This window comes from Aliagarivorans marinus DSM 23064, from assembly GCF_000429485.1.
In the GTDB taxonomy this organism is placed as follows: Bacteria; Pseudomonadota; Gammaproteobacteria; order Enterobacterales; family Celerinatantimonadaceae; genus Aliagarivorans; species Aliagarivorans marinus.
In genome coordinates, this window is the sequence record NZ_AUBY01000025.1 from 1 (window position 1) to 57,671 (window position 57,671).

The 57,671-nt window shown below is 49.6% G+C and carries 44 protein-coding genes, 1 rRNA gene and 2 pseudogenes (1 of these 47 running past the window's edge); 27 read left to right on the forward strand and 20 right to left on the reverse strand.

Annotation, left to right across the window (positions count from 1 at the left end; genetic code table 11):
• The first annotated feature begins 145 nt into the window (after positions 1–145).
• From rrf to G461_RS0111550, 4 genes are all read left to right on the forward strand, one after another.
• Positions 146–261 (forward strand): 5S ribosomal RNA (gene rrf, locus G461_RS0111535).
• A 766-nt stretch (positions 262–1,027) separates the two neighbouring features.
• Positions 1,028–1,789, forward strand: coding sequence for a flagellar basal body L-ring protein FlgH (locus G461_RS0111540; RefSeq protein WP_026957829.1), 762 nt, complete (start codon positions 1,028–1,030; stop codon positions 1,787–1,789).
• Positions 1,790–1,809: 20 nt separating this feature from the next.
• Positions 1,810–3,012 (forward strand): flagellar assembly protein T N-terminal domain-containing protein, encoded by a 1,203-nt coding sequence (locus G461_RS24035; RefSeq protein ID WP_245587172.1) that lies wholly within the window; start codon positions 1,810–1,812, stop codon positions 3,010–3,012.
• A 14-nt stretch (positions 3,013–3,026) separates the two neighbouring features.
• A complete protein-coding gene (locus G461_RS0111550; RefSeq protein ID WP_026971945.1) occupies positions 3,027–3,641 on the forward strand; it encodes a hypothetical protein in 615 nt (204 codons plus the stop codon).
• Between the two features lie 47 nt (positions 3,642–3,688).
• Here G461_RS0111550 and uvrA read toward each other — a convergent pair whose 3' ends face one another.
• Complete coding sequence (uvrA, locus tag G461_RS0111555) at positions 3,689–6,517, reverse strand: excinuclease ABC subunit UvrA (RefSeq protein ID WP_026971946.1); 2,829 nt, start codon at positions 6,515–6,517, stop codon at positions 3,689–3,691.
• Positions 6,518–6,677: 160 nt separating this feature from the next.
• Between uvrA and G461_RS0111560 the strand changes: the two genes are divergently transcribed.
• The 3 genes from G461_RS0111560 (at position 6,678) to G461_RS0111570 (ending at position 9,202) form a co-directional block, all read left to right on the forward strand.
• Positions 6,678–8,033 carry an MFS transporter gene (locus tag G461_RS0111560; protein WP_026971947.1) on the forward strand — a complete coding sequence of 452 codons (1,356 nt, stop codon included), beginning with the start codon at positions 6,678–6,680 and terminating at the stop codon, positions 8,031–8,033.
• Positions 8,034–8,145: 112 nt separating this feature from the next.
• Entirely contained in the window at positions 8,146–8,760 is a 615-nt protein-coding gene (locus tag G461_RS0111565; protein ID WP_026971948.1) for a single-stranded DNA-binding protein, read from the forward strand.
• A gap of 130 nt (positions 8,761–8,890) precedes the next feature.
• Positions 8,891–9,202, forward strand: coding sequence for a putative signal transducing protein (locus tag G461_RS0111570; protein WP_026971949.1), 312 nt, complete (start codon positions 8,891–8,893; stop codon positions 9,200–9,202).
• A gap of 22 nt (positions 9,203–9,224) precedes the next feature.
• On the opposite strand, the gene G461_RS25530 is transcribed toward G461_RS0111570, so the two are convergent.
• Together G461_RS25530 and G461_RS0111580 are read right to left on the reverse strand one after the other, a co-directional pair.
• Positions 9,225–9,932: an NAD(P)H-binding protein gene (locus G461_RS25530; protein ID WP_051333524.1), complete on the reverse strand. Its 708-nt coding sequence runs from the start codon at positions 9,930–9,932 to the stop codon at positions 9,225–9,227.
• Between the two features lie 3 nt (positions 9,933–9,935).
• Positions 9,936–10,697, reverse strand: coding sequence for a S1 family peptidase (locus G461_RS0111580; protein ID WP_026971950.1), 762 nt, complete (start codon positions 10,695–10,697; stop codon positions 9,936–9,938).
• Positions 10,698–10,793: 96 nt separating this feature from the next.
• Between G461_RS0111580 and G461_RS0111585 the strand changes: the two genes are divergently transcribed.
• The 3 genes from G461_RS0111585 to G461_RS24045 all read left to right on the forward strand — a co-directional run bounded on the left by G461_RS0111585 (position 10,794) and on the right by G461_RS24045 (position 13,894).
• Entirely contained in the window at positions 10,794–11,648 is an 855-nt protein-coding gene (locus G461_RS0111585; RefSeq protein WP_026957820.1) for a ThiF family adenylyltransferase, read from the forward strand.
• 161 nt (positions 11,649–11,809) lie between these two features.
• The gene (locus G461_RS0111590) at positions 11,810–12,775 is read left to right on the forward strand and encodes a THxN family PEP-CTERM protein (protein ID WP_026971951.1); all 966 of its coding nucleotides are present in this window, start codon (positions 11,810–11,812) and stop codon (positions 12,773–12,775) included.
• Between the two features lie 144 nt (positions 12,776–12,919).
• Positions 12,920–13,894 (forward strand): PEP-CTERM/exosortase system-associated acyltransferase, encoded by a 975-nt coding sequence (locus G461_RS24045; protein ID WP_084429163.1) that lies wholly within the window; start codon positions 12,920–12,922, stop codon positions 13,892–13,894.
• On the opposite strand, the gene prsT is transcribed toward G461_RS24045, so the two are convergent.
• The 3 genes from prsT to G461_RS0111610 all read right to left on the reverse strand — a co-directional run bounded on the left by prsT (position 13,871) and on the right by G461_RS0111610 (position 18,933).
• Positions 13,871–16,621 (reverse strand): XrtA/PEP-CTERM system TPR-repeat protein PrsT, encoded by a 2,751-nt coding sequence (gene prsT, locus G461_RS0111600; RefSeq protein WP_026971952.1) that lies wholly within the window; start codon positions 16,619–16,621, stop codon positions 13,871–13,873. The genes G461_RS24045 and prsT overlap by 24 nt on opposite strands.
• A gap of 138 nt (positions 16,622–16,759) precedes the next feature.
• Positions 16,760–17,758 (reverse strand): polysaccharide deacetylase family protein, encoded by a 999-nt coding sequence (locus tag G461_RS0111605; protein ID WP_051333525.1) that lies wholly within the window; start codon positions 17,756–17,758, stop codon positions 16,760–16,762.
• A gap of 2 nt (positions 17,759–17,760) precedes the next feature.
• On the reverse strand, positions 17,761–18,933 hold the full coding sequence (locus G461_RS0111610) for a carboxylate--amine ligase (protein WP_026971954.1): 1,173 nt from the start codon (positions 18,931–18,933) through the stop codon (positions 17,761–17,763).
• 357 nt (positions 18,934–19,290) lie between these two features.
• Here G461_RS0111610 and G461_RS24050 point away from each other — a divergent pair, with 357 nt between their 5' ends.
• The 4 genes from G461_RS24050 (at position 19,291) to G461_RS26625 (ending at position 22,989) form a co-directional block, all read left to right on the forward strand.
• A complete protein-coding gene (locus tag G461_RS24050) occupies positions 19,291–20,433 on the forward strand; it encodes a glycosyltransferase (protein WP_051333526.1) in 1,143 nt (380 codons plus the stop codon).
• Positions 20,433–20,981, forward strand: a complete 549-nt coding sequence (locus G461_RS0111625; protein ID WP_026971956.1) for an arsenate-mycothiol transferase ArsC — start codon at positions 20,433–20,435, stop codon at positions 20,979–20,981. The genes G461_RS24050 and G461_RS0111625 overlap by 1 nt, the downstream gene beginning before the upstream one ends.
• A gap of 613 nt (positions 20,982–21,594) precedes the next feature.
• Entirely contained in the window at positions 21,595–22,512 is a 918-nt protein-coding gene (locus G461_RS0111630) for an IS5 family transposase (protein WP_026971957.1), read from the forward strand.
• 93 nt (positions 22,513–22,605) lie between these two features.
• On the forward strand, positions 22,606–22,989 hold the full coding sequence (locus G461_RS26625) for an acyltransferase family protein (protein WP_425393823.1): 384 nt from the start codon (positions 22,606–22,608) through the stop codon (positions 22,987–22,989).
• Positions 22,990–24,687: 1,698 nt separating this feature from the next.
• Here G461_RS26625 and G461_RS0111645 read toward each other — a convergent pair.
• The 5 genes and pseudogenes from G461_RS0111645 to G461_RS0111675 form a co-directional block, all read right to left on the reverse strand.
• Complete coding sequence (locus tag G461_RS0111645) at positions 24,688–25,608, reverse strand: glycosyltransferase family 2 protein (RefSeq protein WP_026971959.1); 921 nt, start codon at positions 25,606–25,608, stop codon at positions 24,688–24,690.
• Positions 25,609–25,625: 17 nt separating this feature from the next.
• A pseudogene (locus G461_RS0111650) lies at positions 25,626–26,267 on the reverse strand (heparin lyase I family protein); the annotation flags it as partial.
• 192 nt (positions 26,268–26,459) lie between these two features.
• Positions 26,460–28,406 carry an acyltransferase family protein gene (locus G461_RS0111665; RefSeq protein ID WP_026971961.1) on the reverse strand — a complete coding sequence of 649 codons (1,947 nt, stop codon included), beginning with the start codon at positions 28,404–28,406 and terminating at the stop codon, positions 26,460–26,462.
• On the reverse strand, positions 28,403–29,689 hold the full coding sequence (locus G461_RS0111670) for an O-antigen ligase family protein (RefSeq protein ID WP_026971962.1): 1,287 nt from the start codon (positions 29,687–29,689) through the stop codon (positions 28,403–28,405). The genes G461_RS0111665 and G461_RS0111670 overlap by 4 nt, the downstream gene beginning before the upstream one ends.
• A 636-nt stretch (positions 29,690–30,325) precedes the next feature.
• The gene (locus tag G461_RS0111675; RefSeq protein ID WP_157360294.1) at positions 30,326–30,760 is read right to left on the reverse strand and encodes a glycosyltransferase family protein; all 435 of its coding nucleotides are present in this window, start codon (positions 30,758–30,760) and stop codon (positions 30,326–30,328) included.
• A gap of 299 nt (positions 30,761–31,059) precedes the next feature.
• On the opposite strand from G461_RS0111675, the gene G461_RS26515 reads away from it, so the two are divergent.
• A complete protein-coding gene (locus G461_RS26515; protein ID WP_281172011.1) occupies positions 31,060–31,182 on the forward strand; it encodes a hypothetical protein in 123 nt (40 codons plus the stop codon).
• Between the two features lie 208 nt (positions 31,183–31,390).
• Here the strand turns inward: G461_RS26515 and G461_RS24055 are convergent.
• The 4 genes and pseudogenes from G461_RS24055 to xrt form a co-directional block, all read right to left on the reverse strand.
• Positions 31,391–32,148: pseudogene (locus tag G461_RS24055) on the reverse strand (transposase).
• An 80-nt stretch (positions 32,149–32,228) separates the two neighbouring features.
• Complete coding sequence (tviB, locus tag G461_RS0111695; RefSeq protein ID WP_026971965.1) at positions 32,229–33,497, reverse strand: Vi polysaccharide biosynthesis UDP-N-acetylglucosamine C-6 dehydrogenase TviB; 1,269 nt, start codon at positions 33,495–33,497, stop codon at positions 32,229–32,231.
• A gap of 705 nt (positions 33,498–34,202) precedes the next feature.
• The gene (locus tag G461_RS0111705) at positions 34,203–35,276 is read right to left on the reverse strand and encodes a glycosyltransferase (RefSeq protein ID WP_026971967.1); all 1,074 of its coding nucleotides are present in this window, start codon (positions 35,274–35,276) and stop codon (positions 34,203–34,205) included.
• The gene (xrt, locus tag G461_RS0111710) at positions 35,273–36,763 is read right to left on the reverse strand and encodes an exosortase (protein WP_026971968.1); all 1,491 of its coding nucleotides are present in this window, start codon (positions 36,761–36,763) and stop codon (positions 35,273–35,275) included. The genes G461_RS0111705 and xrt overlap by 4 nt, the downstream gene beginning before the upstream one ends.
• Positions 36,764–36,968: 205 nt before the next feature.
• On the opposite strand from xrt, the gene G461_RS0111715 reads away from it, so the two are divergent.
• The 6 genes from G461_RS0111715 (at position 36,969) to G461_RS0111745 (ending at position 44,603) form a co-directional block, all read left to right on the forward strand.
• Complete coding sequence (locus G461_RS0111715; protein WP_026971969.1) at positions 36,969–38,108, forward strand: glycosyltransferase family 2 protein; 1,140 nt, start codon at positions 36,969–36,971, stop codon at positions 38,106–38,108.
• The gene (locus G461_RS0111720; protein ID WP_026971970.1) at positions 38,087–39,280 is read left to right on the forward strand and encodes a DegT/DnrJ/EryC1/StrS family aminotransferase; all 1,194 of its coding nucleotides are present in this window, start codon (positions 38,087–38,089) and stop codon (positions 39,278–39,280) included. Before G461_RS0111715 ends, G461_RS0111720 begins: the two co-directional genes overlap by 22 nt.
• Before the next feature lie 230 nt (positions 39,281–39,510).
• Positions 39,511–40,695, forward strand: coding sequence for a FemAB family XrtA/PEP-CTERM system-associated protein (locus G461_RS25535; protein WP_084429175.1), 1,185 nt, complete (start codon positions 39,511–39,513; stop codon positions 40,693–40,695).
• 46 nt (positions 40,696–40,741) lie between these two features.
• On the forward strand, positions 40,742–42,040 hold the full coding sequence (locus tag G461_RS25540) for a glycosyltransferase family 4 protein (RefSeq protein WP_051333528.1): 1,299 nt from the start codon (positions 40,742–40,744) through the stop codon (positions 42,038–42,040).
• Positions 42,030–42,641 (forward strand): glycosyltransferase family 2 protein, encoded by a 612-nt coding sequence (locus G461_RS24060; RefSeq protein WP_169727251.1) that lies wholly within the window; start codon positions 42,030–42,032, stop codon positions 42,639–42,641. Before G461_RS25540 ends, G461_RS24060 begins: the two co-directional genes overlap by 11 nt.
• A gap of 519 nt (positions 42,642–43,160) precedes the next feature.
• Positions 43,161–44,603 carry a lipopolysaccharide biosynthesis protein gene (locus G461_RS0111745; protein WP_026971973.1) on the forward strand — a complete coding sequence of 481 codons (1,443 nt, stop codon included), beginning with the start codon at positions 43,161–43,163 and terminating at the stop codon, positions 44,601–44,603.
• 23 nt (positions 44,604–44,626) lie between these two features.
• Here G461_RS0111745 and G461_RS0111750 read toward each other — a convergent pair whose 3' ends face one another.
• On the reverse strand, positions 44,627–45,748 hold the full coding sequence (locus G461_RS0111750; protein WP_026971974.1) for a glycosyltransferase family 4 protein: 1,122 nt from the start codon (positions 45,746–45,748) through the stop codon (positions 44,627–44,629).
• Positions 45,738–46,337 carry a sulfotransferase family protein gene (locus G461_RS24065; protein WP_051333530.1) on the reverse strand — a complete coding sequence of 200 codons (600 nt, stop codon included), beginning with the start codon at positions 46,335–46,337 and terminating at the stop codon, positions 45,738–45,740. Before G461_RS24065 ends, G461_RS0111750 begins: the two co-directional genes overlap by 11 nt.
• Before the next feature lie 316 nt (positions 46,338–46,653).
• On the opposite strand from G461_RS24065, the gene G461_RS0111760 reads away from it, so the two are divergent.
• The 4 genes from G461_RS0111760 to G461_RS0111775 all read left to right on the forward strand — a co-directional run bounded on the left by G461_RS0111760 (position 46,654) and on the right by G461_RS0111775 (position 51,248).
• Positions 46,654–47,433: a hypothetical protein gene (locus G461_RS0111760; protein WP_157360295.1), complete on the forward strand. Its 780-nt coding sequence runs from the start codon at positions 46,654–46,656 to the stop codon at positions 47,431–47,433.
• Positions 47,433–48,269 carry a sulfotransferase family protein gene (locus G461_RS0111765; RefSeq protein WP_026971976.1) on the forward strand — a complete coding sequence of 279 codons (837 nt, stop codon included), beginning with the start codon at positions 47,433–47,435 and terminating at the stop codon, positions 48,267–48,269. The genes G461_RS0111760 and G461_RS0111765 overlap by 1 nt, the downstream gene beginning before the upstream one ends.
• 242 nt (positions 48,270–48,511) lie before the next feature.
• Positions 48,512–50,245 carry an asparagine synthase-related protein gene (locus G461_RS0111770; RefSeq protein WP_169727252.1) on the forward strand — a complete coding sequence of 578 codons (1,734 nt, stop codon included), beginning with the start codon at positions 48,512–48,514 and terminating at the stop codon, positions 50,243–50,245.
• Positions 50,229–51,248, forward strand: coding sequence for a polysaccharide deacetylase family protein (locus G461_RS0111775; protein WP_026971978.1), 1,020 nt, complete (start codon positions 50,229–50,231; stop codon positions 51,246–51,248). Before G461_RS0111770 ends, G461_RS0111775 begins: the two co-directional genes overlap by 17 nt.
• On the opposite strand, the gene G461_RS0111780 is transcribed toward G461_RS0111775, so the two are convergent.
• Genes G461_RS0111780 through G461_RS0111790 form a run of 3 tightly spaced genes read right to left on the reverse strand, consistent with a single transcriptional unit; the run spans position 51,234 to position 55,814 of the window.
• Positions 51,234–53,498, reverse strand: coding sequence for a GNAT family N-acetyltransferase (locus tag G461_RS0111780; RefSeq protein WP_026971979.1), 2,265 nt, complete (start codon positions 53,496–53,498; stop codon positions 51,234–51,236). The genes G461_RS0111775 and G461_RS0111780 overlap by 15 nt on opposite strands.
• Positions 53,479–54,369: an XrtA system polysaccharide deacetylase gene (locus G461_RS0111785; protein WP_026971980.1), complete on the reverse strand. Its 891-nt coding sequence runs from the start codon at positions 54,367–54,369 to the stop codon at positions 53,479–53,481. The genes G461_RS0111780 and G461_RS0111785 overlap by 20 nt, the downstream gene beginning before the upstream one ends.
• A 44-nt stretch (positions 54,370–54,413) precedes the next feature.
• Complete coding sequence (locus tag G461_RS0111790; RefSeq protein ID WP_084429173.1) at positions 54,414–55,814, reverse strand: TIGR03013 family XrtA/PEP-CTERM system glycosyltransferase; 1,401 nt, start codon at positions 55,812–55,814, stop codon at positions 54,414–54,416.
• A 251-nt stretch (positions 55,815–56,065) separates the two neighbouring features.
• Here G461_RS0111790 and G461_RS0111795 point away from each other — a divergent pair, with 251 nt between their 5' ends.
• Both G461_RS0111795 and G461_RS24070 read left to right on the forward strand, forming a co-directional pair.
• Complete coding sequence (locus tag G461_RS0111795; protein ID WP_425393822.1) at positions 56,066–56,713, forward strand: XrtA/PEP-CTERM system exopolysaccharide export protein; 648 nt, start codon at positions 56,066–56,068, stop codon at positions 56,711–56,713.
• Between the two features lie 14 nt (positions 56,714–56,727).
• Positions 56,728–57,671 carry the 5' portion of an XrtA system polysaccharide chain length determinant gene (locus G461_RS24070; RefSeq protein ID WP_035480129.1) on the forward strand. 619 nt of this gene lie beyond the right edge of the window, so 944 of the gene's 1,563 nt are visible here — the first part of the coding sequence; its start codon is at positions 56,728–56,730; its stop codon lies beyond the right edge, outside the window.

The following is a 57,671-nucleotide window of genomic DNA, read 5'->3' on the forward strand; positions in this document are numbered from 1 at the left end:
GTTGAGCTAACCTGTACTAATTACCCGTGAGGCTTAACCATACAACACCTAAGGGGTGTTGTTGTTCACCTAGACAAGAAATGCTTGTTTGAACTCTGATTTAAATCTTTATCCTTATCCGAATTGCTAAAGACACCGTTTTTTGCCTGGTGGCAATAGCGTTGTGGAACCACCTGACTCCATGCCGAACTCAGAAGTGAAACGCAACTGCGCCGATGATAGTGTGGGGCTTCCCCATGTGAAAGTAGGTCACTGCCAGGCACCCAATAAGAAGGCCCTGCTCATTGAGCGGGGCCTTTTTGCATTCAGCGCACACTAAAATGACTAGCTTTGGCATGGGGAGCAGGTAGAAAGCGCGCCCGTGGCGCAACAAACCCCATGTGTAAGTAGGTGAGGCGCAGCGCGCCGAACGCCAGGCGGAGACAATACCTCTGGTATTGGCTCCTACTCACCAAGTGCAGCAGACCTACTGCATACACAACACATCAGCCCACAGGGTGGGCCGTCCAGCGCGCAGGCTCGAAGCGCTGCTTCTCGAAACCCCTGCTCCTCCCCCATGTGAAAGGCTTCGCTGTATCTCAATAGAATTAGGTCTCCAACCGATTCTCCTTACAGCGAGTAGCCACTAAATGAACAAGATCGTTAGGCTTTGACTACTTCGATTTTCATGCTGCTTCGTCAAAAACCATCAACTAAACACTTCAAAACAGTAGCTCTTTTTGACGGGGCAAAAATTGCCGCTAGCGGCAGCTTATTTCCGCTTTTAAAGATTATTAATTCGATTGGTTAGTAAAACATCATATTTCTCCAGTCATGATCAACAGAAAGTCATTTCAACTGAAAAAAAGCTAGTGAATAATATTTAATCATGCCAAAGCGGGGTTGTGGCATCTATATTGCTTTCCGAATGGGCAAGTTATGCATCGAGCCAAAGTGACGGATATTTGTCCTTACCCCTCAACACTGGGCTATCGAATGCGAATAAAAAAGCCAGAAATATAACGTTCATTCTCAGAGGAAACGCGCAATGAAGCACATGTTGATGTTGGCACTTAGCAGCGTCTTGCTGATAAGTGGCTGTAGTACCATTGCCGATGGTGCCAGCCAAGTTAGTGAAGGGGCGCAAAAACGCGAAGATAACCGGGAACGGCAGGTGACCGTCTCTACCGATCAGCGCTCGCCGATCCCCGATGATCCATTCTATGCACCGGTCGAGCCGCGTCCGACACCCGCCGATATCATCGTCACTGGCTCAGTGTTCAACACCGGCTCATCGCGCAGTTTATATAGCTATACCCCTCCATTCTCCTTGGGCGATACCATCACGGTATTACTGCAGGAAGAGGCGTCAGCGACCAAGTCCGCGACCACTCAGATGGGGCGCAACAGCTCTTATACCTTGGACCCTATCGGTGTGCCGGGTGGTAACCTGTCGATTAATGGCAAGGTTATTGAGCTGGATATGAATCAGGAGCAGGACTTCGATGGCAGCGCAGGTTCTGATCAAAGCCACCGCTTGAATGCGCGGGTGACCGTGTCGGTGGTGGATATTCTGAGTAACGGCAATTTAGTCGTACGTGGCGAAAAATGGCTGGTTATTAACAACGGTAAAGAGTACCTGCGTTTTACCGGTATCGTTAGGCCGCGTGATGTGAGCGAACAGAACACGGTGAACTCCTATCAAGTTGCCGACGCGCGCATTGAGTTTAGTGGCACCGGAGACCAAGCGGATACCCAAACCCAAGGTTGGATGTCGTCGTTCCTCAACGGAAGTATGTGGCCATTCTAAGGCTCAACTAGTAGTAGCTTATGTTGAAAAAAATCTTAGTTGCCTGCTGTCTGTTGTTATCTCTGCCACTCCACGCGGTTTGGTATGAAGGAGAGGGGCAGGCCATGATCATGAATGGCGAGGTTGAAGTGGCCCGCCGCAAGGCCATTCAAGAAGCCTTACTGAATGTGATGTACCGCGGTGGCGCCAGCGTGCGCTCGCTGCAAGAAGTGCGCTCAGGGATATTGGAAACCGACTCGTTAACGGTGCGGACTAATGGTGAGATCCACGACTTCCGGCTGCTGCATGAGAAGATCGAAGACAACATCATTACCGTGACCATTAGTGCCGATATCTTCCCGGTCAACATGTGTTCCATCGATGACTACAAGAAAACCTTGTTTGTTGGCCCCTTCGATATCAAGAAGCTGGAGCATGCCCAGCTAGGCGGTATTTACCGATTGGGTGAGGAGATTGCGCACCGACTGCACCGACAACTGTCCTCCCACAGTCAGCGATTTGATACGCGCCATCTGATGACTCGCGCAATTGCGTTGGGAGGTCGCCATACCCGGGATCTAGAGAGTCAGGTGTTGGAGATCGCCCGCACCATCTCTCAGGATTACGATGTGCAGTTTGTTACCGTTGGTCGGATTTTGGACTTGTCTCACCACAACGAAGTAAGTACCAACTTTCTTGGGCTTTCTTCTAGCGAGAGGTTACGTAACTTTCATATTCGTCTAATGGTGGTCGATGGGATCCGCGGTGAGATTGTGCTGCGTCGCGACTATAGCTTCCAACAAGAGTGGCCCTACGACGTTACCCTCAAGCTAGATGTGAGCGGCGAAACCTTCTGGCGGACCCACTATGGTCAGGGCATCGAGATGGTCATTGGCAATATGGTGCGCGATCTGGAAAGCGAGCTGCACTGTAAACAGAGCCTGGCCACTGTGGTCAGCGTGTTTGATAACCAAGCGGTAATCAATCTGGGGTACTCCAACGGGGTGCGCAAGGGCGATAAGTTCCGCTTAGTGCGTCGGCAGCACCTGATGTATCAAACCGGCCAAGTTGGCGGTCCGGTGTTTAACGACGATGAGATAGTTCTCGAAGTAGTCGCCGTACAGGCAGATCGAGCGGTTCTGACCACCCATGATTTTGCCGATATGGCCAACTTGCAGATTCGAGACGTTTTGGTTGCTGTGAACGATATCTACCCCCACAGCGGCATGTATGTAGAGCAATAATCGAGGAGAAGACAGTGAGTGATACGACTTCAATCGGTGCAGCCCAGGGGACACAGAACCAGGCATATGCACCGGCTGCAAACTCGGCTAGCGAGGCTCAGAAGAGCGAAGATGGCAAGTTTGTTAGCATGGTAAAAGGGCTATTCAAAGGCAAGGAAGAAGCCGAGCCTGCCGCTGAAGAGTTGCAAGCGGCACAGGCTGCGGATAGTAACAGCAGCAGCGATACCGATATCGACCCAGCCTTGTTACAGGCGGCGATTGCCGGCGCCACTGGCGCTCAGGTACTTAGTGAGAACGCACTGAAATCCCAGATGCAGGCACAGTTTGAAGAGCTGGGCGAAGGCATTGGTCAAGCCATGATGGATGGCTTGGCGGGTAAAGACAGCGCCACTGCCACTGGAATCGGAGTTGTGCCCAAAGATAGTACCACTGAGGCAGCGACTACCGCGGTAGTACAGCCTACGCAAAAGCAGGTGGAAGTGGCGAATGCCGTGACCGATAACGTGGCCACCGTGACAGAAGGTAAGGCGGAGCAACCGAGCCAAGCCTCTACCCTGGCCGATGCGCCTAAGCTGGCGACCAATAGCGAACTGCAACTAGAAGACGATCTGTTAGAAGAGCTCTCCTAGTTGCAGCAGCCAAATAAACCCTATGTATTAAGCCCTACTTGCTAATCCTAAGGCTTAATCATAGGGGCCAAGAAACGAGCCGTGTGAGAGCGCGGCTCGTTGACAATTTCTTCCGGCGTACCCGCCACCAAGATTTCACCGCCTCCCTTACCACCTTCCGGCCCAAGGTCGACAATCCAGTCTGCGGTCTTAATCACATCCAAGTTGTGCTCGATAACCACAATGGTGTTGCCGTGATCGCGTAGGCGATGGATCACATTAAGTAGCAGCTGAATATCGTGGAAGTGCAAACCGGTGGTAGGTTCATCGAGAATATACAGCGTTTTACCGGTATCACGTTTACTTAGCTCACGGGCCAGTTTAACCCGCTGGGCTTCACCGCCGGACAGGGTGGTGGCTGACTGTCCCAGCTTGATGTAGGTTAGGCCCACGTCGATCAGGGTTTGTAGCTTGCGGGCGATAGCCGGCACCGCATCGAAGAAGGGGCGAGCCTCTTCCACGGTCATCTCCAACACCTGATGGATGTTCTTACCCTTGTACTTAATCTCCAAGGTTTCCCGGTTATAGCGCTTGCCCTTACAGGAATCACAGGGCACGTAGATATCCGGCAGGAAGTGCATCTCCACCTTGATAACCCCATCACCTTGGCAGGCCTCACAGCGACCACCTTTCACGTTGAAGCTAAAGCGGCCGGGTTTGTAACCGCGCGCTCGGCTCTCTTGTGTGCCAGCAAATAGCTCGCGGATCGGGGTAAAGATGCCGGTATAGGTGGCTGGGTTCGAGCGTGGCGTACGGCCAATTGGGCTTTGGTCGATGTCGACCACTTTGTCCAGCTGATCGAGCCCTTCGATACTCTTGTAAGGCGCAATGTCTTCGCCTGCCGCACCGTTAAGTTCCTTGTGGGCGATGCGATAGAAGGTATCGTTAATAAGCGTCGATTTGCCGCTTCCTGATACGCCAGTCACGCAGGTGAGCAGGCCCAAAGGTACCGATAGGTCGACACCTTTCAGGTTGTTGCCGGTAGCCCCCTTGAGCTCAACCCAACCTTTGTCTGCTGGATTACGAACCTTAGGCACCTCGATAGCACGCTCGCCAGATAGGTACTTGGCGGTAAGTGAGTCTTCACTGTTAATGATTTCAGGCAGGCTGCCTTGGGCGATCACCTGACCGCCATGCACGCCAGCACCCGGGCCGATGTCCACAATATAGTCGGCGGCGCGGATAGCGTCCTCGTCGTGTTCGACCACAATCACGGTATTGCCCAAGTCGCGCAGGTGGTTAAGGGTGCCCAGCAAGCGCTCGTTGTCGCGCTGATGCAAACCAATCGACGGCTCATCCAGCACATACATTACGCCCACCAGGCCGGCGCCAATCTGACTGGCCAAGCGAATACGCTGCGCTTCACCGCCCGATAGGGTATCGGCGCTGCGCTCCAACGAAAGGTAATCCAGGCCAACGTTGACCAGGAACATCAGTCGGTCGTTAATCTCTTTTAAGATCTTGTCGGCAATCTTGGCGCGCTGGCCGGTCAAGGTCAGCTTCGCGAAGAACTCCAATGCTTCACCAATCGACATATGAGTGACCGTTGGCAGGTTGGTCTTGCCGATAAATACATGGCGGGCCTCTTCGCGCAGGCGGCTACCGCCACAGCTAGGACATTCCTGATTACTGATGTACTTAGACAGCTCTTCGCGTACCGCATTCGATTCGGTCTCTTTATAGCGGCGACGCATATTAGGAATCACGCCTTCGAAGGGATGCTTGCGCACGGTCACATCGCCGCGATCATTCATATAGGTGAATTCGATGTTAGTGCGGCCCGAGCCCTGCAGCACCACCTTACGGTGTTTGTCGCTGAGTTCCTGGAAGGGCGTTTCAGGTGCAAAGCCATAATGCGCTCCCAGCGACTTGAGCATCTGGAAGTAATAGAAGTTACGCTTATCCCAGCCACGGATAGCGCCGCCCGCCAGGCTAAGTTCTGGGTTGAGAATCACCTTGGATTCATCAAAGAACTGATCAACCCCCAGACCATCACACGCGCTACAAGCACCAGCGGGGTTGTTAAAGGAGAAGATCCGCGGCTCCAGCTCGCTCATGCTGTAGCCACAAATCGGACAGGCGAAGTTGGCCGAGAAGAGCTCGACGGTCTCGCCGCTGTCCATATCGGCAATCATGGCGATCCCTTCGGCCAGCTCCAGTGCCGTTTCGAACGATTCGGCTAAGCGTTGGCGCAGGTCATCGCTGGGGCGAACCTTAAAGCGATCGACCACTACTTCGATGTTGTGCTTTTTGTGCAGCTCCAAGGTTGGCGGATCGCTCAGGTCACACACCTCGCCATCGATGCGGGCGCGAATAAAGCCTTGTGCCGATAAGGTTTCCAGAGTCTTAACATGCTCACCCTTACGATCGCGCACCACTGGTGCTAGCAGCATCAGCTTGCTGCCTTCTGGCTGCTCCAGCACCTTGTCGACCATCTGCGACACGGTTTGCGCGGCGAGCGGCTCATCATGGGTGGGACAGCGCGGCTCACCGACCCGGGCGAACAACAGTCGCAGGTAGTCGTAGATCTCGGTAATGGTGCCCACGGTTGAGCGAGGGTTGTGTGAGGTCGATTTCTGCTCAATCGAGATCGCCGGCGACAAGCCTTCGATATGATCCACATCGGGCTTTTCCATCAGCGATAAGAACTGGCGGGCATAGGCTGAGAGCGACTCAACATAGCGGCGTTGACCTTCGGCGTAGAGGGTATCGAAGGCCAATGATGACTTTCCTGAACCAGACAAGCCGGTGATCACGATAAGCTTATCGCGCGGCAGAGAAAGCGAGATGTTTTTCAGGTTGTGGGTGCGGGCACCGCGAATATCAATGCTGTCCATGGGGTCCTGCGTGTGACTATTTGAGAGCGAAGCAAACCATCAGTATCGCATAACTTATCGGACAAAGGCTAAGTGTGAGTGTGATATAGCAGATGTGTTAAAAATGCTAACTAAAGTGTGCTAGCATCGTTGCCAGTTTACGGAAAGACAATCGCAGTTAATGACTTCCTCTTCTTCATTCAATGCTGCTGAGCGACGCGGCTCAGTATCTCTCGCCTTGCTGTTTGCCCTGCGCATGGCAGGCCTGTTTATGTTGATGCCGGTCTTGGCGACCTACGGCGATCATCTGGCGGGCTATTCACCCCTGTGGATCGGTATTGCCATCGGCTCTTACGGCTTTACTCAGGCGATGATGCAGGTGCCGATGGGCATGTTGTCTGACCGGATCGGGCGCAAGCCAGTGATCATTGCCGGCTTGGCCTTGTTTGCCTTGGGATCGGTGATTGCCGCCATGTCTAACTCTTTGTACGGGGTTGCATTGGGCCGGGCATTGCAGGGGCTGGGCGCTATCGCCAGTGCGGTAATGGCCTTGGCGGCGGACCTTAGCCGTGAAGAGCAGCGCGCCAAGGTGATGGCGGTGATTGGCGTCAGCATTGGCTTGTCGTTTGCGGTGTCCTTGGTGCTGGGGCCAGTGCTATCGGCCTATGTGGGGCTGTCTGGGATCTTTTGGCTAACTGCGCTGCTCGCGATACTGGGAATGGGCGTGGTGAAGTGGGGTGTGCCCGATGTCACCACCCATGCACCGAAAAGCGAGGTCACCGCTTCGCGCGGCAAGATGCGTGAGCTACTTAAAGAGCCACAACTGTTACGCCTTGATTGGGGGGTATTCTGCCTCCATCTGGCGGTGTCTGCGCTGTTTATTAGCTTCCCGCTACGTCTGTTAGAGGCCGATGTGGCTGCCGCTAGCCACTGGAAGGTCTACCTGCCCACGGTGCTCATCTCCTTTGTGTTGATGATCCCGCTGTTGATCATGGCGGCCAAGCGGCGTCAGCAACGTGGCTTCTTTTTGTTCTCCATCGGTTTGATGCTGCTCTCACAGCTTGGCTTGTTGTTCTCGCCATCGCTGTGGGGGCTGGCCTTGGTGTTGGTGCTGTTCTTTGTTGGCTTTAACTATATGGAAGCCAGTATGCCCGCCTTGCTATCGATGCTCTCTCCACCGGGCTACAAGGGCTCGGCCTTGGGGATCTATTCTACCACTCAGTTCGCCGGTGCCTTCGTCGGTGGCGGTTTGGGTGGCTGGGTAAGCCAATACTGGGGCGCTGACAGCGTGCCGCTGCTGTGTATCGGCCTGTTTGTTATTTGGGGACTCGTGGCCTGGGGGATGAAGTCGCCATCGGGGGTGAAGTCCTACACGCTCAGTCTCGACAACGCTCAACCCGAGGCGGAAGTGTTGGCCAATCTGCGTAAACTGCCCGGTGTGTTGGAGGCGATTATTATCTCCCAAGAGCGCACCGCCTACCTAAAAGTAAACAGCCAAGTCTTTGATCTTCAGCAGGCTCAGGCACTTGTAAAATAAGCACAGTGAACGGGCGCAATTTATTCAGTTTCAGACGTGGATCTGAGGGATTCAGACGCGTATGATAGCGGGTCAATTTGCACGAAATTAAGAATCGAGAGGAGTAGCCGAGATGGCCAGTCGTGGCATAAACAAGGTAATTTTGGTAGGCAATTTGGGGCAAGACCCCGAGGTGCGTTTTATGCCCAATGGTGGCGCTGTAGCCAACATCACGATTGCTACTTCTGAAAGCTGGCGTGACAAGCAAAGCGGCGAGCAGAAAGAACGCACTGAGTGGCACCGCGTAGTGCTGTTCGGCAAGCTGGCCGAGGTCGCTGGCGAATACCTGAAAAAGGGCTCACAGGTTTACATCGAAGGCCAACTGCAAACCCGTAAGTGGCAAGACCAAAGCGGTCAAGATCGCTACACCACCGAAGTAGTGGTTCAAGGCTACAACGGCACCATGCAGATGCTGGGCGGCCGTCAAGGCGGTGGTCAGTTCCAAAACCAGGGGGGCCAGGGCCAATACCAAGGCGGTAACCAAGGTCAGCAACAAGGCGGCTGGAACCAGCAAGCGGCACCTGCAGCGGCTGCGGCAGCAGCTCCGGCGGCTGGCGGTTTCAACCAACAGCCTCAGCAGCAAGGCGGCTTCAACCAACAGCCAGCTCCTGCGCAGCAGCAGCCACAATCAGCGCCTCAACAGTTTAATGAGCCGCCAATGGATTTCGACGACGATATTCCGTTCTAAGCGATCTGATGCGCTAAACCGGTATTTTTTGAAGAGCCTCGCACCGCGGGGCTTTTTTATATCTGAAAGAGGCGGTTACATCGCACCGAGCAGCTATGCTCAAGAGACTATCGCTTGTTGGAACCACTGAATGAACTACCGCTCGATTTACAACGCCGCCAATATGCTAGAAGCCAATCTACTCAAAGGCCTACTGGAAACCCACGGGATTGCTGTGCTGCTGAAAGGCGATGGGCTGGTGGCTGCCGTAGGTGAGCTGCCCACATCCGCATTGGAGGTGTCGCTTTGGGTGAAGGCCTTCCAGCAGGATTATGCCAAGGAGCTATTGAACGACTACGAGCAGTCGAGCGAACGCGAGTGGCGCTGCCCTTCCTGCGACGAGATCAACACCGACGCCTTTGAGCATTGCTGGCAGTGTCAGCATCCCCGCAGCTCTTGTTAACACATCAGTTCTTCTTAACATATCAAAACGCTAGTTGATTGATTTGATAGGGTGCGTAGTGGCGAGTGCCTGGGCTGGGAGCCAACGTTTCGTTAATCATCACTTGTGCAACCTGTCGCGCCGGGTTGGCCATCAGTGGCGAGCGCTGCCCGCCGCTGAGCTTGGCCAGCAGCCGGGTGAATGGCCGGCTGAGCTGCTCATCCCAGCGGGTAGCACAGTATTGCTCTCGTCCCAGTAGTGGGCCGGGGCGCAGTATCACCAAGGAGGGAAATTGCAGCTGCTGTAGCTCGCCTTCCATCTGCGCCTTAACCCTCAAGTAGCGGCTGGGAGATCGCAGGCTGGCCATGGTGGATGACACCACTATGCACTGCTTAACCCCAGCCGCGCGGGCACATATAGCGATCTCGACGGTAAGCGCCAGGTCGACCTGCTGATAGCTGCCCTTTGCGTGTTTGGAGGTACCCAAACATAGCCACAGGCAGTCACCTATGATCTGCGCTTGCCAGCGCTGCGGTGTTTGCCAGTCGACGACATTAATCTGTAGGTTTGAGGTCTCTTGGCTTGAGGTATGCCGGTCAGCGCTCAACGACGCGGGTGGGTGGCGGTAGAGTGCGTTGACTGTCAGGCTATCGGAGTACTGCGCTGCCAAGGCCAGCAGATTCTGGCCGATCAGCCCCGAGGCCCCCGCTAGCACCACCTGTTTTGGCGCGGCAGAGTTGGCTTCAAGCACCGTCTAGTTGGCCTGTTTCATCAGCTTGATCAGGTGCTCCACCGGAATGGCGTAAGTGATCGCGCTGGGATCTTTTAGCACTGCTTCGCGGGTGGTTTTAACCAGCACCTTGTTGATCACCGCCACCACCTCACCGGTGTCCGGGTGGTAGAGCGGACTACCGCTATTGCCAGGGTAGGCGGTCGCATCCAGTTGATAGATTTGGTAGGGGTTACGCATCTGGGCAAGTTGCGCAGCATTAAGGTCTTTGGCGGTTCTGGCGGGGATCACGATCGGCGAGATCGCAGAGATGATCCCGCGGTGAGTCACCGGGTGCAGGCCCAGCACAGCGCCAATCGGGAAGCCGGTAAAGGCATACAGCTCGCCTTCGCGCACCTTACGGGTAGAGAGCTGCATGATGTTATCGAAGCGGATGTCGTTGACCCGGAGGATCGCCAAGTCATGACGCACATCGTTAGCTACTAACTCGGCGGGGATCGCCTTGGCTTGGCGGGCATGTCCCACCAACACCACCAACTGGTGTTCTTTTAGGGGATCGTTGAGCGGATCATCACGATCAACCACGTGGGCGTTGGTGGCAACCAAGTTTGGCGCTATCACAAAACCGGTGCCGGCGATCTGAGCGCGGGGGGATGCGAGGCGATCGTAAGTGCCTATGCCAACTACCGCGTCTCTGATATTGTCAATGGTGTCAGGGAGTGACGCAAAGCCCGGATTAGGGAGCAACATCAATACTAATAATAGGCCAATAAACCATCTGGACATGGTGCCTTCCTGTTGGCAGTTTCATTAGTCTTGGTTTTTACTATACACGAAGTTAACCATTGGTCACGGTCAGCCGTGGATGAGAAGGGATGCTCTATGTTCAATTACGAAGATGCTTTTTCGCGCAATATCGGATGGGTCACTGAGGCCGAACAGCAGGTACTGCGTGGCAAACGGGTAGCGATGGCGGGCGCCGGAGGCGTGGGGAGTGAACACATCGTTACGCTGGCTCGCTTGGGTGTGGGTGCATTCAATATCTCAGACTTTGACGAATACGAGGTGCACAACTTCAACCGCCAGGCCGGTGCGTTTATGTCGACGGTGAACCAGCCGAAGGTCGAGGTGATGGAGCGGGTATGCCGCGATATCAACCCCGAGGCCGATATCAAGGTATTCGGCGAAGGGATCTTCGAGCACAATGTCGATGCCTTTCTCGAGGGGGTTGATGTCTACGTTGATAGCCTCGACTTCTTCGCCCTCGACGCACGCAAGCTGGTGTTCCGCAAATGCAAAGAAAAACGTATCCCAGTGGTAACGGCCGCCCCGCTCGGTATGGGCTGTGCGTTCCTGTGCTTTATGCCCGACGGCATGGACTACGAGGAGTACTTCTGCTTTGAAGGCTGCAAAGACGAGAACGAGCAGTACCTGAAGTTCCTGATCGGCCTCTCTCCTGCCATGCTACAACGCCCTTATTTAGTCGACCCTAGCCGTGCCGACTTCCATGCCAAGAAAGGCCCCTCGACGCCGATGGCGGTGAAGATGTGTGCCGGGATCGCCGGTACCTACGTGTTAAAGATCCTGCTGGGGCGCGGCGACTTGGTATGCGCACCTTACGGCCTGCACTTTGATGCCTACCGCAACCGTTTTAAGAAGACTTGGCGACCAATGGGCAATCGCAATCCACTGCAGAAAATCGTTTTTCAGATCGCCAAGAAAGTGGTGCTCAAGTAATCGCTCAAATCCGTGCTTCGAAGTTGTCAGCAAATTTTACATAGTGCCTAGATGTGAGAATCTAAAAACCTGTAACTCACTGATAAATAAAATATAAAAAAATTGGCACTGCGCTTGCTTTGTATACAGCGCTTGGCTTTGACAACTCTTGGGATGGAACAATGAATAGATTTAGATTGATTAGCTTTGGTGTCGCCGCTTCGCTAGCTGCGTCACAAAGCCATGCGGTATTGATAACCGAGTGGGATTATCGTAACGATGCCGGATTTTTGTCGTTCGAGAATACGAACGAAAACCCTGCCGGAATTACTCCATCTGGCTTAACTGCTCTTGGCGTCGATTACTCCGGTCCACTTGCTTTTGGACCTACATTAGATGGTCTTCCAACAGGCTTGAGTTGGGGGAATGGAGGCGACCAAAGTTCATTAACATTGGGGTCTTCTACAGGAGTATTTGGTGATGAAGGCCGCTTGGACTCTGTTACACCTGGAGGTATCTCGGGGACTGTGTTCACTGGGGGGCCTGCTGTCGATGGCGTTGGAGTCGTACACAGTAACTTTGCTATTCCACAGGGGTCTGAGACTCTTGGTAAAGCAGTTGTGCTAGATGGTTTAGAACTGAGCGTTGCCGAACCGGCTGCATATGGGCCGCTTGATTTTGCTGCGCCGACTTTAGCATTTGGTATCTATTTTGAGGAGACTTTCAACGGCATAAGTAGTAATTGCCCTTATGGCGATGGGAATCCTGCGTGTGAGGACTTATTTGTTATTACTATTCCTACTGAGGCAGAAGTAAGCGTAGATGTTGACGCTGACACTTTCGAATTTAGTGTGGATTTTCGCTTGGATAACGATCCCACTACTGAGCTAGGCCAGTATGAGTACACCATTACTACTTTACTTCAAGGAGTAGATGTAATCGGATTTGACGCAAACTCCGAACAGTGTACCAACGCAGGTATAGCTGTAGATACTGAGTGTTGGGGATTCTTGACCGAAGAAGGTCAGGACAACTATTTGGCAGCGTCTTACCGCATTACTGCCACCGACGTTACAGAGCCTGCCACACTTGCTGTCTTTGGCTTGAGTTTGCTGGGTTTGGCGGGCGTTCGTCGCCGTCAAGCTTAATACGCTAACCGCCTGAAGTCGTAGTTGGTTGGACGTAAATTAAAGCGCAGCAAGTCTGCGCTTTGTTTTTTCTACTAACTTTAAAACAAACCTGCTGTTCCAAGGAGTTGGAATAATCATTGAGATGGATTCTAAGGGGCCTGCATGATCAAGAATAAATACATTAAAACGTTGGCCGCCACCCCGGTGATTGGTGCGGCAGTTAGAGGCGGCATTTCGCTCATCGTTAAGCGTGAAGCGAAGTTGATTGCCAAACACTTCTCCGAGTATCTTCAACCGGTCGTTGCGTTTAAACCTGAGATGCGCAGCGAAGCATTCCGGATCCGCCATGACGTCTATTGCGAGGAGCTCAAGTTTGAGCCTGAGCGCGAAGACAAAATGGAGCAGGATGAATTTGATGAATATTCGCGTTTTTGCCTGATCCAGCATCTGCCATCGAACAACTACGCAGGCTGTGTGCGCATCGTTTCGCCACATGCCAGTGCCAATGAAGAACCACTACCGATTGAGAAGTTCTGCTCCAATGCCATCGAAGGTGCTCGTCACCATCCTTCTCAGTTCGACCGCAGCGAGATCTGCGAGATTTCGCGCCTGGCTGTCAGACCACAGTTCCGCCGTCGTAAAGCGGATAAGTTTGATGGTGCCGCCCACGGTGCGATTAACGAGCAAACCTACTCTGAAGAAGAGCTGCGCTGTTTCCCATTCTTAGCGATTGGTCTGTACCTGTCTTGTGCGGCTCTGGCCGTTAGAAACGGTATCAACCACGCTTTTGTGATGATGGAGCCCCGCTTAGCGCGCAGCATGAGCTTTTTGGGTATCAAGTTTGAACAGCTTGGCCCAGCCATTGATTACCACGGGATCCGCGCGCCCTATTACATTAGCGCCAAGATGCTAACCCGCAGCTTGCCGGTGGGCTTTCAGGCCTTGATGAAGAACATCGATGATGAAGTGGGTAAAGGCTGTATGGCTGCTCGTGAAAGCCTGCCACAAGATGACTACATGCGCCGCATGTACGTGCCTAAGCAGAAGAAGATCTGGCTTCCCCATGACCAGCGGCTACAACTGCCGGAACATGGCCATGGGAAATCACCAATTTTACTGACTGAGTCGTTCAAGTAGTTCTTGCTTGAGCTGTTTGTGAGCCTCTTGCTGAGGCTCTAGCCCCGCCAACTGCTGCGAAGCCTGCTCGGTTTGCTCGGTCGCGATCAACGCTTCCGCCAGATGTAGATGAATCTCCACATCCTCTGACTGTGCAGCCGCTTGCGTCAGTAGCTCTACCGCACGAGTCGCGTCACCGTTTTTCAGCAGCATGTAGCCGTAGGTATCGATAATCGCAGGATGCTCACTCTGTTGCTGATAGGCGCTCTCGGCATAGCTGAGAGCTTGCGCTACATCGCCAGCCTGCTGGTAAGCCCAAGCCAGATTATTAAGGGCGACAACATCATCCGGACGCTGCTCTAGCAGCTTCTTGTAGTTGGCAATGGCGCTATCTGGGTTTTCTTTGATTTCCAGCTCGGCCAGCTGATAGCGCAGGGCGCCAGCTTCATCGCCAAACTGATCAAGGGAGCTTTGCAAGAAGGTGATAGCGTCTTGCTGGCGCTGCTGATTGAGCAAGGATGCCACGTAGTAGCGCGCCGATTGCAGGTTGGGGCGCTGGTTAAAGGTATCGATAAACGCCTGCTCTGCGTTCGCCCAATCCCGTTGCTCGAAGTAGATTAAGCCCTTGCGTTGCAATACGGTGGGGTGAGCTTGTTGTTGCTCGCTAAGCGCACCCAGCGCCTCAATTGCACCGTCAAAGTCGCCCTTGCCTTGCAGCAGTTGGGCCTTAATCAGCGGGATCCGCGGATTGTTGGCAAACTGACGCTCGGTCTCGGTGATAAGCGTTAACCCCTCGTCGAAGCGCTGCTCCATATTCATCAGCAGCAGGTTGCGCAGGTGGGCTTGCAGCGACAGTGGCGTGGTCTTCAGCCATTGTGCATACACCTCGCGGGCCTGCTCCAGTTGTTGGTTACGCAGGTGCAGATCGCCCAAGCGCAGCCAGTGGTTGTTGGTACGCAGGTTGGCGGGGATCGACTCGAACAGGGCAATCGCCTTGTCGTCGTCGCGGTTTTGGATATAGCCCAGCGCCGCCTGCTCTTGCAGAGAGGCGCTATCGGGTTGCTCGGCCATTTGCTGTTCAACCAGCGCAATATAGTCAGGCAGTTTTTCGGCTTTTACCGCAAGGCCCAGCAGGGTGCGAGCTACCACCAAGTTATCAGGGTTTTGCTGCTTTAGTGCGTACACATCGGCAAAGGCCTGATCGGTGTCGCCTTGTTCTGATTGCAGGGCGTACAGCCCCAGTTTGGCCGCTAGGTCCTCTGGGTTGGCATCGAGCAGCTGTTGATAGCTCTGCTGCGCCTTATCCAACTGCCCGAGCTTTTGATAGGCGTTGGCTTGCAGCAGCACCAAGGGCTGGTAGTTGGGATTGCTGTCTAAAGTTTGCTCGCTAACTTCTAGTGCTTTCTTGAAGTCCCCTCGTTGAGTAAGGGCATATGCGTAAGCGAACTGCAATGATAGCCTGTTGGGCTGCTCTTGGGCTTGGTCTCTTAACTCTACAAAAGCATCGGTGTCGCCATTTTGGATTTTCAACAGCTTAAGTCGCAACTCAGAACGAGCATCACCCAGTTCTGCGCTTTTTTCTAGCAATACTGTACCAGCTTCGCTGTGGCCGAGCTTGTTTAGCTCGTTGCCCATAAGAGCTATAAACTGGGAGTCCTTATTGTCTGAAATGCTGAAATCCTCTAGAGAGGCTACAGCCTTATCAAGCTGGCCAAGGCGGAGCTGAGTTGCGACTAGCAAGCGTCGTACTGTTTGGCTTTCCGGCTTTACCGAGATTAATTTTTTCAGCTCAGGTAGCGCTCTCTCATACTGCCCTAAACGGAATGCTGAAGCCCCTGCAATTAAACGAGTTGGCCAGTGATTCATACCAGTGTCAAGTGCAGTGCGAGCATGGCTGTAAGCACTTTGATAATCATTACTGTGGTAACTAACTTGTGCTTTTAGGATATTGGTACCAAGGTGTTTGGGTGCTCCCTGCAAAAGACGGTTAATAGTTGGTTCAGCTTCGGAGAACTTTTCCTCTCGCACTAGCGACTGAGCAACATAAAGAAGCCTTTGAGCATCTAGAGGGCGAAGTTGAGAAGCTTTTTTATAAGCTATTGTCGCTTCTGGAAGCTGGCCTTTTGCAGACAAATAGTGTGCTCGTATAAGCCAAAGCTCTGGGTCTTCCGGTTTGTTGGCGGTTAGGTCTTGAAAGGTTCTCTCTGCCCGTTCATGTTTTTTCTCGATAACGTCGAGGCTAGCACTAGCTAAGCGCACATAATGGTCTTCAGGTGCGAATTGCATAGCATGCTGTAAAATAAACTTTGCTTCATCTAGTTGGTTGTTTTGTAAGAATGCCAAGCTTTGTAGCCCAAGTAATGTGCCATGATGGTCACTGCTTTTTGCGGGATATTGCTGAAGTAAAACTTCGACTTCATTGTACTGTCTGCTAGCTAAGAAGTTTATTGCTAGCGCTAGTAAATAGGAGTCATTATCTGGGGCTAACGTTAGGGCTCGGCCCAGCTCTTTTTCGGCATTGGCGTAGTCACCTTGGCCAAGGTAGACCTGTCCAAGCTGGTAGCGAACCGCGGGGTTCTCAGGCTCTTTCTTGGCGGCGTTCTTGAGTTCAATGATGGCGGCAGCAGGGTTGTTCTCTGCCAGGTAGCTGACCGCTTTTTGCTGGTGGCTTTCCACGCTGTCACTGCAGCCGGTGATGAATGCGCCAACGATCAGGCCTAAAGCTAAGGTGCGCGTAATCCGTTTCATGCGTGCTCTTCCTAAGCGAATGTTATAAAAACATTAAAAATATAACCCCTTCGTCGGGGAAAGTCGCGTGCTGTCGGGTGCTAATTCGCCCTCAAGCGCGCTGCTTGTAAGGTTTTGTCAATGTTCCCGTGCCTGCTGTTACAGCCGAGTACTAAGTTTGGCATGGAACAGGGCGGCACTTTTGCTCATATCATCGTGCAAGGCGATGCGCTTGAGATGATGCAGCGGCAGTGGTTCGCTGCTGCAGTTGCTGCCATTCTCGGTGGATACCGCCGCCAGATAGTGCTCCGAGGCCAGCGCTTTGGCTGCGGGCGTGATATCGCCATTGGGGTAGCAGAACAGCTCAATGGGAATAGCGAATTGCTGCTCCAAACTGCGCTTACTCTCTATCAACTCTTTGTGCAGTTGCTGTTCGCTGAGATCAGAGTGCATCCGGCAGTGGCTGGCGGTATGGCAGCCGAGCTCCATTAAGCCGGAGTCCAGCATCTCTTGCATCTGCTGCTGATTGATGATGTCCGGCTCGGCCGAATCGAGTTGCTCCTGAAAAGGCGCTAGGGTTTGATGGATATGCTCATCGGGAAATAGCTTGAGCTTGCTGATTAGCTCAGCCAGCAGCTCGTTATCAATGGGCGAGGCGTTGCCCTCGCTGAGATTGAGCTGGGTAAACAGCGGCTGAGAGAGCAGGGCTTGGGCGTTGCTCGAGCGCAGTAGTTTAAGGATTTGATTGGGCCAGAACGGCGCGGCCTTGCCCAAGATATCGCTGACCGCAAACAGGGTAAATGGTGCCTGCTTGGAGCGTAGGATTGGGAAGGCGTATTGATAGTTATCCAGCCAGCCGTCGTCAAAGGTGAGCGCCACACAGGTGCCCTTGGGCGGGTTGCCGCTTTGGTAGGCCTTTAGCCAGTCGCCCAGTTTGACGATGGTATAGCCGGAGCGGCGCAGCTGGTCGATATGCATCGCCAAGGTGCGTGGGGTGACCATCATGCCCGGCTCTTCGAGGCGGGCGCGTGGGTCATCTTTCGGCAGTACCCGGTGATACATCAAAATCAGCAGCTGGGATTCGGCGCGGGAGAGTTGCCAGCGTGAATACAGCGCCAGACCATGCACGTAGAAGTACTTCAATATCGTCTTAATCATTATCAGTGCTTCCCAATCAGCTGGAGAAGATACTGCCAGAGCTCAAACTTGGCAGGACCGAGATCATCAAGGCGGTTCACCTCGTGTTTACGTTGCGAGAACTTAGGCAACAAGAACGCTGCGATACGACGCAGCTTGGCCATCGCGCTGTAATTGGAGGACTTTAAGCAGATGTATAGGCTGTCCAGATCGCCAAGCAGCCAGCGCAACTGCTGGCCCTGGCGATAGGCCGGCTGCGGCGGTAAAGCAGCAGCACTCTCGCCCGCCAGCAACAACTTAGGAAAGTCCACACCAGCATCGATGGCCAGCTGCAAGGAGCCCCAAAAACGGGTGTTCACTTCCATCAAATAGGCGGTGCCATCGTCGCCGATGCGAAACTCCACCATGGCCACGCCATGCCAGTTGGCATCATCCAATAGTTGTTGCGCCGCGGCCAATAGCTGCGGGTCGGCCGCGCGGCTTTCGCTAAGCACACTCACTCCGCCACCGGGCGGTTTCTCACGTAGTCGACAATGGGCGAAGTGGGCCGCCATCCGCCCGCGTTGGTAGTAACAGAAGATCCCGCCGCCATGGCCGGGAACAAAGGCCTGCAGCATAAACGGGTGGCCCTGAAAGTAGGGCAGTTGCAGCGCCTGCTCCAGCTGTTGTGGATTGTGAATGATATGTACCTCGGTGCTCAGCCAGTGATCGCCTTGGTAGATACGCGACAGGTAGGGCTTTAGCACACAAGGAAACTCGCAGCTGCTGCTATCGAGCTCGCTGGCATCGTTGAGGTAGCGGGTTTCGGGCACGGCCAGCCCAAGCTGTTGGGCGCGCTGGGTGAGCTGCACCTTGTCGCTTAGCTGGGTGACCACCTCAAGCGGTGCGAAGGGCATGGCTAAGTCGGGGAGTTGGGCTTGATGGGCCAGCAGCAGGCGGCTGCTGATCTCTGTCATCGGAAGCACCCAGCGGTATTGTCGCTGGGAGAGTTGTTGGGCCAGCCAGCCAATAAACGCCAAGGGCTGCTCGGCCGGTGAGGGCGATTGCAGATAGTCGCGACAGTGGCGCGAACACCCGGCGAGCGCTTGCGCGGTGTCGTCGGCGCAGTCGATCTGATAATCGCCTGTGGCGCCCAAACTGCGGGTGACGGCCAACGCGCTGCGCTGGTTGGCGTCTAATACGAGGATTGCTTCCATGCTACCTTCTTTTATACCAATCTACATAAGTAACTGTTCATTCTTGCTGGTTAAAATCATTGATGACAGCGTCAACGCTTTTGTAATTAGTCCACTAGTTACGGCAAGCGCCTCCTTGTCCTCAATGATTTTCCCTGCGCAATATCTGAACATTAACTTATCCAGATTGGTATTAGATTCTCGTCCTAGCTTAAATACCTTATTTATCAGGTACAAGCAGTATTCGCTGGGAGGCTAGCAGATCCTTGTGACAGTATGAATAGGCAGCGCGGCGCGCCACAGTAGATGTGGTTTCTCAATTTTGCTTAGGCTAAGCTAGGGCTACTTAGCAAGTTAAGGATGACCGCTTAAGTAACCATGACCACCATCATGCACCTGATAGACACCACCGGACCGGGCGGTGCCGAAGATGTCTTTATTACACTGGCAGACCAGCTCCGCCATCACCAACTCGACTCCTTGGTGGTGATCCGGGGCGAAGGCTACGTGGCCGATACCCTGCGTGCGCGCGGCCTGGAGCCGGTGATCATTCCCGCCAAGGGCAGCTTCAATGTGAAGCTGGTATGGCGGCTGGCACGGTTGGTGCTCAAGCATCGGGTCTCGCTGATCCAATCTCACCTACTCGGCTCCAATGTTTATGCGGCCATTACTGGCTTAGCAACCGGCACACCTGTGGTGGCCACCTACCATGGCATGGTCGACGTCGCGCCCGACGAGCGTTTCCGCTGGCTTAAGCGCACCATGATGAAGTGGGGAATCAAGCGCTATGTGGCGGTCAGCGACAGCCTGAGCCAGCGCATCCAACAGCTTGGCTTGCTCGATGCCATACGCACTCGGGTGATCTACAACGGCATTGATGTTGCGGCCTATGCCATCGAACCATCGAATGCCCTACGTGAACAACTACAGATCCCTGCCGATAGCCTGCTGATCGGCGCACTGGGCAATATTCGCCAGCCCAAGCGCTACGATGTGTTGCTCGACGCCCTTGCCAAATGCCACGGCGAGCGCCCGGTAGTGCTGGCAATTGCCGGCGATCCCAAGGCCAAGCTTATCGACGCGCTGAAACAGCAAGCCAAGGAGTTGGGGCTTGAGCAGGTGCACTTTCTCGGCTTTGTTTCTGATACTCCAGCCTATCTGGCCGGGCTGGACCTGTTTGTGTTGTGCTCCGACTCCGAGGGCTTTTCCATCTCAACCATCGAAGCGCTGGCCTGTGGCTTGCCGATGGTGCTGACCCGCTGCGGCGGCCCCGAGGAGATCATCGGCGACAGCCGCGAGCTGGCGCACTTTGCCAGTCCGGCGGACAGCGATGATTTGGCGGCCAAGCTGACACAGGCCATGCAAGCTATCGCTAAGGGTGACACGCGCAGCGCTGCGGCTCGGGCCTGGGTTACCCAGCGCTTTTCCATGGAGGCCATGCTGGCGGGGTATTTGTCGGTGTATCGTGAATTAGGTGTGGATTGTCAGGTACCACAGCTTACCGCCGAGGAGGGGCGTTAATGATTACAGCCCATATTCAGGACCATTACGGGTCCAAATCGGGACTACTCAACTTTAGTATTCACCAATTGCAGCTGTGGCTGGGGCGCTATCGCCCGGCCCAAGACCTTACCCAGATCAAGCGCTTGGTGTTTATCTGCAGTGGCAATATCTGCCGCAGCCCCTTTGCTGAGAAGGTGGCGCGGGCCAAGGGCTTCGATGCTATCTCCTTTGGTTTGGACTGTCGTGGCGGCGATGCTGCCAACGAGCGCGCCACCGCACTCGCCGGGGCGCATCAGGGATTGATGGAGCAGCACTGCTCGCAGAATCTACGCGACTATAGCGCCCAAGCGGGCGACCTGCTGTTGGTGATGGAACCGGAGCAGCTCACCCGCACCAAGGCACAGTTACCCAACAGTGAAGTGGCGCTGTTAGGCTTGTGGTGTAAGCCTTCTATAGCCTATCTGCATGATCCTTACACTGCTTCGGAGGCGTATTTTGAACGTTGTTTTAGTTGCGTTGAAATCGCCGTCACCAATTTAATAGCGAGAATTTATGCAGCTAATTAATGAGAGAGTTGAGGTTGGGGAGCTGACTATGTTGTATTTCTTGAGGCTGTGCCAAGTATATAGCACAGGAGATGTTAACCTACAGCGTCTTAGTATTGCTCTCAAGAACCTTTAATGAAGGCACTTAAGTGGCTGTTCATAACACTATATAGTAGCAATATTGTTTTAAAGGCTATCCAGAATCGATAGACGTTGATTCGGCAGAATTAGAGATTGTACAGAAAATTTTCGTTACATCTGAAAGACTGATGGTTGAATGCTATCACGCGATGCAAATTGTGTTAGGTTACTACTACTTTAATTAGCTAGGCTCCAGAAATGGAATGCCTATGATTTTCTTTATGTGTTAATTCTATCGCTACTTCTCCATTGCTTTGTGGAGGTTTGTCATGTGCTGAATTAGACGTTGGTTATAAGGTTAGATTAATTGGCGATTGAGGATAAGCAAGGTAGTGAGGAGTGTATGAAAACAGGGTGTTTAGATAGCCTAACTTGGCTTAGAGGTATAGCCGCATTTTTCGTTGTTGTGTCACATGGCGTTGTTGCCTAAATCGAGTTGAACCATTTTGCTCATCTGCGATCTGATCGTTAAACCCTACTATCAGGTCGCATCATGGGTACAGCCAAGGGCAAAATCACCAACTGGACGCAATACAACCAAGCCTTAAACCAAAGAGGTTCGTTAACCTTTTGGATGGACGATGCTGCTATCAAGCATTGGTACAACCAACACCCTTCTGGTCGCCGAGGCCGTAGCAATACGTACAGTGACTCAGCCATCAGCACCGCGCTCATGATTAAGGGCGTGTTTAAGCTACCTCTGCGAGCGCTGGAAGGATTTATCAACTCGATATTTCGTCTGATGGATGTTGACCTCAAGTCGCCTGATTATAGCTGTATCAGCAAGCGAGCTAAGACGGTTGAAGTTAACTATCGCCTACGTTGTAAGGGGCCTGCCAGGCATATCGTGATTGATGCAACGGGGTTGAAGGTCTTTGGTGAAGGTGAATGGAAGATCCGTAAGCACGGCAAGGAGAAGCGGCGCATATGGCGCAAGATGCACTTGGCCGTTGATGTCGACACTCATGAAATAGTGAGCGCAGTAGCTTCACTCGATAGCGTGCATGACAGTGAAGTACTCCCCATACTCATTAACCCACTTCGTCGCAAGATAGCGCAAGTCTCCGCCGACGGTGCCTACGACACAAAGCATTGCTACGCCTTGCTTCAGCGGAAAGGAATTACAGCCACCATTCCACCCAGGAAGAATGCCGGGTATTGGCGTGGTGAACACCCACGAAACGCGGCCGTAGATGCGCTTAAGGCCGGGCAGTTAGCATCGTGGAAGCATGATAGTGGCTATCACGAACGGTCTCTATCAGAGACGGCTATGTATCGTTATAAGCAACTCATTAGCGGCAAACTGAGCCTGCGCGATTACAATGCGCAAGTTGGAGAAATCATGGCTAGCGTAGCGGCGTTGAACAAAGTGAGCAGGCTAGGTATGCCTGTTCGTCAGGTAGCTGGATAAATCGTAGAACAGCACAGGGTTACTGCGCTCCCTGTACTGAATTGATCAACAAGGCCGTGTCACATTCATTTAGAGCAACCGAACAAATTTTTTATAAGGGGGCGCGAATTCACTGCGCCACTATTAAAATATTTCGACGCGGGTAGTTTTGGGGTTTGCCTGTTCTTTGCACTAAGTGGTTGTACTTTGTATATAAGTAATGGTGAAAATCTTGATGGTTGTGCTGGGTTTGTCGATTTCTTCATTAAGCGGTTGTTTCGGATTTGTCCTTTGTTTGCAATGTCGATTTTAACTTATATGGTCTTTAGCTATTTATTATCTTTAGTTTGTGTCGGTGGGGATGAACTTTGGATCGCCGGAATGCTCAATCCCTATGAGATAAAAGACGTAATTTCCTATCTTTCATTGACTCACAATATAACCGGACCAAATGGGCTATTTCAAGGTCCTTATTGGTCATTGCCCATCGAGTTTTAATATTATTTGCTATTAGCGTTGTGTGTATACTTTATGCGTTTCAGGTATGTGGGCGTGCTTTTCCCTCTGTTTTTTTGTTGTTTCTCTATGGTATATACTTTCTTGATCTGATTTCTTTTGACCGCAATGATTTTTTCGCCTTGGTTGCTCATTATTTGGTGAAGTACTCTTGGCAAGAGTAATGGATAAACGCTGGCAGTTACTATCACCTGTATCAGGTGTTATAGGGGTTGTATTGGTTATTGATTTGGTTAATCAGCTGTCTAGCGGTTTCTTAGAGATTCCCGACGATATCCCCTTCCTTTCAACTAGCTGGAATATCTACTGCTTAGGCTCGTTGGGATGTATATTTTTTGCTTAAGTATTCCAAATACTAAAGAGGGACAGTGCGCTTACGGTTGCTATCAATATATGGGAGAATCTCTTACAGTATCTACGTGTTTCATATGTTGTTCGTAGCGATAGGCACCTATATCGTTATGTCGTTAGGTTTAGTTGGGCTTACGAAGTTGTGGGTGGTATTCCCGATTACCTTAGTTGGTAGTTTTATGCTTTCCATCGTGACTTACCAGTACATTGAGAAATGCTCAATTTTGTGGGGGCGTAAGGTGTCAAATTGGCTGGTCGACAAAGGATAGCTCTCCAATGTTAGCTAAGAAATCGTTAACATGTTCTACTGTGCTAGTGGTTACCTTCTTGCTTGGAGTTTTGATCAGCCTTGCAGCTCAACGCTTGGGTATTGAGCCGTTTAGACAGCAACCTAACTATAGCGAGATTAGGGCTCGAGTTGTGAGTAACCGATTATCCCATATCAACATGCAGCAAGAGCATTGCTATGATGCAGTCTTTTTAGGAGATAGCCTCACTGGACAAGCAAATTAGTCTGACTATCTCCCTGAGATTTCTATTGCTAATCAGGGTATTTCAGGTGATGTAACTGGAGACATTTTGAAGCGCTTGGAGTTATCTGAATCAGTATGTGCAGATAGGGTATTTCTTATGATTGGGATCAACGATCTGCTTCGTAACTATGAGAATGAAACTATATTAGAAAATGCAATTTACATTTTCCGGTGATTGTCAAATGAAAAGAGAGTTATAGTTCAGTCTATACTTTATGCCGCAGAGTATGAGAGTGAACTTAATCAAACAATTGCTAGGTTGAACGAGCAGCTTAAGGATGCTACATCAGAAAACGACCGGGTTAGCTTTCTAGATGTGAACGCAATTATTAGCCCTAGTTATACTTATACAAGAGATGAGCACCTGAGCGACAATATTCACCTGAGTAGCGAGGGATACCGAGGGTGGTCCACCGCCATTCGAGCAGCGTTGTTGCCTAAATCGAATTGAAGCATCTTGCTCACCTATGATCTGATCGTTAAGCCTTATAACTACGATTGCATCATTGGCATATACTAGGGATGGTCACTTCCCTATTAAAGTGACAGTTCCCGCCAAGGAAGAATGCCGGACTTTGGCGTGGTTATCATTCATGAAATGATGTAGTACTTTTACATCTAGCTTAATTGTGTATTACGGGCTGTCTCCTACTATTTGACGCTAGTTTGAACACTGGTGATACTGATACAGATTTAGGATTGTAATATTTAAAGAGACTCCATGACAAGGTCTCAGTTATGAGTCCGTTACAGAGTTTACCATTAAAAATTGTGGCTAGGTATTACATATGTCCAATTATTTTCTCCTTACAAATCCTTTCTTAACGAATAAAGAAAAAAACCTAGCAGAGTAGTAAATAAAAAACAGTAATAACTTACCAACATAGTCCACAAAACCCATCACTTGATACTTAGAAACAACACTGATGCTAAGAAACAAAAAATAAGCGGAAAACGTAATGAAAAAACCTGACGTTTTGTCTGTGGCAAATAGACAAATCAAAAAAACCAAAAAAAGTGCATTAAGTGTAGAGGCTAGAAAAACCTTGGATGCTAACATAGTATTTAGAGTATAAGTATCGCCGATACCATGCCAAACCTCTCGCCGCCAAAAACCAAGTAAATCATGAGGGTTTCCTTCATGATGAACAAAAAAATTTGGATTATCTATAATCTTCCCACCTAGCTTCTCCATTCGATAGCAAAGATCGACATCCTCACCTGTGACCTTATTCCTATCGAAACCATTTAGCCTAAGGAATGCCTTGCGACTAATAATGAGGTTCCCACCGTTTATATAGCTTTTTTTGGTTTTATTGCCAGTAAGCCAGTAACGTTCTACCCAACTAGGGGTCGTGGACAAATCATACTCTGTTCCTGAAATGCAATTTGAAGAGAGTAGCTCTTCGAAGTTTGAACTCAAAGCAGTGGACCACTTAGGGGTGACTATTACATCTGCATCAACAAAGACTAAAATTTTTCCTTTAGACCTTTCCTTACCCACATTTCGAGCTTCGGATACCGTCACCCGCTCTTCCAATCTAAAGAGAGAAACAGGGAATTTATGTACGATTAGAGAAGTATTATCTTCAGAAGCATTGTCAATGACTATAATCTCCGAACTTAAACCTGAAGGAGAAAACTCAAGCAAAGCCGTCAGACAACTAGCTATATGCCTAGACTCGTTATATGCTGGAACAATAATGCTAACATCCATATTAATAATTCCTAAAATTAGTCACCTATTCTAGCATAGCCGCCATCACCTAATGTATTGGGTGGAGATGAACCTGTTGCTATAACCAAGTTGTCAATGAATGCACTATTACTAGGTGGGGATTCATTGTTCCAATAAGTGAAAATATATATTCCATCCAATTTTCCACCTTGAGGAATTGTAGGAATGTCGGTGCGGTCAAAAATGAGTTTTCCATCCATCCATACTCTAAATACTCCATCCCCATAAAGGCTGTGTGGGACATCATCTACATAAATATATACTTCAAAGTTAATCCACTTATCTCGAGGGATGCTATCTACTGGATATATTTCCCAGCGGTTATGCCCTTCTTTAATGGTTCTGTATGTGTAACTATAATCACCAATACGTTGAATATAAACATCATTGTAACCTCCATTCTTACCATCCTGTTTGCTAGTGTGGAATCTAATGAACTTCATCCAAGGGGTTGCAGAGAACTCAAATTCTGCAGGCCATAATATAGAAAAGCGTAGCCATATTTGATCTCCTTTCCTAAGTTCTGGGTTAATTGGAATGATTCCTCCCCATCGACCAAACCCTCCTCCGTCTCCTTCATTTATTTTCATTTCAACAGAAAAGAGCCCGCTTTTTGATACTTTATCGCTAACCCTAGTCCGTCCAGCAGATTTGAAAACATTAGGCCTGTCCCCTGGTTCATAATCTTCAAAGCTAGAGCAATAATATGGTTAAAAAGAAAACTGATCGCAATAAAAGCGGTCATTCGATTGGGGACTGCACGAAATAAAAAGACAGCTACACAAACCCAGGTAGTGTAGTTTATGTTGAATAGACATATAGAGATCCTTCTACTTTTTCGAGAAAATGTTTCCTTTTACATTTAAATATTTGTCCCCCAAAGTTTTCGAACCAATATAATTTAAATGGAACTTGTCTCTATATAGAGGAACTTCTTCTATAGTTTGCTGACACTTAAACCGTTCGCAGTGTAAGAAAGACGTGTCAATTACGATGGCACCATATTCTTCCGCAATAGACCTAAGAGAGCGATTAAAGGATAGACTCCTTTTGTCAGTAAATGAGCACGTATCGGGTCTACCAAACTTCGCCCTTCGTAATGGGCATTTTGCATTAGTACTGTTAAGATAGGGCACCGCGAGGAACAATATAGGCTGGGCGCCGTGGTCGACGATGTACTCAAGTGTAGCCTCAAACTTACTCTTGAAGAATGCTAAAGGCTCCACCTCGTCACTACCTCTAACTTGAGAAGAAGGAATTACCCAGTTTGACGCGAGCACAACAAAATCAATATTGCTAGAAGCTATAGCGGCCTTCGATTCGGCATTATGCTCTTCACACACGTTTCCTTTGTAATGACTAGCTCCGAAGTTTAGATCAAAAACTGGAGGGCAACTGTCCAGCGTGTGGTCTATTCCCCGGCGCCCACTATCAATAGCATGTTGCTCAACAAACCCGAAAAAATGATTAGCATGGGAGTCTCCAATCAACAACACAGAGTTTATGTCGGTTGATTTACTACCGAAAGAGCATTCTTCTTCATTCAACGGTTCAACCATTTGACTCAGGCTTGAGTGGCATCCTCGTCTTAGAACATCAGGGAAACTATTAACAGCGTTGCTCATCTCAATAACTTCTTCGCTATTGCTAGATTTCATGAGGATACTACTAACACTGAAAGAAAACACTACAATAATAACACTTGGGGTTAAAAGGTATTTGGCAAATACGACTTTGTAATCAGGATTGCTAACTTGTCTAAAAGGAGTCTCAATAAACCTCCACGACAAATAGCTAAGCAACAATATGAAAACTAGCATTCCTCCAATAACTATGGGTGTAAACTCAATTGATTGATACCTGACAAATACAATTATCGGCCAATGCCATAGGTAGAGTGAGTAAGATATCTTTCCAAGATAAACTATAGGAGTGAGCTCTAGTAGAGTCTTCACGATGTTAGGGGATTTACAGAAGAATATAATTATGGCTGCCCCTAGTGTAGGATAAAGGGCATTCAAGCCGGGGAAGTTCGTCGAACCAGAAGATGATGAATGAACAATGAGCCCCAGCCCTACAATCGACAGAAACTGAGTTGCAATGCGGTTTTTCAAAGGTGATGTACGCTTCTCTAACGTTACAACAACAGCTCCAATGACAAACTCGAATGCTCGAGAGGGAAGTAAGTAATAACTTGCTCCTATAGTATATCTAACAGCGAGTTCGGATACTAAAACCAATATAAAAAATATAAATGCTAATAGGTAAAGTCGCTTGGTATCACTTAAAGTGGCTCGGCAAAAAAACAACAGCGCCAAAGGCCAAAATAGATAGAACTGTTCTTCTACTGCCAACGACCATGTATGAAGTAAAGGGGCGTCATTGGCATTTTGCCCAAAATAACCACCGTAGTTAATCCAAATGAAAAAGTTGGAAGCGTAAAGCACAACTGATATAACGTTGTTGGAAAATAATTCAAGATCTCTTGGGAAAAGAATAAAGCTAAAAGAAAGCAGGCTAGCTAGAAGCACAGCATATAAAGCAGGCATCAATCTTAATACTCTAGCGCTATAAAACTCGGACAGATTGAAGTTGTTTTCATCAGCTTTACTAAAAACTATTTTGCTTATTAAATAGCCAGATATTACGAAAAATATATCTACACCAACAAAGCCTCCAGGCAGCCAATCATGGTTGAGATGGTTTACAATAACAAGAACAACTGCAATTGCCCTTAAACCATCTACATCCCTCCTATACTCAATACTATGACTCATATGCGTTTCTCTTTAGTCGCTCTGACTTTTCCATTTATGCGAATTAGAACATATTGAAAGGACAGGTTGATCCAAAAATACGGATAGTAAGCGACTGTTACAAACTGACCTGCTATAAGAAAACCCAAAACCCCGAATTGAAGTCCTGAGTAAATGCTTTTTTCATAAAGATGAGTCGACGCAAAACATAATGGACGTTTGAGTAAAGAGTATAACAAGAGAGCTAAATATATAGACAGTCCTATGAACCCAGCGTCAGTTCCCACTTGAATTATAATGTTGTGAGATTGTTCGGCACTGCCTGCGAAATTTATTACGTCATCATAATGGTAAGCATTGTAATACGGTATGAAGTTGTTGTAACCAATGCCTAGTAACGGGTTTTGTTTTATGATCTCCCAGCCATTTTCAATGTAAAGAATTCTTTGCATTGATGTTCTGTCCATACCTATACTAGTGAATCTATCCTTTTGTTGCTCTGGTAAAAAGGTGAAAGCAAAAACTATTAACATCGTAGAGGTGGCAAGAACTCGAATTGTTAAGATTTTCTTTCTGAATATGAGAAGCATTTGAATACATAAGGCAATTTGAGCACCTCGGCTACTACTACCTAAAATAGTCATTACAGGGCTCACCATAGCTATAACCAATAAATAGCGCCCCCACCTTGATATATCTTTAGAATGATTTATGTAAAGAAAATAAGACAGCGGGAATAGCACGAGCATAAGGATTGCCAGCTCTCCAGAGTTCATAAAATAACCTGGAGGTCCGACCAAACCCCAACGAGTAAAGCTGAATCCTCTTTTTGCCCAAATCATTGCCGTCCCGACAGCAATTTTTAGGCAGCAGGCAAAAAAGACTAGAAAACAAATGTAGAAGCGTTTGTGATTGGTCAGGACAACATTCAACAGCCAAAAAATCAAAACCCAATGAAGAAAAATAAAGTGCGACTTATACGACCAAGAAACGTCAAAGGCAACAAAAAATGATGAGTATAGAGTGACTATCCACAATATGAGTACTAGGTGCAGTCCTCCAATCTTAAAGTTGGCTTTCTTATCGAAAAATGAAAAGAACAGAGATAGAATGAAAAAAATCTTCGCCCAAGGAATGATGTCAATAACAGGGTATATTTGCTGTGGTCGAAAGAACTCAATGAATATATAAAGACACACGCATTTAAAAGCCATGCTTTCAGATGACCATGTATCTATAATCTCACGGAGCTTGAAAAAGAAAAGTTTATCTGGCTTTGAGTTTTCTTTACCAAGGGGAATCAAAATTTAACCTCTCCAGCTAGTCATAATAACACCTTGTCAGTTATACGAAAATCCATCCAATGAAGAATAATCGAACCAAATGCCAACCTAAATCATATATTATTTTGTGTAGGTGGAAATGTTGTAAGCTTCACTATCTTTAAACTCGTTTTCTATTACGCTCAACTAATATGGGAAATTATTAAGTGGGTCTGGCTTGGTCAATGCGGTCCCGCTAACCCCACTTGCAACACCTAGTCAATATACCAACAACGTTCCTCGTGAACTAAGATATATACTGCGGATTCATATAGATTCCAAACCCAACGCCCAACAAAACTCTCGGAACAACTAAACTCAATAAATTACAATTACTTAACGTCATGGATTCTGGCGTCAATGTGATATGGCTCTCTTAAAGCTAAGCGGTTAGTAATCAACTCGTCCCGCCCTCCATGTTCTTCGTATATTGAATATACGTGCAACTTTAATATCTTAGCTGCCAAGTGCTTCTATATGTCTCATTATCGTTGATTTTCCTGTTGAAAAGTTGTTGCTTCATACTTCAAAATTGGCTTCCCAAGAACTCTTCTGTAGTAGTTATTGACTTCATGTTGACTGATGCAAGTAAGAGTTCCTATGCTTCTTTAGTCATATTCATTTGAAGCCCTCAACAACGATTCGTCGGTAGGTAAGTGTCTCATCGATTGCAATCGATAAACCTCTAGATTTCGTGGGATGAATAATAAAATTACGTTGATTAAAGAAATTGGTTGTCGCTTCAATAAACCTGTAGGGCTGCATGTGTTTGATGATGTGTAGAGCTATTTTTCTTCCCAATCTCCCCATAAAGGCGGTTTGATAATTGCCAGCAATAGGTACAAATATCGACAAGCCTAACTGCTTTAACCTTGCGGTTACGGCTATAAACAGAGGACAGCGCTTTGGACTGGATATATTACCTACGGTGCCGATAACTTTAGTTTGATATGCAATGCCTAGTTGCATGCGTAACTGAAAGGGGAGAGGTAAAGAATATCTTTTGGGTTCGACACCGTTGTATATTGCACAAATTAGCGTTGGGTCGAGCAAGTTACTCCTTTGCATACTGGTCCGTCGCGTTTTGCTAACTACAACTAAGAGCATAATACCCTTACGCCCCTCCATTTTAGTGACTCGATATGCTCATTGGCGGGTATTGCTACGACACTGTTGTAAGCTGAAACAGCATGGAAGTTACTAAGCAAACTCCAAAGAGCCGCAAACAGATTGGAACCCGATAAGCGGGACGGAAAAAGGGGAGCTTTTTGACGCCACATAAAGCTAAATAAGCACGAAACTAGCAAAGTATTGAAGCTGCTATTAGCAGGAATTACCAGAGGAACCCGGCAGTGTTGGTAGCCACCTGGCTTGCCTTGTTCCACTATAAACGACTGATAGCCATGCACTCCCAGCGCTTTGACCAAGGTAACAAACAAGCCTTCCGCACCACCGGGATTGATGGTGTCAATTGAGTCCAGAATCCGTGACATAAAAAATTAGCTGTTATCCCTAACGACTTGACCCTCATCATAACCCAGCAATGTTGCTTTTGCAGCTTCTACATTTGTAACTCCAGCTTAAGTTTGCACTGCCTCGAGTCTCGTAGTGTATTCTGTTCATAATGGGCGTTGTTGATCAATTCAGTGCAGGGAACACAGTATCCCTGCGCTGTTCAGCAGTTCATCCAGCTACCTGACGAACAGGCATACCTAGCCTGCTCATTTTGTTCAGCGCCGCCACGCCAGCCATAACTTCACCTACTTGAGCGTTGTAATCGCGCAGGCTCAATTTGCCGCTTATGAGTTGCTTGTAGCGATACATTGCCGTCTCTGATAGCGACCGCTCATGGTAGCCACAATTCTGCTTCCACGATGCTAACTGCCCGTTCTTAAACTCATCTACGGCTTCGTTCCGCGGATGCTCACCACGCCAATATCCCGCATTCTTCCTTGGTGGAATGGTGGCTCTTATGCCTTTTCCGCTGAAGCAATGCTTGGTATCATATGCGCCACTTCTCATTGCCGTGCTTACGGACTTTCCACTCCCCTTCGCCGAAGACCTTCAATCCTGTTGCATCGATCACGATATGCCTGGCAGGTCCCGTACACCTTTGGCGGTAGTTGACCTCAACTGTCTTAGCTCGCTTGCTGATAAAACTATAGTTGGGGGACTTGAGGTTTACATCCATCAGCTGAAATACCGAGTTAATACACCCTTCGAGCGCACACAGAGGTAACTTAAACACGCCCTTAATCATGAGCGTGGTGCTGATTACTAAGTCACTGTAAGTAATGCTACAACCCCCCACGACCAAAAGGGTGTTGGTTGTACCAATGCTTGATAGCCGCATCGTCCATCCAAAAGGTTAACGAGCCTCTTTGAGTTAAGGCGTGGTTATATTGCTTCCAATTGCTGATTTTGCCCTCGGCTATGCCCATGAAAAGACCTGATTGTAAGGTTTAGCGTTCAGATCGCAGATGAACAAGATGGTTCAACTCGATTTAGGCAACAACACTGCCTAAAGCCGAAGATCGCTTTGTCCTGGCTCTAAGAGATACTTTAAGTCATAAACTATATGTTCGCTCTTGCCCAACGCATGGATCTTCTCTGCGCCAAGCTGTTTAAACTGCTCATGGGCAACGGCCAATATGATCAAGTCATAACTAGCCTGCTTGGGCTGCTTAATTAGCTCAATGCCATACTCATCAATACACTCTTTAGAATCAGCCCATGGGTCATACACATCAACTGCCACATTGTACTCGGCAAAGCCCTCCACAATGTCTATTACCCGAGTGTTTCGAACATCTGGGCAATTTTCCTTAAATGTAAAACCTAGTACTAACACTCGGCAATTATCACCAATTAAGTTACGCTGCACCATCACTTTGATACTACGTCCTACTACATATGATCCCATACCGCTATTCACTCGCCTACCGGCAGATATAATTTCAGGACGATAACCCATGGATTTAGCTTTATAAGTTAGGTAGTAAGGGTCTACTCCAATGCAATGCCCACCAACCAAACCAGGCCGAAAAGGTAAAAAGTTCCACTTAGTCCCAGCAGCTTTTAGCACAGCTTCAGTATCAATATCTAATCGGTTAAAGATGATAGCTAACTCATTCATTAGGGCAATGTTCACATCTCGCTGAGTGTTCTCAATCACCTTTGCCGCTTCTGCCACCTTTATGCTACTCGCTTTGTGAGTACCGGTGGTGACGACTTGCTTATACAGCCTATCGACAATATCAGCAATTTCAGCTGTAGAACCAGACGTGATCTTTGTTATATTAGATACGCGACGCTCCTTGTCACCCGGATTAATGCGTTCGGGGCTATATCCAACGAAGAAATCCTTGTTAAAGTTCAGGCCAGATATTTTTTCCAACACCGGAACGCACTGCTCCTCTGTTGTACCGGGGTATACCGTTGATTCGTAAATAACGATGTCCCCACTACTAAGTACCTGAGCGACGCTCTCGCTCGCTGTTAGCAAGGGGCTCAAATCTGGCTGCTTACTCTGGGTGATAGGCGTAGGCACGGTGATAATGTAGACATCCGCATCAACAATTTCCTCTAGACGAGTAGCAAAGCGAATGTTTCTGCTGACTAACGCAAGTTCATCGGAGGACACCTCCTGAGTAGAGTCTATGCCATCTTTTAATTCTTGAACCCTAGATGGCACAATATCGAAGCCAATCACCTTTTGGTGCTTTGCGAACTCAACCGCTAGGGGTAAGCCAACGTAACCCAACCCAATCACTGCTATTTTCCTACTCATTTTCGGACACCTTCCTTGGTAATAAACCCATCATAGTAGAAAGTGCCAACTAAACCTAGAGTTGAAAAACTACTTAGTAAAGTATGTCTAGTACGCTGCATCATATAGGGCAAAAACTCTAACTGGAATCAGTATGACCATGACTTAACTCAAACAGGCTTATTGAGGTTTTGGATAAACGATGCTGCTATCAAGCCTTGTTACGACCGATACCCTTTAGGTCGTCGGGCCGTAGCAATAGCGTCCGCAAAGGGAGGAGTAACTCAGAATTTTGGATTATAGATATTGACCTTGAGTCTCCCTGCTATAGCCTTATCAGTAAGTTAGCTAAGTACGGTTGAGTTCAACTCCCGCCCATGCTGTAAGGAGCCTACCAAGCATATCGTGATTGATGCAACAGGGCTTGAGGTCTTTGGCGAAGGTAAACAGAAAGTCCATAAACGCGACAATAAGAAGCGGTGCCTACGAGACGATCGCAGCCAGCACTCTAGTATTGGTTCGGGCACCTTGGTTAATCAAGAGCTATTCGACTTTGCTGCAGTGTTTTGTGAGAGTAACTCTGCAATCTTGGTTGAGGCTTTGTTTTCAGCGAGGGACAGGCTCTTCCATCTGCCAACGAGTTTCGTGGCCATCATCAGCATACTACCTTCGCGCGCTTTGCTTAACTTAGCTGCATAGTCCCGAAAAGTTCAGGCTTGGCCAACTTCAATCGAGCTTCGCCTGATATAGCGTCATCACCTGTTCTGCATTACGACTGGCCCGATATTGTGCCGGTAGAGGCGGGCAGGTTAGCTCCATTACATCGTTTAAGGTCCTGGCATAGGCTTTGGCTTGATGCTGCTCGACCAAGTACTCCGGCCTTGACGACAATAGGTCCCGGAGCCCTCCAACACCATGACAAATAATTGGTGTACCCAGAGCCAGACTTTCCAGAGCTGTCATGGGTAAGCCTTCATGGTCTGAAGGCATAAGTAGGGCGTCTAGCTGGCGGATGGCGGCACGCACTGCAGATTGGTGCCCGTAAAAACTAAAGTTCTCTGTTAGTCCTGCTGTCGCTACCTGCTGCTGCATTTGCATTGCTAATGAGCCGTCTCCAAAAACATGAAAGTGCCAATGCTGAGCATTGCTTCCACTGACAAGTAGTTTAGCGGTGGCAACAAATAGGTCGGGACGTTTTACCGGTTCTATTCGCCCGACAAATCCAACTTGATAGCGAGCTGGATTAGAACGAACTGGCGTTGCTGCAGTTAGCTCAGCTTCATCAATACTAATACCGTTTTCAATAACTTTAATTTTCTCTGCAGGAAACTGTTCACTCAACTTTGCCTTAAGCTCGTTAGAAACTGCGATTATGTTATCTTGGAGGTAGCGCCCACAGAATTTATCCGCTGCTAGCTGGAGGCGCTGCTTAAAGCTTGGGGAGAACTCAGAGTCGCCATGTACTGTTCGGTAGCAGGAGGCTCGGACACTGAGTAAATTGGCCAGGCTGCCGAGAACGTGTTCTTTTTGTCGGTGAGTGTGCACAACCTGCGCCTGAAACAAGCGCAATTGTCGATGTATCTCCCGTAGTAGAGTTTTGAATGAAAGTTTAGACTCATCCAATACGCAGGTATCGAACCCTCTCTTTTCAAGACGCTGACTCAGGACTCCGTGATTCAGCACTATAACTTTGAGTCGGCACTGACTTCGAAGCTCTTGAAGCAAAGTGAAGGCTTGTACTTCTGCACCAGCCCATAGATCCCCTGAAATGATATGAACGACTCGCAGTTGTTGACTCACTGCGCTTGGCCTGTTGTTAACTCAGGAATGGTTGGTAGCGCGACTAGCAGCTCCTCAATATCGCTTGCCTCAACAAGCTCGAGTTCGCGAGAGCAACTAGCACTGCCACAACTGGTAGACAGGGTGACAAGTTTCGCGACTGGAGCTTGAAACATTTGTTTTATCTGAGCGAACTTTGTATCAAAGTCACTTAAGGTGAGCTCTTGACCAACTTGATAAAACCACCAAACCAGGCGATAGCCTTGCTCGGTTTGAATGATGCTTTGGTTGAGCTTTAGCTGAGGGCTGAGAACCAACTGCTGCTGACTAAGTTGCTCTCTTGTTTTGGTGATTTTATTACTAAAATAAATTAGTTCTTTGCCTTGGTGTTGTACTAAGTAGTAGTAACTGGAGAGTTCTAGTCTTAAGCTATTGCTATAGCCTTCCCAGACAAAGGCGAGGTCATAACCTTTGAAACTGGGTTGCCAGACCGAGCTAGGGGAGGGCTTGAATCGTTGCAAAAGTGGTTCGGGTAAGCGTTGTTCCAACTTGCTGATGTCCTTGTTCTGCTGTCGATTTTGAAGGGTCACAAGCGCGGGAAGCAGAGAGATAGCCATTCCGGCAATTACAATCGTGCCTAGCTTCGGTAAGCTTGCAGAAACAGTTGAAGGATTTTTGATTTCATCCCGGCTTCGCGGAACCTCGAGGCGACTCATGGTGAAGATATAGACCAACAGGAACACCGCAAACACGAACCACCCTAGCATTCCGTGTTCATATACCAAGGGGCTCTGCATCTCACTGTAGTAGCCAATCAGCACTAACAAGAAAACCCGTACCCAGTTGCCCAGCAAGGCAACTCCGATTGACAGTATAATTGCTAAGGCTTTGTTACGTAGCTTATAGAGGTGTAGGTGGCTGTAAAAAATGCCGAAACACAGACCTGCCAGCAGATAGTTTACACCTGCACAACCTCCCACAATACGCAGTGAGCCTGAGGGAAAATGGATGTTGAAACCATCTACTAGCGCGGTGATCCCGGCCCAGTGGATCCACTGCGCGACAACTGTGGTGGTAAGTACCTGTAACGGCAGGGTGAGAAAGTCAGCAACCGGAGTCCCCAAGTACAAAGAAAGCAGAGGTAACAGCAGCGGCCCGCAGTTGCGCAGCCCTGTTAGGCTACAACCAAAGCAAAGCAGTAGGGCGGGAAGGGCAACCTGCTGGAGTAGTTGCAGCTGGGCTGAATTGGCAACTACCCAACAAAGGCTAATTAGCACGCCAAGAACCAGAGGCCAATAGCAACTCTGAAAGTGCATTTGGTGGGCTTGCACGTAGAGAAGGTAAACTACTCCGGCCAAGAGCAGATAGCCATGGGAATAGGTCTCGTTATTGGCCGACCAAATTTTATGCAAGCTAAGCAGGGTGTCTTGATAAGCAAAGACGAACAGTAAGCCCACCAGCGATAGAGCAACGCCTACCCGGATTACACCAGCTGCTGGCATTTTCATCAATTTCTCAGTCCTTTGAGTCAGCAAATCTATCCACCTTGGCTCAAATAAGCAACCATCGGCCAGATAAGGGTAAGAAACATCGGTTAAAAAAGATAACTAAATCGATCTCTCGCTAGGTCAATTTTAGAGATTAGGTTATCTTAGTCTACATTGTTCTCTGCCACAGAGACAGAGCAAAAGTAATTGTCACGGAGGATAAGTTTTGCTCGAAGCATTGTTTTGGCTGCTGGTCGTAGCAGCTCTATACAGCTATTTTATCTACCCTATGATCCTTTGGGTTCTAGCCAGGTTGTCACCTGCAAGCAAGCCTTCAACTCAGTTTGATTCGCCGTTGAAGGTGAGCGTGATTGTGACCGCTTACAACGAACAGCAACGAATTGAAGAGAAGCTACAGAATTGCCTGGAACTAGACTACGACTCGGAACTGTTCGAAGTCATTATAGCTTCCGATTGCTCGGATGATGATACCGACCAAATTGTTCAATGTTACGCAGAGCAAGGGGTCAGGCTGGTTCGCGCGGAACAACGCTTAGGTAAGGAAAACGCCCAGTGGGCCGCCATCCAGCAAGCTAGTGGCGACATTTTAGTCTTTTCCGATGTTGCCACCAAAATCCCTAGTGACGCTATAGGCAAGCTGATTGCTTATTTCGCTGACCCAAAAATTGGCGCCATTTCTAGCGAAGATCGCTTCGTCAGCAAAGGTGGCGAGGTTGCCGGAGAGGGAGCCTATGTTAACTATGAGATGTGGTTGCGCCGTCAAGAGTCACGTCTTGCTGGCTTAGTCGGCTTAAGCGGCTCATTCTTCGCCGCTCGGCAACAGGTGTGCCAGGAATGGGATATTCATTCTCCCAGTGACTTTAACACGGCGCTCAATTGTGCCAAGCAAGGCTACAAAGCGGTGACTGCTAGTGACGTTTTGGGATATTACACCGATCTTAAAGACTCGCAGAAAGAGTATGCTCGCAAGGTGCGCACGGTTATCCGTGGCATGACCGCGTTGGAACGCCATCCAGAAGTACTTAACCCTTTTAGTTTTGGATTGTTCAGTTTTCAGATTTTCAGTCATAAACTAATGCGCTGGCTGGTGCCGTGGGTACTAGCTGCTTTATTTGTGGTCAGTGCCATGCTCAGCCTACATGGTGAAACATTCGCCCTAGCTTTTGCCCTGCAATTGCTGGCTTATGTGATGGTGATTGCGGCGCATTACCACAACAGCTTATTGGATAGCTCCTTGGTTAAACTGGCCTATTTTTTCTTCTTGGTTAATCTGGCGCTGTTTGATGCTAGCTGTAAGTTTCTGACTGGAGTAAGGATGACCGTGTGGCAGCCTTCAGCGCGTTAAGAACCTTACCACCGGTAGGTACTCGTATTCGACCACTTGCGCCGGCCAGTATTGCTCCAGAGTTTGCGGGCTTTGATAGTTGTTGGCTGAGCTCCGGTACTGCGGCCTTGGCCGTGAGTTTGAAAGCAGCGCAGCAAGTTGCTCAAGCTAGGGGTGAGAATCGGCGTACCGAGGTACTGTTGCCAGCTTACGGTTGTCCCGATCTGGTTGCCGCGGTGGTGCATTGCAACCTACAACCTGTGCTGGTGGATTTGCCGGAGCGAGCTTATGGCTTGGATCTGGAACAATTACAGAAAGCTTTGGGGAAAAACAGCTTAGCGGTAATCGCTCCTTACCTTTGTGGCATGTCCTTGCCGCTGGCGGAATATCGAGAGCTATGTGGGAAGCAGATTGCATTAATTGCTGATGCAGCACAGTGGTTTCCAGAGTCAGACCTCACTCTAGTCCAGCTTCACCAGGGCCAAGTACCACTGAGTTTGAGTCAAGATTTAGATTGTGTAGACTTCTGCGTGTTGTCTTTTGGTCGTGGCAAGCCAGTCAACATGCTTGGTGGCGGTGCGCTGCTAATACGGGCTGGGCAGGAGCTAGAACTGCTTTCAATGCGAGCAAGTTATCCTCAGTCGCATCAGAGCAAGCTCAGTTTTGTTGGCAAGGCCTGGCTGTTGAATAGCCTGCTACAGGCTCATAGCTATGGCTTGGTTGGCCGCTTCCCAGGCTTGAGGCTGGGGGAGACGCACTACCATGCTTTAACTCAGATAGAAGCGCTGGATGAGCTGCGGATTGAACTACTGTCCGAGCAACTAAAGAGCTACCTGGCAAGACCGCTCACCGCGCAGATTTTTCTACAGCGGCAATTACCGCAGCAGCTCAGCCTAGCCTGCGATGAGCAGAGATTGCTGCGTTTCCCCCTGTTGGCGAAGTCTGCGACACAAGCCTCACAGTTATTGCGAGCTTTAACTGAACAGGGACTGGGGGCATCCCCCATGTACGCGAAGACCTTGCCACAAATTGCTGGTGTAGCTGGTAAGATAGCTCATTTGCAACAGCATTACCCACGTGCCGAGAGCTTTGCAAAGCGGTTTTTAACCTTGCCCCTCCACAGCGGCGTGACCCAGTACGATCTAACTAAGATGATAGAAGTTTGCAAAGTACAGTTGCAGGAGCAATGCTAGCCATGGCCCGGTCAGCGATTAAACAACTAATTAAGTCTCCGCTTGCCTATTTGTGTTCCCAAGGTATTAAGCCAACTAAGTTTCAGCAAACTGAACTGGGCGAGTTGATAGAGCAAAACGAAGCTATCACCCGGCAATTGATAGAGTTCAAACACCAGCGAGGTAGGTTATCGGGACAGTTCAAGCTAGTTGAAAAAGGCTCCTGTGAACATCAGAAGCTGCTTAGCAAGATGCGTGAGCTAGGCCAACAAAGTGCTCCTCTAGAGCTACAGAGAAAAACAATAGAAAAGTGCCTAGAAAGCTGGCTGGAGCAATTTCAAACCCCATCAGAACCATCATCTCCTACTTGGTTTGACGCTCCGCAACAGCACTATCAAATCCATCAATTTGATGTTGAGTTACTAGAGCACGAGCAAGTCGAGCGCAGTGGCTGGTTTGACTTTGCTGCTAAGCAGGGCTGTGCCTACCACCAGTTAGCTGTGGATAGCGCTATTGTGCAAAGCTTCGGTTTACAGCGGCTGGTTCTGCTAGCGCGTGATGAGCAGCAACAGATCATTGGAGGCTTACCCTTATACCTGCTCAGCTCCAAACTGTTTGGGCGGTTCGCTGTCTCCATACCTTACTTCAACTACGGCGGTCCAGTAAGTCGCTGTATAACGGTGCAAAGGGCACTGTTGCAGCAAGCTGCTCGCCTATTGCAAACTCACCGGCTGGATTTCATTGAAGTGCGCACCATCGCGCCTGGATTAAACGCTGTTGTTTCAGAGAAGAAAGTGTCGATGGTGTTGGAGTTACCTAACTCATTTGAGCAACTAACGGTACAGCTAGGGGCTAAATTGAGGGCACAGGTTAACAAAGCGTTAGTGCATAGGCCTCAGCTGGAAATCGGTGGCATAGAATTGCTTGATGACTTCTACCGAGTGTTTGCCGAAAACATGCGTGATTTAGGCACCCCCGTCTACGCTAAGAGCTGGTTTGCTAACTTGCTAAGAGTCTTGCAGCAGCGGGCTAGGTTAGTGGTGGTTTATCATCAGCAGAAGCCCGTGGCAGTAGCCTTCTTGCTTCATCACAACGAAGTGATGGAGGTTCCTTGGGCTTCGACTTTGCGTCGAGCTAACCCAATGAACATGAATATGTGGATGTATCAGCAGTTGTTGCAATACAGTCTGCAACAGGGCTGCCGTTTTTTTGATTTTGGTCGTTCTACCAAGGACGCTCCAACCTACAGATTTAAGAAGCAGTGGGGGGCTCGTGCTTATCAGCACTATTGGTATACCCTCTTACCAGAAGGGGCCGCAGCGGCAGAGCTCAACCCCGATAACACCAAGTTCAAACTGGTGATCAGAATCTGGCAGATGTTACCTGTGTGGCTTACTAAGTTAGTTGGCCCACTCATAATTAAGAACCTGCCTTAGTAATGGAAGCTTGGGCAGTCAAACATGCGTTGAATGGAACCAATAAATGAAGTGTGGGAGTAAGTTTTTCTCGTCGCGAAGCAGCTCTGGAGTAGCAGTACTATCGATTACCAATGTCTTCCCGAGCCTGATTCAACCCTGGTTTGTCAATCAACTTATCCAGGTTGTCGAGTTCGGTGGTGAGAACCGTATCCTAGCGATGGATGGGTCTCACCAGCAATACTCTGACGATATCGATAAGTTTGCACTGCTACCTTGCAGTGCCTGTATTCCTTGGTTGAGTATGCGTGAGCTTTGGCAAATATTGTTGTTTTTGCTGAATCCTGCTCATTGGCCACGGATGCTGAGAGGCTGGCGTCGCCAAGCCCAATACCTCGGCGAATACCCAAGTCAGTTAGGGCATCCGCTCAACCGACTGCTACTCAGTGCATTTTGCGCCATGGACAACTTTGACCTTATACATAGTCACAGCGAAATAGCCGCCTGGCGTTTCTTGCCGATCATAGCCTGTAGCGGCAAACCATTGGTGATTACTTTCCACGGCTTACCCCCCAAGGGGGTGCAGCCATTATCTATGGAGCAGCGGGAGATTCTTGCTCGGCACGCCTCGACAATCTTGGTTAATACTGAATTTGCCAAGCGTCACTATGTCGCTATTGGCGGCGATCCAGACAAGGTAAAGATTATCCCCCAGGGCTTGAAGCTGTCAGATTTCCCTTACCAACCGCTGCCTGTTCCAAAGCCCGGTGAGACCATCCACTTGCTCACTGTGGGCCGGTTTCATCCAGACAAAGGCCAACACTATGCCCTGGAGGCAGTAAAGCAATTGGTTGAGCAGGGGCATAATATTCACTACACCCTAGTCGGTAATGGTCCAGAGAAAACTAAACTGACTGCTCAAGCAGAAGAATTAGGCTTGGCTGAGCGGGTCACCCTATTGTCGGGTTTAAGTGATGAGGATTTGCGCGGTCAATACCGCAGGGCCCATGTCTTTATATTGCCTAGTCTGCGCGATCGCGAAGGCTTTCATGAAGAAACTCAAGGGGTGGTGATGCAAGAGGCGCAGGCCTCTGGTGTGCTGGTTGTCGCGACCAAAACCGGAGGAATACCGGAGTGCTTCGACGATGGCGAGTCGGGCTTTCTGGTTGAAGATCGCAGTAGCCAGCAGCTGGCGAGCAAGCTTCACTATCTGATCACCAATAGCGAGTCTTGGCCAAGCTGGCGAGAAGCGGGGCTTGCCAATGTGCAGCAGTATTTCGATATGCAGGTCATCGGTGGACGTTTGCAGCAGGTTTACCGAGAAGTGCTCGCTTCATCCAAGGAGGAAGGACACCATGCTAGTTAGCGTGATCATCCCTAGCTACAATCGTAAAGCGCTGTTATTGGAGGCTATCGATTCAGTCTTTCAGCAAAGTTACCATGAGTTTGAGTTGATTGTGGTGGATGATGGCTCCTCGGATGGTACTCAGCAGGCCCTCGCCGGGATGGATTTGCGCTACATCTACCAAGAGAATGCTGGCGTTTCGCAGGCGCGTAATACTGGCGCCGCGGCTGCGAAAGGAGAGTATCTATGCTTTCTCGATTCAGATGATCGCTATGCGCCGGATTGTCTAGCTCGCAAAGTCGCCCATGCTAGCTTGTCTCAGGCGCAATTGATTGGAGCTGGGTGTAGTTACTTTGGTGATGGTAGTGGTGAAGCAGCAGCTCGCCCCTCCATTACCTTTGAAGACCTTTGTGTATTCACTGCTTTTCCGGGGGGCACTAATAACATTTTCGTAGAGCGGAGCTTGTTTGAGCAAGTGGGGGGCTTTGATATTCGCCTAAGAAACTCCGAAGACCGTGATCTGCTTAGACGGTTGGCTGAACGTGGCAGAATAAGCAGTGTAAACGCCCCCCTCGTACAAGTACGTTTTCATCGAGGAGAGAGAGGCAGGTCGGAGCCTTGAAGTTGTCGCACTCGATCGTGCGCGAGTTGCTAGTAAAATCTCCCAGCCTAATTTACGCCGAAAGGCACGGGCTTGGGATCACTATATGGTGGGTAACTTGTATTGGGCGAAAGGGGATAGAGTTCAAGCTTTGCGTGAGTGGGCTTCCTCCTTTATGGCCTGCTGGAGGCAGGTGCACCCAGAAAAGCGCCGAGTAGTAACGATAGTCCGGAGGCTATTGGGTCGATGATACATGTTGATATTATCTGCAACAAAGCGGTGGCTAGGATAGGACATAAGGGTTAACTTGAGGGGCTTTTTCGTGCAGTGTCTGCACGGGTGTCTAGTTTAACACTAGTCATCAGTAAGGGGACTCAACATGAGCAGCGAAATCCTCACTTCTGTATGGCTTACATGTCCCCGAACAAATCCCCATCGCACTGACAATTCATATTTTTTATTGATGTGTAGTCTTTGATTTTAAACGTTATGATTTCTGGCTAAACAACTAGCCACTGGCTCAGATTGATAGGAAGCATTATGCTGACAAAGTTGTTTAAATCTGATATTTCAATCTACTTTATAGGCTCGCTGCTGGGAAAGCTGGTGGGCTTTGTTATGTTGCCTATCTATACCTCACTGCTCACTCCTGAGGACTATGGGGTTATCGGACTAATGGTGATCAGCTTGGGGGTTTTTGAGGCTGCTTTGGGAGCAAGGGTTGCACACGCTGTTCCTAAGTTTGTTTTCAATACTGATGAGCAAAACGAGAAGCTAGCAATAGTCTCAAGTGCTCTATCGTCCACCTTGGTCGTCGGTGCTTTAGTCTGCACTTTGTTTTACGCTTCGAGCCAGCAGGTATCCGCATGGGTACTGGGTGATATCAAATACACTCATTTATTACAATGGTATAGCCTTAACCTATTGTTCTCAGGTCTTGAAGGCTTCGGCATGATGTATCTGCGCTTGCACAATCGCGCGAGACTATTTGTCGCGGTAGCTCTGATTAAGCTATTGATGCAACTTGGCTTTAACATCCTTCTTGTGGTTTATTTACGCATGGGTGTGCTAGGGGTGGTCTATTCAGGGCTGGTTGCGAACGGACTGCTGGCTCTTGCATTCACGGCTTGGATATTACGTGATGTAGGTATGCATTTTCGTTCTGATATACTTCGCCAGCTGTTCGTTTTCTGTTGGCCTTTGTGGCTGTCTGGGTTGGCCATGCTCTATATGACTAGCACAAATCAACTGTTTATTCGCTATTTCTCCAGTCTGACCGATGTCGGTCTATTTGCTCTAGCTATGCGATTTATTAGCTTGATTGCCTTGTTTACTTGGACGCCTTTCTCTAACTGGTGGCAAACCGAGCGTTTCAAAATCTACAAGCAAGATCCAGACTATCAAAATACCTATAGACTAATTTTTCATAGAGTAACCATGGCTCTGTTTTTTATGGGGTTGGGGACTGCTCTATTCAGCGGCTTGGTGATAGAGGTTATGGCCGATGAAGCCTTTCATGATGCCCGCTATGCAGTGGCCATTCTGGCTGTAGGAGCCTCTGTACAATGGTTGACCACCTACTGTTTCACCGCCTTCTTTATCACTGGTACCACTAGTATGCTGGCAAAACTGCGTTATGTTCATGCTGCCGTTGTCACTGCTCTATTGGTGATATTCGTTCCCCTTGGTGGCTTTCTTGGCGGTGCATTGGCGGTGACTTTGTCAGAGTTGATTATGTTTTCATTGACCTTGCCCATCACTCGGAAGCTTGTACAGATGGGAGTATCGGCGCACTATGTTTTGACTGCTACCGCTACCTTGGTCGGATGCATCCTGATTAATGAGTTTGTGTTGGATGATTACTCCTGGTTGTTACGTTGTGTGTTTGCCCTAGTGATGTTAGTTGTCGGTAGCCTGAGTTTATACCTGCTTGGTTGTCGCTCCTTAGGGCAGCCGCTATTCAAGTTTAGTCGGGCGCGTTAACGCCCAGCTACTGACAACGCTGCTTAAAGGTGCTGGCGTAGGGCTTGAAGCAAGCTGTTGTGTGTTTGCTCGAGACTGAACTGTTGCGTGATTTGTTGACGAGCCTGCAGGCCGTGTTCTCTAGCCAAGTCTGGAGTATCCAAGTAGCGAAGCAGTTTGGAGCGGGCATCTCTGAGGTCCCCTTGTTGATAACGCAGACCATCTACCCCATCGCGAGTGGCTCCGCAAACTGCTGGGTTGTTTGGCACCATTACTGGTAATCCTGCTTGCATGTATTCTAAGATCGCCAAGCAATAGCCAACTTCTCCTTTAGAGGGATGAACTGCTATTTGGCAGTGCTGTAAGTAGTTGGCTACACCTTCAACGCGCCCCTTAAAGATGACTCGCTCTGCCAAGCTTAGCTCTTTAGCTTGATCCTTAAAGTCATCTAGATGGGGTCCGTCGCCTAACACTAGGTAGTAGCAATCGGGGTGCAGTTCGGCAACTTGCGCAAACAGCTCAATGGCAAAGTCGATGCCCTTGTAGTAATTGGCTCTGGCTGCGGTGACTATCAGTCTGCCTTCGAGTGGTAAGCCTAGCTCTTCGCGGCTGAGTTGGCGGTTCACTTGTACGGGGGCAATGCCATTGGCGGCGACCTTGCATTTGTGCTCGGGAATGCAAGCGGTGGCCATGGCGCGTTGACGCAGGTAGTCGGTGGTTACCATGGCAAGATCGACGGAGGCTGGGCTGCGAGCTAACAGGATTTTGACCAGTTTCTTCCATCCCCTGCTCGGAGAGCGTTCGCCCGGGGTATGGTCATGGCTAATGATGTGCTTTACTCCTGCCATACGAAACAGCGGGTAGTAGGGAGAAATAAATGGGCGGTCAGTAAAGTATATGACTTCAATCCGATGCTTACGCAGCCAGCTAAGATGGCTGCTGATATTTCTGGGGCTAAAGTCCTTGCAGTTGTATTCAACAAGCTCGATAGGTGCAGCTTGAATGACGCTGGGGACTTTGGAGATACTTGGGTAGGCTAGGTAGATCTGATATCGCTGCCCAAGATGCTCAGCAATCTTTGCCCAGAAGCCTTCAATTAACCACCAGGCATAGCCAACATCAGAGTCCCAATTGGCAACGAGTAATAAGCCAGGTTTATTGTTCATTGCGCAGTGTTCCATTGATGACTTGCTGACGACGATGGCTAGCAAACTCATAGCCAAAGCGTTGGATATCTTGCTGATACAGTTTGGCTACTTTGGCAATTGCCTCGGGCGTGTAGACGTCTTGATAGCCCTGTCGCTGAGATTTATTGGTATGAGAGAGGTCGGTGTGTATGCCGAGCTGCTTAGCTATTTGTTTAAAGTCAGTGTTTATGTCTTCAAAATAGCCTACGTAATCAATCAACAACTTACCTTTCTCATCGTAGATAAAGTCAGACTGGGGCCAGAAATGGATATGGGCATACAGCCGCTCTGGGGTCAGCCATTCCAGCACAAATTGTTCAAAATCGTCGATGTCGGTAAGATGTTGCTGCGACCAGGCGCGATCATCGTCGTTCCAGCCACCTCCCTTGAGATAGCTATAGGCCGAGTAGAGGCGATCCCAAGGGTTGCGCACAAAGGCAAATTTGAAGTACTGATTAAAGCGCCGCCGACCAAAGATCACCCGGTATTCCCAGGCGCGATAGTGGTAGGGCAGTTTGCCAAACAGCGACAGCGCTACCGATGTGCCCGCCGATTTGGTGATATGCACGAAGATACTCTGCTTCTCACCGAACGGTGCCAGAGAAAAGTCCCCTTTATCAGAGGGGTAGACTACCTGTCTTAGTTTTTTGAAATGTTCCGGGTTGCGCAGTTTAAATAACCAAAAGCGCGTTTCCTTGGAACAGCAACGATGATATAAATCCCTTATCAACATCTGCATCAGCCTGAAGTCCCTTAGGGGCTAAGTTACACCATCAGCCGGATGCTATCTACTCTCATTGTGGGACTTAAAAGGAATGTTTGTCTCGGATGCTTTGGTTTATGCAGAGATGCATAAGACCGCGTGCAGTCATATAGGGAAGTTGTTGCGCCACTGTTTGCAGGGAGAGCAAATCGGTAAGCACAATCGTATTCCCGCTGATCTTCAAAGCCGCTTTGTGTTGGGCTCGATTCGTAACCCTTGGGACTGGTATGTCTCGTTGTGGGGCTATGGCTGCGATGCCAAGGGCAGCGTGTATGCCCAAACCGGCCGTAAGCTGCATTGGCCCTACTATCGCCATCAACTGCCCAACGAAATGGGCCTGCCAGCCTTTAGCTGGGGCTACACCGCGCGGCAGGCGTGGCATGATTTGTCGATCCCGGTGGAGCGCTGGCGCGAGGTCTACAGCGACTCGCGTGATGTGGAGGCCTTTCGCCGCTGGCTGAAGTTAATGTTCGACCCTGAGCGGGCCTTGGATGTGGGCGAGGGCTACGGTTTTAGCGCTCTGTCATCTGAGGCGGGCTTGATGTCCTACCGCTTCTTCAAGCTCTTTAGCAGCATCGACCAAAAGATGTATCAGTCGGGCGTTGATGCCAGTTTGCCGGGGCTCCAACAGCTTTGGGAGCAGCATGGCTTTGTGGATTTCTTTATTCGCCAAGAGCAGCTTAGCGACGACTTCTACCAAGCCTTGGACAAGGCTGAGGTGGAGCTGGATCAGCAGAAACAGCAACAGCTGGCTGAGATGGTCAACACCAAAACCAATATCTCTTCGCGCAGCTCCGCCAGCGATTACTACGACGATGAGTCGGTAGCGCTGGTGGCCAAACGCGAGGCCTTTATTATCGACAAGTTTAACTATCAACCACCGGAGGGTTGTGCGCTGTGATGAAGGGAACCCGCCTGCGCAAAGTCTCGCGAGAAGCGCTCGGCAATATTCTGCGAGAAGTGAAGATTGGCTTAAAGCCGACCCCCAAGCCGGATAAGTGGCTGTTCCTGGTGGGCTGCTACAACTCAGGCACTACCTTGCTATCGGATCTCATGGGGCGCCACCCGCAGATGTCGGCGCTGCCCACCGAAGGGCACTTTATCACCGATCAGTTCCCCAAAGATTATGAGATGGGCGTGCCCCGCATGTGGGTCGATCGGGAAGATGTGTTTTGTTTGGATGAAAACGACGAGGGCCCGGATGTACTACGCATCAAGAAAGAGTGGGGCATGCGACTCGACCTTAGCAAGCCGGTGCTGGTAGAGAAATCGCCGCCGAACACCGCCCGAATGCTGTGGCTGGCCAAGCACTTTGAGAACCCACATTTTGTCGGCATTGTGCGCGATGGCTACGCGGTGGCCGAGGGGATCTCACGCAAGGGCGACCCGCAATCCATCGCCGAAGGCTGGCCCATCGAGAAGTCCGCCTGGCAGTGGGCGCGCAGCAACCAGCTGATGCTGGAGTACGCCGAGAAGCTGGATAAGTTCCTATTGGTCAAATATGAAGATCTGATGGAGAACCCGCAATACCATCTTGATCAGATCGCCGCGTTTGTTGGTCTTGATCCCTTCCCCACCCTTAGCGAAGGGGCTGAGTTTGCCATCCACGAGCGCAAGGAAGGCCTAAAGAACATGAATCAGCAAAGCGTCGATAAACTCTCTTCAGAGCAAATCGCTGTGGTTAATCAGGTCGCAGGGAGTATGTTAAAGCGCTTAGGGTATCCAATATTGGGCTAGATGCCTTACTGTGTTTAGTGAGAAGAGCTTGTCGGGAGTTGGGTTTTCTCGTCGCTATGGTAAAGCCGGCTGCAGTACAGCAAAACGACGCGTGTAACGTGGTTAACCAACTAGTGTAGCCAGACTGGCTTGGAGAGTACTTCAGATGTGCTGTCGAAGCGATGGTAATTGGCAGTTTTGTTCACTGAGTTAGGAGAATTATCATGGCAGAAGGTGCGTGAGTGGTGATGCGGATCTGTATAGTGAAAAGTGGCCCCCGGCCTGATGGTGAGGACTGGAAGCCATATGGAAAGCTTGTATCCAGCGCTCAAGTTTACGTCGCAGCAAAATACTTCGCTGAGCTTGCTGATGGTCGTTGGATAGCGTTGAGTCAGTTACCTATTGATTGTGACTGTGAAGATCTGCTGAAGCAGTTTGCTGCCAAAGGGATTCAGTGTATTGAGGATCAGCTAGGTAATTATTGTGGTGTTTACAGTGAGCCTGATCGGGGGCTGACAGTATTTCGCGATGTTTGCAGTAGTTCAAAACTCTATTATCAAGACTGTGGACGATATTCGCTGATCTCGAGCAACTGGCGAGATCCTCTTTTTACCTATGGGGGGCAAGTAAGTAAGCCGGGATTGGATGCCTGCTTATTGTATCGAGTACAGCCTTGTGAGCACACCCTACTCACCAATCTGTCCGGGCTTGCTGTTGATTCATGTCTATGTATTTGTCCCGAAGGAAAGTTCCAACAGCGCAGTCTAAATCGATATCAACCTCTGAGACGTCCCCACGCTTCCAGCTATAGTGACCAGCAGTTAAAAGACGAAATCAAACAGAATATTTTGCTCCAATATCAGCGGGCTTACACCCAACATAAAGAAGTCGCAGTGTTACTAAGTGGCGGGGTCGACTCATTTTTGCTTTGTGCTTTGGCTCAACAAGTGTTTGATAGAGTTTTAGCGTATACACCTTATTGGAAAGAGGGAAGTAATCCTGAGTTAGAGCGTGCTAAGCAGTTGGCTGCAGCCATTGGGGTTGAGCAGCGTTTAGTTGAATTTGATCCTGTATCTGTACCTGAAGTCTTGTCGCGCTTAGTCAATACAACAGGTGGAGCAGTGCGAAACTTTAGCTCGATAGTGCTAGATACCTGTATTCAGCGGTTAGCTTCGGAGCATGGTTTGGTTGTCTACGGTGAGTATGCAGATACCCTGTTCGGTAGTAATACGATTCGGCGTTGTTTGATTGATAGTCGCTATACACGGATTTTGAACTGGCTAATACCCAATGCTGTTACTCCGCTAATTCGTCGGATAGGAGGGAAGTTTCGAGTGGCTATGGATCTGCGAGAATCCTCGCCTTTGCAAAAAGGCCTTAATTTGTTCGCTTGCTCTGACTATCAGGGGTTTTCTGAGTTGCTCCAGCGCTTGGGGCTTGGCCACGGCGAGCCTACGAATGTTTTTGCCTGGTCTGAGCCTATGGATGAGCAAATGCAGTTCTATCGCTGCCAAGAGATGGCTTTGTCTCTTGATGTTTATCAACACATGGTTGAGATAGAGTCATCAGCCAGTCACTGGGGAGTAAAGGTACTAACTCCTTTCTCGAACCAAGAGATGCTGCAGCTTTCATCCAAGCTTAGTTATGTCCAGTACTTTGGGCGCTCAGAGCTATCTGTTTTCAAAAACTTTCGTCGTGATACCAGTTTGGAAGTAAAGCCATTACTGCGTGAGTTGGCCTGTGAGTTTTGTTCACCAAGCTTAATCTACGCCAGAAAGTACGGATTTAATGTTCCCTTCTCAAGGTGGCTGGCGGAGCCACTAGCCGAGTCAGTCGCTAAGCTTGTTGAACAAGGATGGCTCAGCGAGCGGGTATCATCCCCCTACTCAGAACACGATTGTGAACGGCTGTGGACCTTGTTATGTTTAAACATACAATTTCAGGCCATGGGATGGCTCGGCGTCAATATAGAGAGTAATCGTGATACTAAAGGGTAAAACTCTTTGGTTACATTGGGCGCAGAAGCTACCGATACATGGTTGGTTGGGGGACTTCTGTCCGATTTTTGTGCTGCATAGAGTCGCCGGAGATAATGCGCCAGGCCAAGAGCATTTGCATCAACCGGAGTACTTAGAGTGGTGTCTCTCTTATTTGCAGTCAGAGGGGTATCAAGCGATCTCGCTAGATGAGTTACTCCATTGCCGCCGTAGTCAGCAAAAACTTCCAAAAAAGCCGGTGGTATTTACTGTCGATGATGGGTTTGTTGACAATATAGTCGATTCGGGGGGGCTGTTCGCTAAGTACCAAGTGCCCCTTACCTGCTTTGTTATCTCTGGGTTTGTTGCAGAGGAGCTTTGGCCCTGGGATGATCAGTTGAAATACTTGTTTCAGCGGGCTGAATGCTTACCATCAGCGTTTAAGCTACCAGGAGGGGGGGTATTTGAAGTACTACCAACATTGGATCACAAGGACCAGTTGCGAGCCCTACGTAATCGCTTGAAGCGAGTGGATCAGAGGGCCATTTACCCATGGCTGGAGCATCAATATATGTTGCTTGGAATACCCTACCCGAAACAGCCTCCAGCTGGTTATCGCCCTGCTAAACTGAGCCAGCTTGAGTTGTTTATCCAACAAGGACACACGGTGTGTGCTCATACCCATTCGCATAGGATTTTAAGTCAACTCGAGGCCGTTGAGGCTAAGTGGGAAGTTCAGCACTCTTATACATGGTTAACAGCACACCTTAGCAAGATAGGACGTACTTTTGCTTACCCGACAGGGCGGGGCGGGGATTTCAATTTTGAGCATCAACAACTGATCGAGTCTTTAGGTTTTACTGGTGCTGTCTCAACTGAGGCGCGAACTCATTGCTTGGGTGATTCTCTTTATGCACTCCCTCGCTTACCTCTTCCTGAGGAGCCTTATCAATTTATCCAATACCTGAGTTATATCGAAGTATTCAAACAGCGGATCCGCAGCGGTTTTCTATCCTTTGGCTAGAGTGAAGCGCTGATTGAGTTTTCTAGCTAAACCCACAAAAATTCGCCGAGTTAACGTTATTAGAGCTCGAAATAATTCTCTAGTGGCTGGCCATGGATCATCGTGAGAATAGATAGCCCAAACAACAGGGCCAGACAATATCTGCCGATAAACACTTAACACTGAGCTAATGGCTTCCCGATCTTCGATACGCGCAGTGAAATCGCTCATGGTATGCAGAAAATAGTATCCCAACCTCTGTTTCGGTAGCTTTGCGTAGCAGTGCCCTGTGAGGACTTGGTATCCGCTAAATAGATTGTTCACCCCGCACGCTGAATCAAACCAGTTACACATCCCAAGCCGAGGGTTCGTTTCGATGTAGCAGTAGCGATCCCGCTCGGCATCATACTTAAACTCCCACATGCCCGGTCCCACATAGCCCAGTGCCTTGCCAAGTTCTGCCACCTGGCGTTTCACTTCGGCATTGTCGTTGCTGTAGGCGGAGGAGGTGACGCCAAAATGGGAGGGGGAGGTGCCAAGGCGCTGGAAGGTGAAGGCCGAGATCATCTCATGCTGCTCATCGAAGGTAGCATTACAAACCCACAGGGCATCATCACCACCGGGGATCACCTCTTGCGCGATAAAGTGATCGAACTGGCCGCTAAAGCGTTGATAGAACTGTTCCAACTCGGCCTTATTGGTTGCGATATAATTTTTGGCACCGAGCAAGGCGTAGTCGGGATAGTTGCGTGGCTTAATGATGATCGGCAGCGGTAGCGCATCAAACGGACGCTCACCGAGCGGCTCTGCCACCGACTCGGGCAGGGTGACCGAGGTGGGGGCGAGCAGCTGAAGCTCTTGGCTCTTGTCGTTGAGCTGTTCGATAAGCTCGGAGCCGGGCACCAGGCAAAGCACATTGCTGGGCAGTTGCTCGCGGTAATTCTGCAAGAAATTCGCGGCCCGATCGGAGCAGGCAAAGATTGGCAGCGGGGTGCGATAGTCGGTGGCGAGCTTACGCAATAGCTCCAGTAGCTGAGTCTCCCACTCCGGGCTGAATGACAGGTAGTGCTTCTCTGCCGGATGGCGGCTAGCGGCACCGGTGTCTTTGGGGGAGGGGAAGACGCACAGGCTGCCAATACGAGCCTGATGCAGCGATTTAATCGCGCCGAGGCCATTCAGTCCATTGGCCAGTACGATTGCGTAACGTTGGTAGTGGCTGTGATCCTGAATATGTTGTTGATGCTGACGGCGCAGCCACAGCCGCAACAGGTACTCGCGAAGTAGCCCTTGTCCCTGCTGGCTACAGAGCCTGCCGCTTAGGTAGCGTTGGTGGGTACTCACTCGCTGTTTGTACTCTTCCAGCCCTCGCAGAAAGTTAACTGAGCAAAGCCCCTGTTGCTGGTAGTGCTCCAGCATGGCCAGTAGCAACATGATGCCAATCCCAAAACGACTAAAGCGGTTATCGAAGCCGGTGAGATAGTGCAGCAGTTCCCCATTGTGAAAGAAGCCCACATGGATGGCGGCGATCTCGCCGTCGATGCACAGATAGGAGCACTCCAGTGATTCCTCTAGCTGTTGGAACAACGCGCGAACCTCTGTGCGGGAGCCCGCTTGGTTTAGTTTGTTCTCGCCATAGCGCTGCTGATTGAGTTGTAGGGCACGCTCTAGTGCATCCTCAGTCAGCGGCTGCTGCAGCTTTATCTCTAACTGGTGGCTTTGTTCTAACTGTTTTCTACGGGTGCGGGCATTGCGTTTGAGCTTGGAGGAGAGCTTGAGCTTGTCGAAGGCGCAGTGCAGGGTGGGGTAGTCGGGAAGTGCGTGGCCGCGATAGTCCTCGGGTTGATGGTTGAGGATCTGCTCGAGTGCGGATCCGGGTAACAGCAAGTCGATGGCCAAGGTTTGTGGCAGTTTGCTGGCGCGAAAATAGTCCCAGAATCTTGCAGAAAACGCCGCGATATCGATAGAGGGATCCAGCAGACACTCGTGGTAATCGGAGAACAACTGACACAGATGCTGCAAGCTGGGGAAGCGAAACTTCCTGCTTAATATCCGCTCTTGTAACGGCAAGGCAAATACCAAATCTTGCCCGTGGTAGCCGCAAATAATCCGTGGAGCTGGGCTGCTATGGAACTGATGCCGGCACCAGGCATAGCTGATAAAGATGCTGCCACGGCTGCGCTGTTGCAACATCTCCCAGTCTCCCTGCAAGGCCTCAAAGGCGGCAGCGTCGCTGATCAGCTTGAAGTGTAAACTAGGCGTGTGAGAGTCCATTTGCCACCTGCTGCCAACTACTGAGGGTGGGGTATTGCTGATTGAGGTAGATCTCACTCATGCTCAGCCATTGGCGACTGCCACAAAGCCGTTGTAGCTTGCTCAGGGCACTGCCTTGATTGACATGGTGACGGAACGAGGACTTGGCGTTGCTCTTAATCCGTGGTTGCTTGGGGTCAAATTCCCAAGGGTGGGTATAGAAATTGATCGGGCCCAATTGGTTGTCTGCGCGGCGCTGCAGTGCCATAAACAGCCAGTATGGCAATAGGCGGAAGTAGCCGCCTCCGCCGATGGGAATGCTGCGGCTACCCAGTTGAGTGGTCGTCACTGGGATCTCCAGCAGGCCATTTTCTAGATAATACGGATGGCGGGGAGCCAAGGGCACGCCATACAGGTCGTGGTTGATTGGGTAGCTGCTGGAACTGTAACGGTATCCGGCCGCGAGGATCTCATCGTGCGCCCACTCATTGTCTGCTGATATCGAAAAGCAGGGCGCGCGAAAGCCGACTACAGGCTGAGCGGTCAGGTCTTCCAGACGTGCCTTGGCACTGCGAATATCGTCGCTAAACTGTTGGCGGTTTTGCTTGGACAGGTGCTGGTGCATGTAACCATGGCTACCCAGTTCATGGCCTTGAGCCAAGATATCTTTGATGACTTGCGGGTGATGCTCGGCAATCCATCCCAGCGTGAAAAAGGTGGCTTTGGTGGCCGTGACGTCGAACACTTCCAAGATTGAGTCAATCTGCCCGCGTAAACGGCTTTCAAACGCCTGCCATTGCGAGGGGCGCACGTCATTGCTAAAGGCTTCGACCTGAAAGTACTCCTCCACGTCTACAGTCATCGCTGCTTTATCGGAATGTTGGCCAGCCATTAGCGACCACTCCCGTTGGTGACCTGTGTCTGCATCTGAGTTACTTAACGTCCTTTACCGAAGAGTACGATCTCAGCGGTTCTCACCAGGATCAGTAGATCCAGTAAGAAGCTGCGGTGTTTGATGTAGTAAAGGTCGAACTTCAGCTTCTCCAGCGAGTCCGCTTCACTGCTGCCATAGGGGTATTTTAGCTGGGCCCAGCCGGTGAGCCCGGGCTTCACGTTGTGGCGTTGGTTGTAGTATGGAATGTTCAGCACCAGCTCTTTGACAAAGGCAGGGCGCTCGGGCCGCGGACCGACAAAGCCCATATCGCCGCGAAATACATTGTATAGCTGAGGCAGCTCGTCGATTCGATACTTACGAATGAAGTTACCCACCTTGGTTACCCGAGGGTCTTCTTTTTGCGCCCACTTGGCACCATCCCGCTCTGCGTCAGTACGCATACTACGGAATTTGTAGATGTTGAATGGGCGCCCGTTCAGTCCGATCCGTTCCTGAGAGTAAAGCACCGGGGCTTTGAGCCCTTCTTCCAGCTTGATGAAGATAATGGTGAGCAGCATCATCGGCCAGGTGAGCAGTGACACCACCATTGCGAGCACGGTATTGAAGATCCAATCCAGCGAGCTGCGCAGATAGTTAGTGGACTGGAAGCCGTTGCTGTAGATAACCCACGATGGATAGATAAGGTTAACTGCAATCTGCCCCGACTCGCGCTCGATAAAGTCGATGATGTCGGTGATCTCGATGCCGCGCAGTTTACATAGGAACAAACTGTCTACTGGGAGGTTAGTGCGTCGCTCGTCGGCGGCGATCACGATCTCTTCAATCCCATTGGTGAGCACGTAGGCCTCGATGGGTTGATCGAGTTCGATCAGGGTTTCGCTTTTGATGCCTTCTGCTGAGTCTCCGGGCATTTTAACAAAACCAACCAGCTCGAAGCTGACTCGGTCTGCCTTACGGCGCATCCGCCGTTCAATAATGCTGGCGCGCTCACCGGCTCCCAGCACTAACACCCGCTTGCGGCCTAAATGTTCGTACTGCATCTTGAGCGCGAAGAAGCGAGTAAAGGTGAGGCCGATCATTGCACCCGCATACAAGAATTCGCGGAAGTTACCATCGACTACAGTCAGCGGAGAAATAACGTAAATAACTGAAGATACAAAATATCCCAACGCAACGCTGACCACTAATCGGCGAATTACACCGCGGAAAGTTTCGCGAATTTTTTGGTTATATAAACCTACTGCTAATATGGATAATTGAATAGGGAGTACGAAACAAAACAGCTGAATAATAAAGTTGCTGTTGAAATACTCAGGGGTAGCTGTACCGGAAAGTCGCAGCACTTCCATGGCAATCATCATGATGCCGGTAAGTACTAAAAACTCGGTAACGACGATAGCCCGGCTACCCGGATCCAGATTATGAAACTTTGTTCCTGCCACGCTTCTTCCTTGAAACCAACTGGAGTCTGTAATAAGTCTTTAATTAATAAAGATTAACTTGGCCGTATAAAGTTAGCCAATTGTGAAGGTTCATGCAATCTATAAACAGCATGTTGAACTAAGCACCCGAGAGTTTCAACAACACTTACTAAAATGTTTTACTTTTAAACGGATTGCACACTATCATGAACGTATAGAACTGTGTAACAACTAACTAAGTTCTTGAATCAGAAGCGTAATGGAATATGGCTATGACTGACATGAAAGGATTTGTGCGCCCGTTGCTGGTGCTGTTAATGAGCGCTATGGGCTTAGTGGCCTGCTCTAGCAGTAGTAACTTACCCCCACTACCCAGTGCAACTGTTGTTCCCTCTCTCACCTCTGATCCGGCCGAATATCAGTATCTGATTGGTCCGGGTGATGAGCTAAGCATCTTTGTTTGGCGTAACCCCGAAATCTCAGGCACCTTTATTGTTCGACCCGATGGAATGGTGTCCACCTCCTTGGTTGAAGACATTAAGGTCTCCGGTAAAACCCCCAGCCAGGTTGCCCGCGAGATTGAAGATGTGCTGTCGCAGTTTATCCGCGATCCCATTGTGACCGTGAGCATGGAAGAGTTCTTCGGTCCTTACAGCGAACAGGTGCGGGTGATTGGTGAAGCGTCTCAACCGCAGGCTATTGCGTACCGCGAGAATATGACCTTGTTGGATGTGATGGTTGCTGTCGGCGGTTTGACCGAGTTTGCCAATGGCGATGCAGCGACCTTAGTGCGAGTGGTAAACGGCACGCAACTGTCTTACCGAGTTGAGATCGCCCGTTTGATTCAGGATGGGGATATTAATGCTAATGTCGACATCTTGCCGGGCGACATCATTATTATTCCTGAATCGTGGTTCTAGAGGCTTCGCTGTTGATGCAAGAACAACTGGATGATCTGCTCCACTACCTTAGAGGGGTGTGGCTAAAGCGCCGCTATATTCTTATCGCTACTTGGTTGTTGTGTCCCATTGGCTGGGTCATGGTCACCATGATGCCTAACCAATATACTTCCGAAGCTCGAGTATATGCTGATACTCGCTCGATGCTTAAGCCGTTATTGAGAGGGTTAGCCTTGGACACCGACCCTGGACAAGAATTGGCGTTGGTGGTTAGGACCTTACTAAGCAGCTCTAATCTAGAGAAAATTGCAAGAGCTAGTGATGCGGATCTTTATGCAAGTACAAGTCAAGAGTATTTGGACTTACTTGATAGTCTCAAGGCAGATATAAAAATTGCTCAGTCGGATAAAGAACGACTCTACACTATAAAGTTCACTGGCTCTTCTCCAAAACAAGTGCAGAGTGTGGTTCAGGCTGTGCTAGATGTATTTGTAGAGAATACTCTTGGAGCCAAACGACTAGACTCTGATCAAGCGACTGTGTTCATCAATCAGCAGATAGACGACTACGAGACTAGGCTCAGTCAAGCAGAAAAGCGACTTGCTGATTTCAAGCGAGAATATGCGGGACTCCTACCTGGCAGCGAACGCGGGTACTACTCCAACTTAGAAGAGGTTCAAAATCAACTTGAAGAGACTCGCCTACAGGTCAGCGAGGTGGAAACTAGGTTGGTTTCCGCCAGAGTACAATTATCATCTGAGGAAGCCATCGTTGCGCAGGCTCGTGAGCAAGTTAGTACTGAATACGATGATCGTTTGCTGGCGCTGCAAACTCGCCTCGATGAACTGAACTTGCGTTACACTGAGCGTCATCCTGATGTAGTTGAAATAAATAGACAAATTATTGCTCTCCAGAAGCAGCAACAACTAGCGATAACTTCGGCTACCGCTAGCACTGCTTTGTTACAAGATTCTGTTGT

Bases quoted from the DNA above. Each gene is read 5' to 3' on its own strand.
- G461_RS0111540 (WP_026957829.1), top strand. From the start codon at position 1,028: ATGAAGCACATGTTGATGTTGGCACTTAGCAGCGTCTTGCTGATAAGT.
- G461_RS24035 (WP_245587172.1), top strand. From the start codon at position 1,810: ATGTTGAAAAAAATCTTAGTTGCCTGCTGTCTGTTGTTATCTCTGCCA.
- uvrA (WP_026971946.1), bottom strand. From the start codon at position 6,517: ATGGACAGCATTGATATTCGCGGTGCCCGCACCCACAACCTGAAAAAC.
- G461_RS0111560 (WP_026971947.1), top strand. From the start codon at position 6,678: ATGACTTCCTCTTCTTCATTCAATGCTGCTGAGCGACGCGGCTCAGTA.
- G461_RS0111565 (WP_026971948.1), top strand. From the start codon at position 8,146: ATGGCCAGTCGTGGCATAAACAAGGTAATTTTGGTAGGCAATTTGGGG.
- G461_RS0111570 (WP_026971949.1), top strand. From the start codon at position 8,891: ATGAACTACCGCTCGATTTACAACGCCGCCAATATGCTAGAAGCCAAT.
- G461_RS0111580 (WP_026971950.1), bottom strand. From the start codon at position 10,697: ATGTCCAGATGGTTTATTGGCCTATTATTAGTATTGATGTTGCTCCCT.
- G461_RS0111585 (WP_026957820.1), top strand. From the start codon at position 10,794: ATGTTCAATTACGAAGATGCTTTTTCGCGCAATATCGGATGGGTCACT.
- G461_RS0111590 (WP_026971951.1), top strand. From the start codon at position 11,810: ATGAATAGATTTAGATTGATTAGCTTTGGTGTCGCCGCTTCGCTAGCT.
- G461_RS24045 (WP_084429163.1), top strand. From the start codon at position 12,920: ATGATCAAGAATAAATACATTAAAACGTTGGCCGCCACCCCGGTGATT.
- prsT (WP_026971952.1), bottom strand. From the start codon at position 16,621: ATGAAACGGATTACGCGCACCTTAGCTTTAGGCCTGATCGTTGGCGCA.
- G461_RS0111605 (WP_051333525.1), bottom strand. From the start codon at position 17,758: ATGATTAAGACGATATTGAAGTACTTCTACGTGCATGGTCTGGCGCTG.
- G461_RS0111610 (WP_026971954.1), bottom strand. From the start codon at position 18,933: ATGGAAGCAATCCTCGTATTAGACGCCAACCAGCGCAGCGCGTTGGCC.
- G461_RS24050 (WP_051333526.1), top strand. From the start codon at position 19,291: ATGACCACCATCATGCACCTGATAGACACCACCGGACCGGGCGGTGCC.
- G461_RS0111625 (WP_026971956.1), top strand. From the start codon at position 20,433: ATGATTACAGCCCATATTCAGGACCATTACGGGTCCAAATCGGGACTA.
- G461_RS0111630 (WP_026971957.1), top strand. From the start codon at position 21,595: ATGGGTACAGCCAAGGGCAAAATCACCAACTGGACGCAATACAACCAA.
- G461_RS0111645 (WP_026971959.1), bottom strand. From the start codon at position 25,608: ATGGATGTTAGCATTATTGTTCCAGCATATAACGAGTCTAGGCATATA.
- G461_RS0111665 (WP_026971961.1), bottom strand. From the start codon at position 28,406: ATGAGTCATAGTATTGAGTATAGGAGGGATGTAGATGGTTTAAGGGCA.
- tviB (WP_026971965.1), bottom strand. From the start codon at position 33,497: ATGAGTAGGAAAATAGCAGTGATTGGGTTGGGTTACGTTGGCTTACCC.
- xrt (WP_026971968.1), bottom strand. From the start codon at position 36,763: ATGAAAATGCCAGCAGCTGGTGTAATCCGGGTAGGCGTTGCTCTATCG.
- G461_RS25535 (WP_084429175.1), top strand. From the start codon at position 39,511: ATGCGTGAGCTAGGCCAACAAAGTGCTCCTCTAGAGCTACAGAGAAAA.
- G461_RS25540 (WP_051333528.1), top strand. From the start codon at position 40,742: ATGAAGTGTGGGAGTAAGTTTTTCTCGTCGCGAAGCAGCTCTGGAGTA.
- G461_RS24060 (WP_169727251.1), top strand. From the start codon at position 42,030: ATGCTAGTTAGCGTGATCATCCCTAGCTACAATCGTAAAGCGCTGTTA.
- G461_RS0111745 (WP_026971973.1), top strand. From the start codon at position 43,161: ATGCTGACAAAGTTGTTTAAATCTGATATTTCAATCTACTTTATAGGC.
- G461_RS0111750 (WP_026971974.1), bottom strand. From the start codon at position 45,748: ATGAACAATAAACCTGGCTTATTACTCGTTGCCAATTGGGACTCTGAT.
- G461_RS0111765 (WP_026971976.1), top strand. From the start codon at position 47,433: ATGAAGGGAACCCGCCTGCGCAAAGTCTCGCGAGAAGCGCTCGGCAAT.
- G461_RS0111780 (WP_026971979.1), bottom strand. From the start codon at position 53,498: ATGGACTCTCACACGCCTAGTTTACACTTCAAGCTGATCAGCGACGCT.
- G461_RS0111785 (WP_026971980.1), bottom strand. From the start codon at position 54,369: ATGGCTGGCCAACATTCCGATAAAGCAGCGATGACTGTAGACGTGGAG.
- G461_RS0111795 (WP_425393822.1), top strand. From the start codon at position 56,066: ATGACTGACATGAAAGGATTTGTGCGCCCGTTGCTGGTGCTGTTAATG.